This window comes from Pseudomonas sp. BRG-100, assembly GCF_000737955.1.
GTDB classification, from domain to species: Bacteria; Pseudomonadota; Gammaproteobacteria; order Pseudomonadales; family Pseudomonadaceae; genus Aquipseudomonas; species Aquipseudomonas synxantha_A.
Map to the genome: position 1 here is coordinate 3460112 of NZ_JPRX01000001.1, position 55351 is coordinate 3515462.

Annotated in this window: 57 protein-coding genes and 1 pseudogene (2 of these 58 cut by a window edge); 34 read left to right on the forward strand and 24 right to left on the reverse strand. The window is 60.5% G+C overall.

Features of this window, described 5'->3' with window-relative positions; genetic code table 11:
• Positions 1-244 carry the start of a bifunctional phosphopantothenoylcysteine decarboxylase/phosphopantothenate--cysteine ligase CoaBC gene (coaBC, locus tag JH25_RS12150; protein WP_015886530.1) on the reverse strand. Its footprint begins 965 nt before the window's first position, so the window shows 244 of its 1209 coding nt (coding positions 1-244); its start codon is at positions 242-244; its stop codon lies off the left edge, out of view.
• Positions 245-387: 143 nt separating this feature from the next.
• Here coaBC and radC point away from each other — a divergent pair, with 143 nt between their 5' ends.
• Entirely contained in the window at positions 388-1062 is a 675-nt protein-coding gene (radC, locus tag JH25_RS12145) for a RadC family protein (RefSeq protein ID WP_032878719.1), read from the forward strand.
• A gap of 57 nt (positions 1063-1119) precedes the next feature.
• Here the strand turns inward: radC and JH25_RS12140 are convergent, their stop codons facing one another.
• Positions 1120-2712, reverse strand: a complete 1593-nt coding sequence (locus JH25_RS12140) for an ABC transporter substrate-binding protein (RefSeq protein ID WP_032878722.1) — start codon at positions 2710-2712, stop codon at positions 1120-1122.
• 458 nt (positions 2713-3170) lie between these two features.
• On the opposite strand from JH25_RS12140, the gene rpmB reads away from it, so the two are divergent.
• Complete coding sequence (gene rpmB / locus JH25_RS12135) at positions 3171-3404, forward strand: 50S ribosomal protein L28 (RefSeq protein ID WP_003176907.1); 234 nt, start codon at positions 3171-3173, stop codon at positions 3402-3404.
• Between the two features lie 11 nt (positions 3405-3415).
• Positions 3416-3571: a 50S ribosomal protein L33 gene (rpmG, locus tag JH25_RS12130; RefSeq protein WP_003176906.1), complete on the forward strand. Its 156-nt coding sequence runs from the start codon at positions 3416-3418 to the stop codon at positions 3569-3571.
• 71 nt (positions 3572-3642) lie between these two features.
• Here rpmG and JH25_RS12125 read toward each other — a convergent pair whose 3' ends face one another.
• On the reverse strand, positions 3643-4005 hold the full coding sequence (locus tag JH25_RS12125; protein ID WP_032878723.1) for a cupin domain-containing protein: 363 nt from the start codon (positions 4003-4005) through the stop codon (positions 3643-3645).
• Between the two features lie 230 nt (positions 4006-4235).
• Here JH25_RS12125 and JH25_RS12120 point away from each other — a divergent pair, with 230 nt between their 5' ends.
• Entirely contained in the window at positions 4236-5729 is a 1494-nt protein-coding gene (locus JH25_RS12120) for an aldehyde dehydrogenase (protein WP_032878725.1), read from the forward strand.
• 150 nt (positions 5730-5879) lie between these two features.
• Positions 5880-7022: an MFS transporter gene (locus tag JH25_RS12115; RefSeq protein WP_032878726.1), complete on the forward strand. Its 1143-nt coding sequence runs from the start codon at positions 5880-5882 to the stop codon at positions 7020-7022.
• An 11-nt stretch (positions 7023-7033) separates the two neighbouring features.
• Here JH25_RS12115 and JH25_RS12110 read toward each other — a convergent pair whose 3' ends face one another.
• On the reverse strand, positions 7034-8602 hold the full coding sequence (locus JH25_RS12110) for a phospholipase D family protein (protein WP_081883358.1): 1569 nt from the start codon (positions 8600-8602) through the stop codon (positions 7034-7036).
• Between the two features lie 62 nt (positions 8603-8664).
• Positions 8665-10089 (reverse strand): aminotransferase-like domain-containing protein, encoded by a 1425-nt coding sequence (locus JH25_RS12105; protein WP_032878728.1) that lies wholly within the window; start codon positions 10087-10089, stop codon positions 8665-8667.
• 166 nt (positions 10090-10255) lie between these two features.
• Between JH25_RS12105 and JH25_RS12100 the strand changes: the two genes are divergently transcribed.
• Positions 10256-10480 carry a DUF1127 domain-containing protein gene (locus JH25_RS12100; protein WP_032878730.1) on the forward strand — a complete coding sequence of 75 codons (225 nt, stop codon included), beginning with the start codon at positions 10256-10258 and terminating at the stop codon, positions 10478-10480.
• Here the strand turns inward: JH25_RS12100 and JH25_RS12095 are convergent, their stop codons facing one another.
• Positions 10481-11773 carry an NAD(P)/FAD-dependent oxidoreductase gene (locus JH25_RS12095; protein WP_032878732.1) on the reverse strand — a complete coding sequence of 431 codons (1293 nt, stop codon included), beginning with the start codon at positions 11771-11773 and terminating at the stop codon, positions 10481-10483.
• 115 nt (positions 11774-11888) lie between these two features.
• Between JH25_RS12095 and JH25_RS12090 the strand changes: the two genes are divergently transcribed.
• Positions 11889-12242: a YkgJ family cysteine cluster protein gene (locus tag JH25_RS12090; RefSeq protein ID WP_005792472.1), complete on the forward strand. Its 354-nt coding sequence runs from the start codon at positions 11889-11891 to the stop codon at positions 12240-12242.
• Positions 12243-12247: 5 nt separating this feature from the next.
• Here the strand turns inward: JH25_RS12090 and JH25_RS12085 are convergent, their stop codons facing one another.
• The gene (locus JH25_RS12085) at positions 12248-12736 is read right to left on the reverse strand and encodes an Lrp/AsnC ligand binding domain-containing protein (protein ID WP_003176896.1); all 489 of its coding nucleotides are present in this window, start codon (positions 12734-12736) and stop codon (positions 12248-12250) included.
• A 156-nt stretch (positions 12737-12892) separates the two neighbouring features.
• On the opposite strand from JH25_RS12085, the gene dadA reads away from it, so the two are divergent.
• The 6 genes from dadA (at position 12893) to JH25_RS12055 (ending at position 18989) form a co-directional block, all read left to right on the forward strand.
• Entirely contained in the window at positions 12893-14194 is a 1302-nt protein-coding gene (gene dadA, locus JH25_RS12080) for a D-amino acid dehydrogenase (protein ID WP_032878734.1), read from the forward strand.
• Positions 14166-14519, forward strand: a complete 354-nt coding sequence (locus JH25_RS12075; protein ID WP_005792470.1) for a RidA family protein — start codon at positions 14166-14168, stop codon at positions 14517-14519. Before dadA ends, JH25_RS12075 begins: the two co-directional genes overlap by 29 nt.
• A gap of 78 nt (positions 14520-14597) precedes the next feature.
• Positions 14598-15671, forward strand: coding sequence for an alanine racemase (alr, locus tag JH25_RS12070; protein ID WP_005792469.1), 1074 nt, complete (start codon positions 14598-14600; stop codon positions 15669-15671).
• A gap of 116 nt (positions 15672-15787) precedes the next feature.
• A complete protein-coding gene (locus JH25_RS12065) occupies positions 15788-16336 on the forward strand; it encodes a cupin domain-containing protein (RefSeq protein ID WP_005792468.1) in 549 nt (182 codons plus the stop codon).
• Positions 16337-16517: 181 nt separating this feature from the next.
• Positions 16518-16928: a c-type cytochrome gene (locus JH25_RS12060; RefSeq protein ID WP_032878737.1), complete on the forward strand. Its 411-nt coding sequence runs from the start codon at positions 16518-16520 to the stop codon at positions 16926-16928.
• Between the two features lie 138 nt (positions 16929-17066).
• Complete coding sequence (locus tag JH25_RS12055; protein WP_032878738.1) at positions 17067-18989, forward strand: acetyl-CoA hydrolase/transferase C-terminal domain-containing protein; 1923 nt, start codon at positions 17067-17069, stop codon at positions 18987-18989.
• 115 nt (positions 18990-19104) lie between these two features.
• On the opposite strand, the gene JH25_RS12050 is transcribed toward JH25_RS12055, so the two are convergent.
• Both JH25_RS12050 and rep read right to left on the reverse strand, forming a co-directional pair.
• Positions 19105-19677 (reverse strand): xanthine phosphoribosyltransferase, encoded by a 573-nt coding sequence (locus JH25_RS12050; RefSeq protein ID WP_032878740.1) that lies wholly within the window; start codon positions 19675-19677, stop codon positions 19105-19107.
• 58 nt (positions 19678-19735) lie between these two features.
• Positions 19736-21745 carry a DNA helicase Rep gene (gene rep / locus JH25_RS12045; protein ID WP_032878742.1) on the reverse strand — a complete coding sequence of 670 codons (2010 nt, stop codon included), beginning with the start codon at positions 21743-21745 and terminating at the stop codon, positions 19736-19738.
• A 265-nt stretch (positions 21746-22010) separates the two neighbouring features.
• Between rep and JH25_RS12040 the strand changes: the two genes are divergently transcribed.
• Complete coding sequence (locus JH25_RS12040) at positions 22011-23675, forward strand: putative bifunctional diguanylate cyclase/phosphodiesterase (RefSeq protein WP_005792463.1); 1665 nt, start codon at positions 22011-22013, stop codon at positions 23673-23675.
• 125 nt (positions 23676-23800) lie between these two features.
• Here JH25_RS12040 and JH25_RS12035 read toward each other — a convergent pair whose 3' ends face one another.
• Positions 23801-25204, reverse strand: a complete 1404-nt coding sequence (locus JH25_RS12035; protein ID WP_032878743.1) for a NorM family multidrug efflux MATE transporter — start codon at positions 25202-25204, stop codon at positions 23801-23803.
• A gap of 151 nt (positions 25205-25355) precedes the next feature.
• Here JH25_RS12035 and JH25_RS12030 point away from each other — a divergent pair, with 151 nt between their 5' ends.
• From JH25_RS12030 to JH25_RS29400, 3 genes and pseudogenes are all read left to right on the forward strand, one after another.
• Positions 25356-26276 carry a LysR substrate-binding domain-containing protein gene (locus JH25_RS12030; protein WP_032878744.1) on the forward strand — a complete coding sequence of 307 codons (921 nt, stop codon included), beginning with the start codon at positions 25356-25358 and terminating at the stop codon, positions 26274-26276.
• Between the two features lie 177 nt (positions 26277-26453).
• Positions 26454-27527: pseudogene (locus JH25_RS29395) on the forward strand (Cache 3/Cache 2 fusion domain-containing protein); the annotation flags it as partial.
• A 180-nt stretch (positions 27528-27707) separates the two neighbouring features.
• On the forward strand, positions 27708-28430 hold the full coding sequence (locus JH25_RS29400; RefSeq protein ID WP_371920243.1) for a methyl-accepting chemotaxis protein: 723 nt from the start codon (positions 27708-27710) through the stop codon (positions 28428-28430).
• A 3-nt stretch (positions 28431-28433) separates the two neighbouring features.
• On the opposite strand, the gene JH25_RS12020 is transcribed toward JH25_RS29400, so the two are convergent.
• Positions 28434-29348: an ABC transporter six-transmembrane domain-containing protein gene (locus JH25_RS12020; protein WP_177327406.1), complete on the reverse strand. Its 915-nt coding sequence runs from the start codon at positions 29346-29348 to the stop codon at positions 28434-28436.
• 112 nt (positions 29349-29460) lie between these two features.
• Between JH25_RS12020 and JH25_RS12015 the strand changes: the two genes are divergently transcribed.
• On the forward strand, positions 29461-30036 hold the full coding sequence (locus JH25_RS12015) for a TetR/AcrR family transcriptional regulator (protein WP_032878749.1): 576 nt from the start codon (positions 29461-29463) through the stop codon (positions 30034-30036).
• 6 nt (positions 30037-30042) lie between these two features.
• Here the strand turns inward: JH25_RS12015 and JH25_RS12010 are convergent, their stop codons facing one another.
• Together JH25_RS12010 and JH25_RS12005 are read right to left on the reverse strand one after the other, a co-directional pair.
• Positions 30043-31539: a YifB family Mg chelatase-like AAA ATPase gene (locus tag JH25_RS12010; protein ID WP_032878750.1), complete on the reverse strand. Its 1497-nt coding sequence runs from the start codon at positions 31537-31539 to the stop codon at positions 30043-30045.
• A 215-nt stretch (positions 31540-31754) separates the two neighbouring features.
• The gene (locus tag JH25_RS12005; protein WP_005792456.1) at positions 31755-32018 is read right to left on the reverse strand and encodes an accessory factor UbiK family protein; all 264 of its coding nucleotides are present in this window, start codon (positions 32016-32018) and stop codon (positions 31755-31757) included.
• A 422-nt stretch (positions 32019-32440) separates the two neighbouring features.
• Between JH25_RS12005 and glnK the strand changes: the two genes are divergently transcribed.
• From glnK to sutA, 4 genes are all read left to right on the forward strand, one after another.
• Positions 32441-32779: a P-II family nitrogen regulator gene (gene glnK / locus JH25_RS12000; RefSeq protein ID WP_002555808.1), complete on the forward strand. Its 339-nt coding sequence runs from the start codon at positions 32441-32443 to the stop codon at positions 32777-32779.
• Positions 32780-32813: 34 nt separating this feature from the next.
• Entirely contained in the window at positions 32814-34151 is a 1338-nt protein-coding gene (locus tag JH25_RS11995) for an ammonium transporter (protein ID WP_032878752.1), read from the forward strand.
• Between the two features lie 209 nt (positions 34152-34360).
• On the forward strand, positions 34361-34786 hold the full coding sequence (locus JH25_RS11990; RefSeq protein WP_005792453.1) for a secondary thiamine-phosphate synthase enzyme YjbQ: 426 nt from the start codon (positions 34361-34363) through the stop codon (positions 34784-34786).
• 102 nt (positions 34787-34888) lie between these two features.
• A complete protein-coding gene (sutA, locus tag JH25_RS11985) occupies positions 34889-35221 on the forward strand; it encodes a transcriptional regulator SutA (protein ID WP_032878753.1) in 333 nt (110 codons plus the stop codon).
• A gap of 127 nt (positions 35222-35348) precedes the next feature.
• On the opposite strand, the gene JH25_RS11980 is transcribed toward sutA, so the two are convergent.
• From JH25_RS11980 to lptM, 6 genes are read right to left on the reverse strand one after another with little or no spacing between them, the layout of a single operon-like run.
• Complete coding sequence (locus JH25_RS11980) at positions 35349-36044, reverse strand: HAD family hydrolase (protein WP_032878755.1); 696 nt, start codon at positions 36042-36044, stop codon at positions 35349-35351.
• A complete protein-coding gene (xerC, locus tag JH25_RS11975) occupies positions 36041-36940 on the reverse strand; it encodes a tyrosine recombinase XerC (RefSeq protein WP_032878757.1) in 900 nt (299 codons plus the stop codon). Before xerC ends, JH25_RS11980 begins: the two co-directional genes overlap by 4 nt.
• A 2-nt stretch (positions 36941-36942) precedes the next feature.
• Positions 36943-37659 carry a DUF484 family protein gene (locus JH25_RS11970; RefSeq protein ID WP_032878760.1) on the reverse strand — a complete coding sequence of 239 codons (717 nt, stop codon included), beginning with the start codon at positions 37657-37659 and terminating at the stop codon, positions 36943-36945.
• A gap of 13 nt (positions 37660-37672) precedes the next feature.
• Positions 37673-38503 (reverse strand): diaminopimelate epimerase, encoded by an 831-nt coding sequence (dapF, locus tag JH25_RS11965; RefSeq protein ID WP_032878763.1) that lies wholly within the window; start codon positions 38501-38503, stop codon positions 37673-37675.
• Between the two features lie 3 nt (positions 38504-38506).
• Positions 38507-39754: a diaminopimelate decarboxylase gene (gene lysA / locus JH25_RS11960; protein WP_032878765.1), complete on the reverse strand. Its 1248-nt coding sequence runs from the start codon at positions 39752-39754 to the stop codon at positions 38507-38509.
• A gap of 9 nt (positions 39755-39763) precedes the next feature.
• Positions 39764-39931 (reverse strand): LPS translocon maturation chaperone LptM, encoded by a 168-nt coding sequence (gene lptM, locus JH25_RS28140; protein WP_003195417.1) that lies wholly within the window; start codon positions 39929-39931, stop codon positions 39764-39766.
• A 238-nt stretch (positions 39932-40169) separates the two neighbouring features.
• Here lptM and cyaY point away from each other — a divergent pair, with 238 nt between their 5' ends.
• The 3 genes from cyaY to rnk all read left to right on the forward strand — a co-directional run bounded on the left by cyaY (position 40170) and on the right by rnk (position 41265).
• Positions 40170-40502, forward strand: a complete 333-nt coding sequence (gene cyaY / locus JH25_RS11955) for an iron donor protein CyaY (RefSeq protein ID WP_032878767.1) — start codon at positions 40170-40172, stop codon at positions 40500-40502.
• A 2-nt stretch (positions 40503-40504) separates the two neighbouring features.
• Complete coding sequence (locus JH25_RS11950) at positions 40505-40723, forward strand: DUF1289 domain-containing protein (RefSeq protein ID WP_032878769.1); 219 nt, start codon at positions 40505-40507, stop codon at positions 40721-40723.
• A 131-nt stretch (positions 40724-40854) separates the two neighbouring features.
• Complete coding sequence (gene rnk / locus JH25_RS11945) at positions 40855-41265, forward strand: nucleoside diphosphate kinase regulator (RefSeq protein WP_005792442.1); 411 nt, start codon at positions 40855-40857, stop codon at positions 41263-41265.
• Here rnk and JH25_RS11940 read toward each other — a convergent pair.
• From JH25_RS11940 to JH25_RS11930, 3 genes are all read right to left on the reverse strand, one after another.
• Positions 41262-44102, reverse strand: a complete 2841-nt coding sequence (locus JH25_RS11940) for a class I adenylate cyclase (RefSeq protein WP_032878772.1) — start codon at positions 44100-44102, stop codon at positions 41262-41264. The two genes, rnk and JH25_RS11940, sit on opposite strands and share 4 nt — an antisense overlap.
• A 168-nt stretch (positions 44103-44270) precedes the next feature.
• The gene (locus JH25_RS11935; protein ID WP_032878774.1) at positions 44271-44522 is read right to left on the reverse strand and encodes a TIGR02647 family protein; all 252 of its coding nucleotides are present in this window, start codon (positions 44520-44522) and stop codon (positions 44271-44273) included.
• 95 nt (positions 44523-44617) lie between these two features.
• Positions 44618-44902, reverse strand: a complete 285-nt coding sequence (locus tag JH25_RS11930; protein ID WP_032878776.1) for a hypothetical protein — start codon at positions 44900-44902, stop codon at positions 44618-44620.
• Between the two features lie 126 nt (positions 44903-45028).
• On the opposite strand from JH25_RS11930, the gene JH25_RS11925 reads away from it, so the two are divergent.
• Positions 45029-45688 carry a glutathione S-transferase family protein gene (locus JH25_RS11925; RefSeq protein WP_032878779.1) on the forward strand — a complete coding sequence of 220 codons (660 nt, stop codon included), beginning with the start codon at positions 45029-45031 and terminating at the stop codon, positions 45686-45688.
• Between the two features lie 97 nt (positions 45689-45785).
• Here JH25_RS11925 and argH read toward each other — a convergent pair whose 3' ends face one another.
• Positions 45786-47180: an argininosuccinate lyase gene (gene argH / locus JH25_RS11920; RefSeq protein WP_032878781.1), complete on the reverse strand. Its 1395-nt coding sequence runs from the start codon at positions 47178-47180 to the stop codon at positions 45786-45788.
• Between the two features lie 501 nt (positions 47181-47681).
• On the opposite strand from argH, the gene JH25_RS11915 reads away from it, so the two are divergent.
• The 7 genes from JH25_RS11915 (at position 47682) to JH25_RS11885 (ending at position 54070) form a co-directional block, all read left to right on the forward strand.
• Positions 47682-48428 (forward strand): LytR/AlgR family response regulator transcription factor, encoded by a 747-nt coding sequence (locus JH25_RS11915; RefSeq protein WP_005792437.1) that lies wholly within the window; start codon positions 47682-47684, stop codon positions 48426-48428.
• 138 nt (positions 48429-48566) lie between these two features.
• A complete protein-coding gene (gene hemC / locus JH25_RS11910) occupies positions 48567-49508 on the forward strand; it encodes a hydroxymethylbilane synthase (protein WP_032878783.1) in 942 nt (313 codons plus the stop codon).
• On the forward strand, positions 49505-50263 hold the full coding sequence (locus tag JH25_RS11905; protein WP_032878785.1) for a uroporphyrinogen-III synthase: 759 nt from the start codon (positions 49505-49507) through the stop codon (positions 50261-50263). Before hemC ends, JH25_RS11905 begins: the two co-directional genes overlap by 4 nt.
• Before the next feature lie 18 nt (positions 50264-50281).
• Positions 50282-51397 (forward strand): uroporphyrinogen-III C-methyltransferase, encoded by a 1116-nt coding sequence (locus JH25_RS11900; RefSeq protein ID WP_032878787.1) that lies wholly within the window; start codon positions 50282-50284, stop codon positions 51395-51397.
• Positions 51398-51402: 5 nt separating this feature from the next.
• On the forward strand, positions 51403-52644 hold the full coding sequence (locus JH25_RS11895; protein ID WP_005792433.1) for a heme biosynthesis protein HemY: 1242 nt from the start codon (positions 51403-51405) through the stop codon (positions 52642-52644).
• Between the two features lie 237 nt (positions 52645-52881).
• Positions 52882-53403 (forward strand): disulfide bond formation protein B, encoded by a 522-nt coding sequence (locus tag JH25_RS11890; RefSeq protein ID WP_032878789.1) that lies wholly within the window; start codon positions 52882-52884, stop codon positions 53401-53403.
• A gap of 208 nt (positions 53404-53611) precedes the next feature.
• Complete coding sequence (locus tag JH25_RS11885; RefSeq protein ID WP_032878791.1) at positions 53612-54070, forward strand: Rsd/AlgQ family anti-sigma factor; 459 nt, start codon at positions 53612-53614, stop codon at positions 54068-54070.
• Between the two features lie 52 nt (positions 54071-54122).
• Here JH25_RS11885 and JH25_RS11880 read toward each other — a convergent pair whose 3' ends face one another.
• The gene (locus JH25_RS11880) at positions 54123-54800 is read right to left on the reverse strand and encodes an FKBP-type peptidyl-prolyl cis-trans isomerase (RefSeq protein ID WP_032878793.1); all 678 of its coding nucleotides are present in this window, start codon (positions 54798-54800) and stop codon (positions 54123-54125) included.
• Positions 54801-54992: 192 nt separating this feature from the next.
• On the opposite strand from JH25_RS11880, the gene JH25_RS29070 reads away from it, so the two are divergent.
• Positions 54993-55351: part of an AlgP family protein coding region (locus JH25_RS29070; protein ID WP_236648049.1), annotated on the forward strand (this coding region is incomplete at its 3' end). The annotated region continues 175 nt past the right edge of the window; the window shows 359 of its 534 annotated nt.

The window sequence follows — 55351 nt, forward strand, 5'->3', positions numbered from 1 at the left end:
ATTTGGCCAGTTCGATATGGCCCATGGCGGCTTCGGCCGCCGGGTCCAGCAGGTCGAGGTGAACCGGGTGGCCGGACAGGGCCTGCATGGTCAACGGGGTGATGAACTCACTGCCACCACGGGTCATGACCACGCGCACTTCCGCGCCCTGGTCCAGGAGCCTGCGAACCAACTCTGCGCTCTTGTAGGCGGCAATGCCGCCGCCGACGCCGAGAACGATGCGTTTCCGATACAGACGCTGCATTGGTTTGCCTTTCCAGTTCAGTGATGCCAGTTCAGTGACGCCTGCGATGACTCCTCCCCAGGTGAAATCGCATGCAAAAAAGAGGGCCTACGATAACACAGCGTCTGCCGCGCAACAGCGCAGCAGATACAGAAGGAGGTGGGATGAGTATTCGTGATTGGCCCGTGGCGGAGCGTCCACGGGAGAAGCTGTTGGAAGGTGGCGCGGCGAGCCTGTCCGATGCCGAATTGTTGGCGATCTTCCTGCGTACTGGCGTTTCCGGTCGAAGTGCGGTGGATCTGGCGCGTGATCTGCTGGTGCAGTTTGGCGGCCTGCGCCCGCTGTTGGAGGCCAGCCAGGCGCTGTTCAGCCAGCATATGGGGCTGGGGCCGGCGAAGTTCGCCCAATTGCAGGCGGTGCTGGAAATGTCCCGGCGCCATCTGGCCGAACGCTTGCGCGCCGACTCGGTAGTGGAGAGCCCGCTGGCTGTGCGTCAATACCTCAAGGCGCTGTTGCGCCATGAGCCTCATGAGATATTCGGCTGTCTGTTCCTGGACTCAAAGCATCGTGTACTGGGGTTCGAGGCGTTGTTTCAGGGCACCATCGACACTGCGATTGTTTACCCGCGGCAGGTGGTCAAGCGTGCCTTGGCGCATAACGCGGCAGCGGTGATTTTGTGCCACAACCATCCCTCCGGGAATGCGGAGCCCAGTGCATCTGATCGCAGATTGACCAAAATGCTGCAAAAGGCGTTGGAAGTGGTGGATGTGCGGGTGCTGGATCACATCATTGTGGGAGATGGTGATCCGCTGTCGATGGCTGAATACGGATGGGTATAGCCACCTCTGTTCCTGTAGGAGCGAACAAGCTCGTTCCTACAGGGAAGGGGTTGCGCCCTAGGGCTTGAGGCTGATTTTCGAATAATCCTGGCGGCCGAACGGGCTTACCTGGTAACCCTCGACATTCTTGCGCGTCAATGCAAACGCCGTCGGGTGCGCCAGCGGCAGCCACAGCGCCTGCTGCTGGATCTGCGCCTGGGCCTGCTGGTACAGCTTGGTGCGTACGCCTTGCTCGCTGGTGGTCTTGCCGGCACTGATCAACTTATCCAGAGCGGGGTCGCAGTAGCGGGCGAAGTTGGTGCCGGATTTCAGCGCTGCGCAGGAAAATTGCGGGGTCAGGAAGTTGTCCGGGTCGCCGTTGTCGCCGGCCCAGCCCATGAACAGGAGGTCGTGTTCGCCGGCCTTGGCGCGGCGAATCAATTCGCCCCATTCAATCACACGAATTTCAGCCTGGATGCCAACCTTGGCCAGGTCGGCCTGTAGCAGTTGGGCGCCGAGGTTCGGGTTGGGGTTCAGCAGGCTGCCGGTAGGGCGCGTCCATATTGTGGTCTTGAAACCGTCCTTGAGCCCGGCACGTTCCAGCAGCGCCTTGGCCTTGGCCAGATCCTGTGGGTAGCCTGGCAAATCCTTGGCATAGCTCCAGGTATTGGGCGGGTACACACCGTTGGCTGCTTCGGCGGTGCCCTCGAAGACGGCCTTGAGGTAGCTACTCTTGTCAAAGGCCAGGTTGATCGCCTGGCGTACTTCGGGTTTGTCCAGCGGTGGGTGCTGGCTGTTGATGGCGACGAAAGCGGTCATGAAGGCAGCGGTTTTTTCCACCTTCAGCGCCGGGTCTTTTTCGGCTTCGCCTACATCCAGGGGCTTGGGCGACAGGGCAATCTGACATTCGTTGCGATGCAGTTTCTGCAACCGTACGTTGGCGTCCGGGGTGATGGCAAAGATCAAGTTATCCACAGCCGGTTTGCCCGCGAAATAGTCCGGGTTGGCCTTGTAGCGCACCACGGCATCTTTCTGGAAGCGCATGAATACGAACGGGCCGGTGCCGATGGGCTGACTGTTGAGTTTCTCAGGCGTGCCGGCCTTGAGTAGTTTGTCGGCATATTCAGCCGGGTAGATCGAGGCAAAGCCCATGCTCAACGCCGGGAGAAAGGTGGAGTCGGCGTGGTCGAGGGTGAAACGCACCGTCAGCGGATCGAGGGCATCGATCTTCTTGACCAGTGCCGGCAATTGCAGGGACTGGGCGTGGGGGAAGCCGCTCTGGGCGATCTTGTGCCACGGGTTGGCCGGATCGAGCATGCGCTCGAAGCTGAAGCGCACGTCTTCGGCGGTCAGCGTGCGGCTTGGGCTGAAATAATCGGTACGGTGAAATTTCACGCCCGGGTGCAGCTTGAAGGTGTAGGTCAGGCCATCGGGGGAAACTTCCCAGCTGTCTGCCAGGCTCGGTACCAGCTTGCCGCTGGCCGCATCAAAGTCCACCAGGCGGTTCATCAGCACATCCGCCGAGGCGTTGGTGGTGGTCAGCGAGTTGTACTGCACCACATCGAACCCTTCGGGGCTGGCCTCGGTGCAGACGCTCAAGTTGGTGGCTGCAACGGCCATCGGTGCGATAAAGAAGGGGGCAAGCAGTAGTGGTAGGGCAGCGAGGCGCATATTCGGTTTCCTGTGCAGATCGAAGGCCCATCTGCGAGTGCAGTCTGGAAAAAGACTACCGTAGAGGTCTGATTGATAAATGACTAGCCCATTTTTGCCTGTGCTTTTGGCCAAAATGCTGTTTTGATGGCGCCTCAGCGCGTTTCGCCGTGCACTTCTCTGTGCCTGCGAGCGCTGTAAATCATTCTGTGCGACGAGCGGTCGGCTGTTACAGCGGCCCCTCCTGGCAGCGGTTCGGGCGTCCGGCACCAAGATTTACGCTGGTAAAAACACACGGGCTGTTGTTGCACTGGGGTCTTTCTGGTATAAAGCAGCGCTCTTTTCTAGGGGCCCGGTTCCTTCGCTTGTAGGTGTAGCCGGTAAGACCCTAAAGAAACGCGGCGCCTGGCGCCAAATGACTGAGAGATTAAGCGGCCAACCCATGCCGGGTTGGGCATGTGGTTTTAGAGGGCTGAGGCATGTCGAGAGTCTGTCAAGTTACCGGTAAGGGTCCGGTGACTGGGAATAACATTTCCCACGCAAATAACAAAACCCGTCGTCGTTTCCTGCCGAACCTGCAGCATCACCGCTTCTGGGTTGAAGAAGAGAAACGTTTTGTTCGCCTGCGTGTATCTGCCAAAGGCATGCGTATTATCGACAAGCGTGGCATCACTGTCGTGCTGGCCGAAATCCGCGCCGCTGGCAAGATCTAAGGAGCTCTATCATGCGTGAATTGATTCGAATGATCTCTAGCGCCGGTACTGGTCACTTCTACACTACCGACAAGAACAAGCGTACTACCCCGGACAAGCTCGAAAAGAAAATGTTCGACCCGCGCGTTCGCAAGCACGTGATCTACAAAGAAGGCAAAATCAAGTAATTGATTTTCTTCCTTGTGAAAAAAAGCCCGTATCTCACGATGCGGGCTTTTTTTTGCCTGGGATTTGCTGATCAGGCTTTCTGCTCGAACACCACGTAGATCTTGCGGCACGCTTCCAGCACTTCCCAGGTGCCCTTGAAGCCAGCGGGGATCACGAAGCGGTCGCCGGCGCGCAAGGTCTTGGCGTTGCCCTCGGCGTCACGCAGTACGGAAACCCCCTGCACAATCTCGCAGTATTCATGCTCGGTATAGCTGACCGTCCACTGCCCGACCTCACCTTCCCATACCCCTGCATTCATCTGGCCGCACGGGCTGTTGTAGTGGTTGTAGATCGTTTGCTCGGGATCGCCCTTGAGGATTTTTTCTGCGGCAGGGCGGTAGCGTTCGGGGGCCGTGTTGGCTTGGCTGAAGTCGACGATATCCTGGATGCTCATGTGCGTGTCCCGTCTGGCCTGCGGTTGGAGAGCCCAAAGTCTATGTTTATTAAAATGAACATCGCAAGGGCGTTTACCGCCGTTATGTCAAATATATTGAAACATCCCCAGCCGCTGGTTTAGGGTGGCAGCTGCCTTGCGCCGAACAGCTGGCTGGCGGGCAAGAATTCTTTGAGGCTGCCGGGGGGACACCCGCCTGGCCCTCTATTCAATAAGAGGAGGACACTCGCATGACCACCCTGACCCGTGCCGACTGGGAACAACGCGCCAAGGATCTGAAGATCGAAGGCCGCGCCTACATCAATGGCGAATACACCGCCGCCGTTTCCGGTGACACCTTCGAATGCATCAGCCCGGTAGACGGTCGTCTGCTGGCCACTGTCGCCAGCTGTGACGCGGCTGACGCCCAGCGCGCCGTGGAAAACGCCCGCGCCACCTTTAATTCCGGTGTCTGGTCGCGCCTGGCGCCGGCCAAGCGCAAAGCCACCATGATCCGTTTCGCCGCGTTGCTCAAGGCCAATGCCGAAGAGTTGGCACTGCTTGAAACCCTGGACATGGGCAAGCCGATCAGCGACTCCCTGAACATCGACGTTCCCGGTGCGGCAAATGCCCTGAGCTGGAGCGGTGAGGCAATCGACAAGATCTACGACGAAGTCGCGGCCACCCCTCATGATCAACTGGGCCTGGTGACCCGCGAGCCAGTCGGCGTGGTCGGCGCCATCGTGCCGTGGAACTTCCCGTTGATGATGGCCTGCTGGAAACTCGGCCCGGCGTTGTCCACCGGTAACTCGGTGATCCTAAAACCGTCCGAAAAATCCCCGCTGACCGCCATCCGTATCGCCGCCCTGGCCGTCGAAGCCGGCATTCCAAAAGGCGTGTTCAACGTATTGCCAGGCTATGGCCACACGGTGGGTAACGCCCTGGCGGTGCATATGGACGTGGATACGTTGGTGTTCACTGGCTCCACCAAGATCGCCAAGCAACTGCTGATCCGCTCCGGCGAATCGAACATGAAGCGTGTGTGGCTGGAGGCGGGCGGCAAGAGCCCTAATATCGTGTTTGCCGATGCGCCGGATCTGCAAGCCGCCGCCGAATCTGCGGCCAGTGCCATCGCCTTCAACCAGGGTGAAGTCTGCACTGCCGGTTCGCGCCTGCTCGTGGAGCGTTCCATCAAGGACACCTTCCTGCCGCTGGTGATCGAGGCGCTCAAAGGCTGGAAGCCGGGCAACCCACTGGACCCAGCCACCAACGTGGGTGCGCTGGTGGATACGCAGCAGATGAACAACGTGCTGTCCTACATTGAGTCCGGTCATGCTGACGGTGCCAAGCTGGTCGCTGGCGGTAAGCGCACACTGGAAGAAACCGGTGGCACCTACGTCGAGCCAACTATTTTCGATGGCGTGACCAATGCCATGAAGATCGCTCAGGAAGAGATCTTTGGCCCGGTCCTGTCGGTGCTCACTTTCGACAGCGCCGAAGAAGCCATCGCCATTGCCAACGACACCCAATACGGCCTGGCCGCAGCGGTATGGACGGCGGATATCTCCAAGGCGCACCTGACGGCCAAGGCCCTGCGTGCCGGCAGCGTCTGGGTTAACCAGTACGACGGCGGCGACATGACCGCACCGTTTGGTGGTTTCAAGCAGTCGGGTAATGGCCGCGACAAGTCGCTGCATGCGTTCGACAAGTACACCGAGCTGAAGGCGACCTGGATCAAACTCTAAGCAGCACTGCAGGCCAAACGTGGGAGGGGGCTTGCCCCCGATAGCTGGGTGTCAGCCACTGCATGTGGTGACTGGCCCACCGTTATCGGGAGCAAGCCCCCTCCCACACTGTTTTGTGCGACCCCGTAAATTATCCACAGGAGCGTGGCAATGCGTTGGGCGACTTATTTCGCCGTCCTGGCCTCGGTACTCAGCGTTGGCCTGGCCTTGGGCGTGAGCATGCCGTTGGTATCCCTGCGTCTTGAAGGCTGGGGCTACGGCAGCTTCGCCATTGGCGTGATGGCGGCGATGCCGGCATTCGGCGTATTGCTGGGTGCCAAGGTCTCCAGCCGAATGGCGTCCTGGCTCGGCACTGCCAACCTGATGCGCCTGTGCCTGTGGGCCGGGGCGCTGTCTATCGGTTTGCTGGCGATCCTGCCCAGCTACCCGGTGTGGCTGGTGCTGCGGTTGATGATCGGGGTGATCCTGACCATCGTATTTATCCTGGGTGAAAGCTGGATCAACCAACTGGTGATCGAGCAGTGGCGCGGCCGCCTGGTGGCGCTGTATGGCTGCACTTATGCCTTGAGCCAGCTGTCGGGACCCTTGCTGCTGGGCCTGATGGGCACCGATCATGATTACGGGTTCTGGGTGGGCGTCGGCCTTTTGGTAGTGGCGCCGCTGCTGTTGCTGGGGCGATCCGGGGCGCCGACGGCTGATGCGTTCAGCGTCACGTTCAGCGAGCTGTGGCGCTTTTGCCTGAGCTTGCCGGCGATTGCCTGGGCGGTGGCGTTATTCGCCGCATTCGAAGCGATGATTCTGACGCTGTTGCCGGTGTACTGCCTGCAACAGGGCTTCACTGCCGAGATTGCCTTGGCGATGGTCAGCACAGTCGTCGTGGGTGATGCGCTGCTGCAATTACCCATCGGTGCCCTGGCCGATTACTTGCCGCGCCGCACGTTGTTCCTGGGGTGTGCGCTGCTGTTGCTGGCGTCGAGCCTGGCGGTGCCGTTGTTGATGCACACACTGCTGATCTGGCCGGTGTGGGTGCTGTTCGGCGCCAGCGCGGGTGGGTTGTTTACCCTGTCGCTGATTTTGATTGGCGAGCGCTACCGTGATGATGCGTTGGTGCGTGCCAACGCCCACGTGGCGCAGCTGTGGGGCATTGGCTGCCTGATCGGGCCGCTGGTGGCGGGTGCGGGCAGCCAATGGGTCAGCGGTCATGCACTGCCATTGCTGATGGCGGCGGGGGCGTTGGGGCTGGTGGTGCTGTTGCTGCGCCAAGGGGCGTTTGGAGCAGCGCAGCCTGCCTGAACTTCTTTGGCTTAAAGCATACGTTCCAGGCCAACTGACGTGGCGAACCAGGCATTGAAACGGCGCCACCAACTGCCGGGCTCGCGGGTCAGGGTGTGCAATTGCCCGTTGTCCTCGGTGACCCACACCACATTGCCATCCTGCAATTTCGCCTCGTAGCTCAGCGTCGGCGCCATACCTTCCAGCGCCAGGTTGCGCACATGCTCCGCCAGTTCAGGGCTGTCCACCAGCACGCCGACTTCGGTGTTCCACAGCACCGAGCGCGGGTCGAAATTGAACGAGCCGATAAATGACTTCTCGCGATCGAAGATCATTGCCTTGCTGTGCAGGCTCGAATCGGAGCCGTAGAGGCTGCCTCGACGAAACAGGTGCGGGCCACTGCTGGCACTGGGGTCGCCTGGTTGTCGGCGCAGCTCATAAAGTTTGACCCCATGCTCCAGCAGTGCCTTGCGATAGGGCGCGTAACCGCCGTGCACGGCCGGTACGTCAGTGGCTTCAAGGGAATTGGTCAGCAGGCTCACTGACACCCCTGCGTCGGCCCGACCTGTCAGGTACACCAGCCCGGGCGACCCCGGAACGAAGTACGCCGAAATCATGATCAGTTCACGGCTGACCCCTTCCAGCTCCGGGGCCAGTTGGGTGGTGAGCAGCAACTGCGGGTCCGGATCAGCCTTGGCCAGCACCTTGCTCGGTGCGTCCCACAGCGCCTGGTTCCAGGCCCAGATCAGCTCACGGCGCCAGATGTCCATACGTGGTCGGGTCTGGTAGGTACGCAGGCGGTTATACAGGGCGTGGTTCTGCTGACGCGATTGCGCCAATGAAGCTTCCAGGCGCCCGCGGGCGACGGCCAGATCGATTTTGGAGGGCATCTTCGAGACAAACTCATCAATAGGTTTGCTCAGTGCGCTGTTCCAGTACTGATCGAAACTGTGACCCAGTTGCTCTGCCACCGGTCCGACGCTGAGCATGTCGATATCGGTGAAGTTCAGGTTGGGCTCGGCGTCGAAATATTCGTCCCCCAGATTGCGCCCGCCCACAATGGCCACGCTGTTATCCGCCAGCCACAGTTTGTTGTGCATGCGCCGATGTTGCAGCGACAGGTTGAATACACGGCCCATGGCGCGTGTAACGCCGGTGCTGCGGCCCAAATGCAGGGGGTTGAACAGGCGAATTTCGATTTTGGGGTGGGCGGCGAGGGTGGCGATGATTTGGTCGAGGCCGTCGCTGGTGGTGTCGTCCAGCAGGATGCGCACACGCACACCGCGGTCGGCGGCCTTGAGCAGTTCGTCCACAAGCATACGCGTGCTGATGCCGTCGTGAACGATGTAGTACTGCAAATCGAGGCTGGATTGGGCGTTGCGGATCAGCTCGGCGCGAGCCATGAAGGCTTCACTGCTGTTGGGCAGCAAGCGAAAACCCGAGCGCCCCTGGTGCGGCGCCGCCTGGGCCTGGATCGAGCGACCGAACGAGGAGCCGTTCGCCGGCAGGGCATCGCTGGGAATACGCGGTGTGTCGACCGTGGCGCAGCCGCCCAGGGCCAAGGTGCCCAACAGCAAAAACGGTAATAGCCGTCGAATTATCAAGGGAGCTGCTTCCAGGTCAGGGCGGTTATCGATATATGACGGCCTTTTCCGGCGAAAGGTCAGTGCAGCGTCTCTGCCAGCATCTTGAGCGCGGCGGCGCCGACCTTGCGCACCGCTTCTTCAATCTGCGGGGTTGGCTTGGCGGCATAGTTCATACGCAGACAGTTACGGTATTTGCCGGAGGCAGAAAAGATGCTGCCTACGGCCACTTGCACGCCTTGTTCCACCAACACGCGATTGAGCTTCAAGGTGTCGAAGCCCTCCGGCAGTTCGATCCACAGCAGGAAGCTGCCTTGGGGCCGACTGGCGCGCGTGCCTGCCGGGAAGTAGCGGCTCACCCAGTCGAGCATCAAGTCGCGATTGCGCTGGTATTGCGTGCGCATCCGGCGCAAATGCGGTTCGAAATGGCCGTTTTTGAGAAATTCGGCAATCGCAATCTGCGGCTGGGTGGCGGTAGAGCCGGTGCTGATGTATTTCATGTGCAACACCCGGTCCAGGTAGCGCCCCGGCGCCACCCAGCCAATGCGTAACCCGGGTGCCAGGGTTTTCGAGAATGAGCTGCAGAGCAGCACGCGGCCATCGTCATCGAAGGATTTAATGGTGCGCGGGCGTGGGTACCTGTAGGCCAGTTCGCCATACACATCGTCTTCGATGATTGCCACGTCATAGCGCTGCGCGAGTGTCAGCAGTGCGCGTTTGCGCGCCTCCGGCATGATGTAGCCCAACGGATTGTTGCAGTTGGGCGTGAGCTGGATGACTTTGATCGGCCACTGTTCCAGCGCCAGTTCCAGCGCTTCCAGGCTAATGCCGGTGATCGGGTCGGTGGGGATTTCCAGGGCTTTCATGCCCAGGCCCTTGAGGGTCTGCATGGCGCCGTGGAAGCTGGGCGAGTCCACCGCAACAATATCGCCGGGCTCGCAGATCGCCCGGATGCTGGCCGACAGCGCCTCATGGCAGCCGGTGGTGATCACAATGTCTTCAGCGGTCAGTTGGCAGCCGGAGTCCAGCGACAGTCGAGCGATTTGCTCGCGCAATTCCATACAGCCAAGGATGTTGTCGTAATACAGGCCCGGCAGATCCTGGCGACGACTCACCCGCGCCAGGCTGCGCAGCAAAGGTTTCAGGGTGGGTGACAATACATCTGGCATACCACGGCCCATCTGTATGACGTCTTTGCGGGGTACCGCGCGAATCAGCTCAAGCACCTGGTCCCACTGGGAGATCTCTACCGGCCGTTGGGCCGGGCGGCCTACCTCGGGCAGGGCCGGCAGCTCGCGACCGGCGGGTACAAAGTAACCGGACTTGGGCTTGGGCATTGCCAGGCCGTTGTCTTCCAGCAACCGATAGGCCTGCTGCACGGTACTCAGGCTGACCCCGTGCTCCACGCTCAAGGCTCGCACCGAGGGCAAGCGATCGCCGGGGCGATAGAAGCCTTGTTCGATGCGAGTGCCGAGCAATTCAGCGAGGTTGACGTAAAGGGTCATGGCGGCCGCTCCTGATAGACCAGTACAGATAGAGTGAAAATACAGGATTCAGCCATCCATAGGCAGTATCTGTATGGATTTAATAAAAACAGGCTGGATCTGTAATGGTTTTGCCCGTGCCCCCATCCTAGTCACTCAAGGCAACAAGCCAACGAGGGGCAGCAAAATGAACGGCATGAGCGATGTGCGGCTGGCGCTACACAGCCAAGAACTGGAAGCAGGGCAGCAGCGGGCAACGACTGCGCCTGTCGGCAGCCGCTGGAGCCTGTTCTGGCAACGTCGTCACACGCGCAAGGCGTTGCTTACGCTGACCCGCGAGCAGCTGCTGGACGTGGGTTTGACCGCTGAACAGGCGCGCCAGGAAGGCCTGAAGCCGTTCTGGCGCAGTTGATCACACCAGTTCTTTGAGGCGGTGCCAGAGCATCCCCAGCGCCAGCAGCGGTGAACGCAAGTGTTTGCCACCGGGGAAGGTGATGTGCGGCACCTGAGCGAACAGGTCGAAACGCCCCTGTTGCTGGCCGCTGATGGCTTCGCCGAGCAACCTGCCCGCAAGGTGCGTGGCATTCAGGCCGTGACCCGCGTAAGCCTGGGCGTAATACACATTGGGTTGATCCGCCAACCGGCCGATCTGCGGCAGGCGGTTGGCGCCGATGCCGATCATGCCGCCCCACTGGTAGTCGATCTTCACGTCGGCCAGTTGCGGGAATACCTGCAACATTTTCGGTCGCATATAGGCGCCGATATCCTTGGGGTCGCGTCCGGAATAGTGGCAGGCGCCGCCGAACAACAGGCGGCGGTCGGCGGACAGGCGGAAGTAATCCACCGTCACGCGCTGGTCACACACGGCCATGTTCTGCGGCAGCAGGCGGGTCGCTTGCGCTTCACTCAAGGGCTCGGTGGCGATGATGTAGCTGCCGGCCGGTAGTACCTTGCCACTCAATTGCGGGTTGAGCCCATTCAGGTAGGCGTTGCAGCACAGCACCAGGGTTTTGGCACGTACGTGGCCCTGGGCGGTGTGCACCTTGACGTCGGGGCCGTAGTCGATGCGCGTCACTTCAGACTGCTCGAACAACTTCACGCCCAACTGCTGCGCGGCGGCCGCTTCGCCCAGCGCCAGGTTCAGTGGGTGCAGGTGACCAGAGCCCATGTCGATCATGCCGCCCACATAGCGCTCGGAGCCGATCACGCTGCTCATCTGGCTGGCTTGCAGCAGGCGAACCTCGTGGCGGTAGCCCAGGCTGCGCAGTTCTTCGGCATCTTGCGCTAGGCCCTGCAAATCACGGGGTTTGTTGGCCAGGTCGCAGTAGCCCCAGGTCAGGTCGCAGGGAATCTGGAAGCGTTCTACGCGGTCACGCACGATCTCCACGGCTTCCAGCCCCATCAGCTTCATCTGGCGCACGCCGTCACTGCCGATCACGGACGCGAACTGATCCAGCCCGTGGCCGACGCCGCGAATCAACTGGCCGCCATTACGCCCGCTGGCGCCCCAGCCAACCCTGCGCGCTTCCAGCACCACCACGCTGAAGCCGCGCTCGGCCAGCTCCAAAGCCGTGTTGAGCCCGGAATACCCCGCGCCAATCACGCATACATCGGCGCGCAGCTCGCCTGTCAACGCCGGGTACTCGGGGTGCGGCACGCTGCTGGCGGCGTAGTAGGACGCGGTATGCCGGGCGCTGGCGGTCATGGGGAGCCTCCCTGTTTGGAAAATTTGACGCAGGATACAGCGGTCCGATGAAGCTGTCTGCGCGCTGCGTTTTGCGTCAGAATCCACGCCTATTCGCCGTTGGGTATGTGTATCGATGAGTTGCAACAGTCAGAAAGTCAGCGCGCTGCGCAGACAGATTCCTTCATTTGAATGTGTTCCGGGTTGCCATGACTGCTGTGGGCCGGTGACCACTTCGCCTGAGGAAATGTCGCGCCTGCCACGCAAGACGGCCGCCGAGCAGGAGGCCGCCATGGATGAGCTGAACTGCGTGCACCTGGGGCCCCATGGGTGCACGGTGTATGACGAGCGGCCACTGATCTGTCGCCTGTTCGGCACCACCAAGACCTTGCCATGCCCCAATGGGCGCCGACCGGTTGAGCTGATTCATCCGCGGGTCGAGAAGCAGATCCATGAGTACATGGCGAGTACCCGGCAAGTGCTGGTCTGACTGAGTCAATCGGGGATCGGCAGGTTCAGGCTCTCCTTCACCTCTTCCATCACGATATAGCTCTTGGATTCGCGCACATGGGGCAACTTGAGCAGGATATCGCCGAGCAACTTGCGGTACGAAGCCATCTCCGAGATACGCGCTTTCACCAGGTAGTCGAAGTCCCCTGATACCAAGTGGCACTCCAGCACATGAGGCAGTTTCAGCACGGCGCGGCGAAATTCCTCAAAGGTGTCGCCAGACTTGTAATCCAGGCTGATCTCGACAAATACCAGCAGGCTGCCTTTCAAATGCTGCGGGTTGAGCCGCGCGTTGTAGCCCATGATGATCCCTTCGCGCTCCAGGCGCCGCACCCGCTCGGTACAGGGAGTGGTGGACAGCCCGACCTTTTCCCCCAGCTCTGTGAACGAAATGCGCCCGTCGGTTTGCAGGATGCGCAGGATATTGCGGTCGATCTTGTCCAGCTCCCGCTTGGTCTGGGTGTTGGTACGCATAGGGGATACGCCTCTGTGAAAAGGGTTTTTGCCAAGAATTGTCGCCAAATATAGGCATTTATATAGTGAAATGCACTGGTGATTGTTTTTTACACTGCGTCCATCATTGCTCGAATAACACACGTCAGCGGCTAAGCCCGTGATGAGGATATAAAAATGCGCGTTCTGGTCTTGGGTAGCGGTGTCATTGGGGTGACCAGTGCCTACTATTTGGCGCGGGCCGGCTTCGATGTCGTGGTGGTCGACCGTCAGCCTGCCGCTGCCATGGAAACCAGTTTCGCCAACGCCGGCCAGGTGTCCCCTGGCTACGCCTCGCCATGGGCCGCGCCGGGTGTGCCGCTCAAGGCTATCAAGTGGTTGCTGCAGCGCCACGCGCCGCTGGCGATCAAGGCAACCGCCGATGTCGATCAATATCTGTGGATGGCGCAGATGCTGCGCAACTGCACGGCCAGCCGCTATGCCGTGAACAAGGAGCGCATGGTGCGCCTGTCCGAGTACAGCCGCGACTGCCTCGACGAATTGCGTGCCGAGACCGGCATTGCCTACGAAGGCCGCAGCCTCGGTACGACCCAGCTGTTCCGCACCCAGGCCCAACTTGACGGTGCCGCCAAGGATATCGCGGTGTTGAAAGAGTCCGGCGTGCCGTTCGAACTGCTTGATCGCGCCGGTATTGCCCGTGTTGAACCGGCCCTGGCCAGCGTTACGGATATCCTCGCCGGTGCTTTGCGGCTGCCGAATGACCAGACGGGCGACTGCCAGATGTTCACCACGCGCCTGGCCGAGATGTGCAAGCAGTTGGGCGTGGAGTTCCGTTTCGAGCAGGACATCCAGCGCCTCGATTACGCCGGTGATCGCATTAACGGCGTGTGGATCGACGGCAAGCTGGAAACCGCCGACCGCTATGTACTGGCCCTCGGCAGTTACTCGCCGAAGCTGCTCAAGCCCCTGGGGATCAAGGCACCGGTTTACCCGCTCAAGGGCTACTCGCTGACCGTGCCGATCACCAACCCGGCAATGGCGCCCACCTCGACCATTCTCGATGAGACCTACAAGGTCGCGATCACCCGTTTCGACAACCGTATTCGTGTCGGCGGCATGGCTGAAATAGCCGGTTTTGACCTGTCGCTGAATCCACGTCGACGTGAAACCCTGGAGATGATCGTCAACGACCTTTATCCTCAGGGCGGCGATTTGGCCCAAGCCAGTTTCTGGACCGGTCTGCGTCCGACCACACCCGACGGCACGCCGATTGTCGGTGCCACTCCATTCAAGAACCTGTTCCTGAATACCGGTCACGGTACGCTCGGCTGGACCATGGCCTGTGGCTCTGGCCGCTTGCTGGCCGACCTGATGGCAAAGAAAACGCCGCAGATCAGCGCCGCCGGCCTCGATATTTCCCGTTATGGCAATCACCAGGAGTCCGCACAACATGTCAATCCAGCGCCAGCTCACCAATGAGCGCATGAGCCAGATCGTGGTTCACAGCGGTACCGTGTATCTGGCCGGGCAAGTCGGCGACGACCTGAGTGCCGGGATTGAACAGCAGACCCGTGAAACCCTGGTCAATATCGAGCGTTTACTGGACCTGGCCGGTACCGACAAGTCCAGGTTGCTGTCGGTGACCATCTACCTGAAGGATATTGACGCCGACTTCGCCGGCATGAACGCGGTGTGGGACAAGTGGCTGCCCAAAGGCGTCGCTCCGGCCCGTGCCACGGTTGAAGCCAAATTGTGCGAGCCGCAAATCCTGGTAGAGCTGTCCGTCGTGGCGGCGCTGCCTTAGCAACGATCCCTCTCCCGGCGCCGACGTTGTTGGTCGGCACCGGTTTTTCTTCACCTTGCTGCCTAGAAGCCTGCCGCCATGCGTCCAGCCCGTGCCCTGATCGACCTTCAAGCCTTGCGCCACAACTACCAATTGGCCCGTGAAGTCACGGGGGCCAAGGCGCTCGCCGTGATCAAGGCCGATGCCTACGGCCATGGTGCCGTGCGCGTGGCCCAGGCACTGGAAACCGAAGCCGACGGGTTTGCCGTGGCGTGCATCGAGGAAGCCCTGGAACTGCGTGCCGCCGGCATTCGCGCGCCGGTGCTGTTGCTGGAAGGCTTTTTTGAGGCGGACGAGTTGCCGCTGATCATCGAACAGGATTTGTGGTGTGTGGTGCATTCGTTGTGGCAGCTTGAGGCCATCGAACAGGCCAAGCTGAGCAAACCGCTGACCGTGTGGCTCAAGCTGGACTCGGGCATGCACCGTGTCGGCTTGCATCCCAAGGATTATCAAGAGGCGTACCAGCGTCTGCTGGCCAGCGGCAAAGTCGCGAAGATCGTGTTGATGAGCCATTTTGCCCGCGCCGATGAGCTCGATTGCGTCAGCAGCAACGAACAAGTCACGGTATTCGAAGCAGCTCGCCAAGGCTTGGCTGCCGAAGTCAGCCTGCGTAACTCCCCATCTGTATTAGGCTGGCCAGGCGTGGCCAGCGACTGGGTACGCCCAGGCATCATGCTCTACGGCGCAACGCCATTTGGCGAAGACCAGGCCTTTGCCGCACGGTTGCAGCCGGTGATGACCCTGGAGTCCAAAATCATTTGTGTACGCGAACTGCCGGCTGGCGAACCCGTGGGCTATGGCGCCAGGTTTGTCACGCCCAAGCCGATGCGCATCGGAGTGGTTGCCATGGGCTATGCCGACGGTTACCCCCGCCACGCGCCAACCGGTACGCCGGTGCTGGTGGCGGGCCAGCGCAGCCAACTGCTGGGGCGCGTGTCCATGGACATGCTGTGTGTCGACCTTACCGACTTACCCCAAGCGGGCCTTGGCTCAACCGTGGAGTTGTGGGGCAAGAACATCCTCGCCAGTGACGTCGCCACTGCTGCCGATACCATTCCCTACCAGATTTTCTGCAACCTGCGCCGGGTGCCAAGGCTCTATTGCGGCGCTTGATGGCCGGATACGAATGCAGCTGCTCGGGATTTAGGCCCAAGTGTTGTAAATACTGAACGCTGTCGCCATGATAACGCTCAATTACAACAAAGCCTGAATCCTAGGAGGCTCCTGCATTGGACGTCGGCGAACGACTGCAATCCATCCGTAAACTCAAAGGTCTTTCCCAGCGCGAGCTTGCCAAGCGCGCGGGCGTCACCAACAGCACCATTTCGATGATCGAGAAAAACAGCGTCAGCCCCTCGATCAGCTCCCTGCGCAAGGTGCTGGGCGGTATCCCCATGTCCATGGTCGAGTTCTTTTCCGAGGAGATCCTCCAGGAAATACCGACGCAGATCGTCTATAAAGCCAATGAGCTGATCGACATCTCTGACGGTGCCGTCACCATGAAACTGGTGGGCCGGGCGCACCCGAGCCGGGCCATCGCCTTTCTCAACGAAATTTACCCGCCGGGCGCCGACACGGGCGAAGAAATGCTCACCCATGAGGGCGAGGAAACCGGGATTCTGCTGGAAGGTCGCCTGGAATTGGTGGTCGGTCTTGAAACTTTTGTGCTCGAAGCTGGCGATAGCTACTACTTTGAAAGCACCAAGCCCCATCGTTTTCGCAACCCGTTCGATGTGCCGGCGCGACTAATCAGCGCAGCCACGCCCGCGAACTTTTAACAAAAGAGGCGCCCTGCCAGCGTTGCAGAGGCTCCCATAGCTGTATCCGTGTGGCCGTATCTCCCTTTATTTAATAGGGTTGTTTCGGCAGCCCGGGCTAACCGTTATACTTTCGCCGCCTGCGAAACCGTGGCCGCAGGCGTGAATAGCCACCATTGAGGGTGAACGCGTGAACCTAATTATGAAAATGCTGGCTGCACCAGCAACCGTACTGGCCCTATGGGCTGTCAGCGCTCAAGCTGCGACCAATGATGACATTGCCAAGCGCCTGGAGCCTGTGGGCCAGGTTTGCGTCCAGGGCCAGGAATGCAAGGGCATGGAAGTGGCCGTGGCAGCGGGCGGTGGCGGTGCGAAAACACCGGACGAGATTATCGCCAAGCACTGTAACGCGTGCCACGGTACTGGCCTCTTGGGTGCGCCGAAAGTTGGCGACACCGCCGCCTGGAAAGAACGCGCCGACCACCAGGGCGGCCTCGATGGCATCCTGGCCAAGGCCATCACCGGTATCAACGCCATGCCACCCAAAGGCACCTGCGCTGATTGCTCGGATGAAGACCTCAAAGGCGCCATCAAGAAGATGTCCGGCCTGTAATCAGACGATCTTCGCCAAAAATGCCGCTTACGAGCGGCTTTTTTGTGCTCGCGATTTATGTTTAGAGGCTGTTCATTGCAGCAAAGACCCGGCAAGCTCGGTCCAACTCCAATTCATGGAATGTTCGGGAGCAGTCCGATGGTGCAGTTGTGTTCAATCGAGCAAGCAGTTGACGACGTACTGGCGCGGTTGCCGGCGCATATCCACATGGGCATGCCGCTGGGTCTTGGCAAGCCCAATCTGTTCGCCAACGCGCTGTACCGGCGTATTGCCAAACTGCCGGAGCGGGCGCTGACGATCTACACCGCGTTGAGCCTGGGCCGCCCGACGATGGGCGATGGCTTGCAGAAGCGCTTTCTCGAACCGTTCATCGAGCGGGTGTTTGGTGACTACCCTGAACTGGACTTCCTCGCCGACCTGCACAAGGACAGCCTGCCGAAAAATATCCAAGTGCAACAGTTTTTCATGCAGCCCGGCAGCCTGCTCCACAGCACTTCGGCGCAGCAGGATTACGTCAGCAGCAACTACAGCCATGCCGCCCGCGACATCAATGCCGCCGGCCTGAACCTGGTGGCGCAACTGGTTGCCAGCAGCGCCGAGCATCCTGATCGCCTGAGCCTGAGCTGCAACCCGGATATCACCCTCGACCTGCTGCCGATGATCGCCAAGCGCCGCGAAGCCGGGGAAACCATCCTCGTTGTCGGCCAGGTCCACAGCGATCTGCCCTACATGCCCGGCGACGCCGAGTTGGGCATGGACGCGTTCGACTACCTGCTCGATGAAAAAGACAGCACCACATTGTTTTCCACGCCGAACATGCCGGTGGGCTTCCAGGATCATTTTATTGGCCTGCACGCCAGCACCCTGGTACGTGACGGCGGCACCTTGCAGATTGGCATTGGCTCCATGGGCGATGCGCTGACCGCCGCCTTGCTGGCGCGCCAGGCCGATAACGAAGCCTATCGATTGCTGCTGACCGACCTGGATGTGTATCAGTGGGCGCCACTGATCAGCCGTGAGGGCGGTGTCGAGCCTTTCGCACGTGGTCTTTACGGTTGCAGCGAGATGTTCGTCAACGGGCTGTTGGTGCTGGCGGATGCGGGGATTGTGCGGCGCAAGGTATACCCGGATGTGGCGACCCAGACGCAGGCCAACGAAGGCACCCTGGACGATGCGGCGCAACCCGATGGCGTGTCGATCCACGGTGGCTTCTTTCTAGGGCCGCGCAGTTTTTACCAGCGCTTGCAGGAAATGACCCACGCCAAGCGTCTCGAATTCAACATGACTGCCATCAGCTATATCAACGAGCTGTACGGCCAGGAAGAACTCAAGCGGCTGCAGCGCCTGGATGCGCGCTTTATCAACAGCGCAATCATGGTCACATTGCTCGGTGCCGGCGTGGCCGACCAGCTGGAAGACGGTCGCGTGCTCAGCGGTGTGGGCGGGCAATACAATTTCGTTGCCCAGGGGCATGCGCTGGACGGTGCGCGTTCAATCCTGATTTTGCGCAGCTGGCGGGAGTCGGCGGGCGAGGTCAGTTCCAATATTGTCTGGGAGTACGGCCACTGCACCATTCCCCGGCACCTGCGGGATATCGTAATTACCGAGTACGGCATTGCCGACTTGCGCGGGCAGACGGATGCCAAGGTGATCGAAGCGCTGCTCAATATCACCGACTCGCGTTTCCAGGGCGACTTGATTGAGCAGGCACAAAAGGCCGGCAAGCTGACCAAGGACTTCCAGCTGGATCCGCGCTTTGCGGACAACACGCCGGAACGCCTCCAGGCGATTCAGGCCAAGCATCGACGGTTGTTCCCGGAATACCCGTTGGGCAGTGATTTCACGGATGAGGAGCGGGACTTGTTGCGAGCGCTGAACTGGCTCAAGAGCAAATTCAAGCTGACGGAGATTCTGGAGTTGGGCAAGGCGGCACTGGATGCACCGGAGCCGCAGGCGTATCCCGAGCATTTGGTACGGATGCGTCTGGATAAGCCGGAGGGGTTTAAAGAGGATTTGTATCAGCGGCTACTGCTTGCTGGGCTACAGGCCACCGCCCGCTGACAGGCAACACAAATCAAATGTGGGAGCTGGCTTGCCTGCGATGAGGGCCTGACAGTCGACATCTCTGTCGTTTGACACTCCGCTATCGCAGGCAAGCCAGCTCCCACACGTTGATTTAGTCGATGAAGGTCACGACACCACCCGCCAAGGACTTCACCCGCGCCAGCGACTCAACCCGATAACCCTGCGCATCCAGCTCTGCACGCCCACCCTGGAACGACTTCTCGATCACGATCCCCAAGCCCGCAACAGTCGCGCCGGCCTGCTTGATGATCGAAATCAGCGCCTGGGACGCTTTGCCGTTGGCCAAAAAGTCATCGATCACCAGCACGCGGTCGCTGCTGGTCAGGTGGCGTGGGGAGATCGCCACAGTGCTTTCGGTTTTCTTGGTGAAGGAATACACCGTTGCCGACAGCAGGTTTTCCGTCAGGGTCAACGACTGCTGCTTACGCGCGAAGATCACCGGTACACCCAGGTTCAGCCCGGTCATGATCGCCGGTGCAATACCTGAGGCTTCGATGGTGACGATCTTGGTGATCCCCGAATCCTTGAACAGCGCGGCGAATTCGTCGCCGATCAGTTTCATCAGTGCCGGGTCGATCTGGTGGTTCAAAAAGGCGTCGACCTTGAGAACCTGATCGGAAAGCACGATGCCTTCTTCGCGAATTTTCTTGTGCAGTGCTTCCACGGAAAGCTTCCTCTGATGGCGCAGCAGGCGCCGAAAGTAGATTGAAAAGTAGTCGATTCTAGCGCTTTAGCATTGCGCGTATATCCGCCAGGGCGGTGTTGCCGCGAACGGCCTTCACCTCGGTGGGGGTGTCGTCATTGCCTTCCCAGGCCAGGTCATCGGGCGGCAGCTCGTCAAGGAACCGGCTGGGGGCACAATCGATGACTTCGCCGTATTGCTTGCGCTTGGCGGCAAAGGTGAAGGCCAGGGTCTGACGTGCGCGGGTGATGCCCACGTAGGCCAGGCGCCGTTCTTCCTCGATGGTGTCGGCTTCGATGCTGGAGCGGTGTGGGAGGATTTCCTCTTCCATGCCCATGATGAACACGTAGGGAAATTCCAGGCCCTTGGAGGCATGCAAGGTCATCATCTGCACGCCTTCGGCGCCGTCTTCCTCTTCCTGCTGGCGCTCAAGCATGTCACGCAACACCAGCTTGCCGATGGCGTCCTCGACGGTCATTTCGCCGTCTTCGTCTTTTTCCAGGGTGTTCTTCAGCGCTTCGATCAGGAACCAGACGTTGCCCATGCGGTAATCCGCGGCCTTGTCGCTGGAACTGTTGGTGCGCAGCCAGTTTTCATAGTCGATGTCCATGACCATGCTGCGCAGGGCGCTGATCGGGTCTTCGCCGGCGCACTGTTCGCGCACCTTGTCCATGAAGCGCTTGAAGCGCGACAGGCGATCGGTGAAGCGCGTGTCCAGGTGTTCGCCCAGGCCGATTTCGTCGGTGGCGGCATACATGGAAATCTTGCGTTCGGTGGCGTAGTTGCCGAGCTTTTCCAGGGTAGTGGAGCCGATTTCCCGGCGCGGTACGTTGATCACCCGCAGGAAGGCGTTGTCGTCGTCCGGGTTCACGATCAGCCGGAAGTAGGCCATCAGGTCTTTTACTTCCTGGCGTCCGAAAAAGCTGTTGCCGCCCGACAGGCGATACGGCACCTGGTGGTGCTGCAGTTTCAGCTCGATCAGCTTGGCCTGGTAGTTGCCGCGATACAGGATCGCAAAGTCGCTGTAGGGCCGGTCGGTGCGCAGGTGCAGGCTGAGGATTTCCACGGCCACGCGTTCGGCTTCGGCGTCTTCGTTGCGGCAGCGGATCACGCGGATCTCATCGCCATGACCCATCTCGCTCCACAGTTGTTTTTCAAACTCGTGGGGGTTGTTGGAGATCAGCACGTTGGCGCAACGCAGAATGCGGCTGGTGGAGCGATAGTTCTGCTCCAGCATCACCACTTTCAGCGACGGGTAGTCTTCCTTGAGCAGCATCAGGTTTTCCGGGCGGGCGCCGCGCCAGGCGTAGATCGACTGGTCGTCGTCGCCCACCACGGTGAACTGGTTGCGCGTACCAATCAGCAACTTTACCAGCAGGTATTGGCTGGCGTTGGTGTCCTGGTATTCGTCCACCAGCAGGTAGCGCACCTTGTTTTGCCACTTCTCCAGGATGTCCTTGTGTTCCTGGAACAGCTTGACCGGCAGCAGGATCAGGTCGTCGAAGTCCACTGCGTTGAACGCCTTGAGCGTGCGCTGGTAGTGGGTGTAGACGATGGCGGCGGTCTGCTCCTTGGGGTTGCGTGCAGCTTCCAGGGCTTCGGCGGGCAGGATCAGGTCGTTTTTCCATGAGCCGATCATGTTCTTGATTTCGTCGACGCCGTCGTCGCCTGCGTATTCCTTCTGCATGATGTCGGTCATCAGGGCCTTGACGTCGGTCTCGTCAAAGATCGAGAAGCCGGGCTTGTAGCCCAGTCGCACATGCTCCTTGCGGATGATGTTCAGGCCCAGATTGTGGAAGGTACACACCGTCAGGCCGCGGCCTTCGCCGCCCTTGAGCAGGGTGCCGACCCGCTCTTTCATTTCCCGCGCCGCCTTGTTGGTAAAGGTCATGGCGACGATGTACTGGGCGCGGATGCCGCAGTTCTGGATCAGGTGCGCGATCTTGCGGGTGATCACGCTGGTCTTGCCGGAGCCGGCGCCGGCGAGCACCAATAGAGGGCCGCCGACGTAGTTCACGGCTTCTTGCTGCCGGGGATTGAGTCGGGACATACGGAGTTTTAGGAGTCGTTGTTCAAAAGGGCGGGCATTTTAACAGGCTGGCAAGATTCTGCTGCCTTAGAACGACGGTGTGACGTACCACTCGATCTAAATTTGCCGGTTTTGCTACTTTGCCGCAGGATGTGGGGAATACTCAGACTATTTTTCACAGTCTGCGTGTTTGATAACACCTATCATTTGTCACGCATTTATCATTGCCAGGCCGCACGTCATAATGCCATCGCTCACGAAATTTAGCAGAGTCTAGGGAGTTAGCTTGTCTACGCCTGTCGAACCCTTGCGTTTGCTGCTGCTGGCCGAAGAGCCTGCATGGGCAGCGTTGTTGCGCGAGTGCCTGGTGCCGATGGGCGAAGGGGCTGTGCTGATCAGTGCACCCAACTGGGACTCGGTGAGTCGTCTGTTCGATGACGATCAGGGCGCCGTGCTATTGACCACGCCCAGCCTGCAGCCCGGTCCTGGCCGCTGCAGCTTGCCGTGTGTATTGCTGTTGGAGCAGGAGCCGCTGGTGTCGCCGCTCGGTGTCAGCGACTGGTTGATCCTGAATGGGCTGGACCCTGAAACATTGCGCCGCTGCTTGCGCCATGTGCGCGAGCGCGGCGTTCTGGAGAACACCTTGCAGCGCTTGGCCGAGCAGGACCCGCTCACCGGTATCGCCAACCGCCAGGGCTTCCAGACACTGCTGGCGGCGCGGCTGGCGGACAACGAAGGCCGCGGCCTGGCTCTGGGCCATCTGGACCTGGACAACTTCCGTCATGCCAACGACGCCCTCGGCCACCAGGCCGGCGATCGGTTGATCCTGCAAGTGGTGTCGCGGCTCAAGAGCCAGCTCGAAGCCGGGGACCAGCTGGCGCGGCTGGGCAGCGATGAATTTGCCTTGCTGATCGACACCCGTCGCGCGCCCCAGCGTGCCGAGTGGATGGCCGAGCGCATCACCGAAGTGATGGCCGAGCCTTACTGGGTCGATGGCGAAAGCTTGTTGATCGGCTGCAGCCTGGGCGTGGCACATGCGCGCGCCCGCGCCGGCGCTGACCCGTTGATGTGGCACGCCCATATCGCCATGCAGCAGGCCAAAAGCACCCAGGGCTGCACCTTTCACATCTTCAATGAACGCATCAACCGCAACGCTCGCAGCCTGGCCGACCTGGAAAGTGAACTGCGCCGGGCTTTGCGCCGCGATGAGCTGGAGCTGCATTACCAGCCGCGCCTGGACTTGGACGACGGTCATATCGTCGGCCTCGAAGCCCTGGTGCGCTGGCGCCACGGTGAGCGCGGCTTGTTGCCACCCAGCGAATTCGTGCCGCTGGCCGAGCAGAGTGGCCTGATCGTGCCTTTGGGCTACTGGGTGATTTCCCGGGCCCTGCGCGACATGCAAGACCTGCGCGAACGCGGCCTGCCGCCGCTGCACATGGCCGTCAACCTGTCGTTTCGCCAGTTCCAGGACAGCCAATTGCTCTCCACACTCAGTCGGCTGATTGCCGAGCGTGGCGTGGAAGCGCAATGGCTGGAGTTCGAATTGACTGAAACCGCGGTGATGCGCCGCAGCGATCTGGTCAAGCAGACCATGGACGCCCTGGGCCGCCTCGGCGTGCGGTTCTCCCTGGATGACTTCGGCACCGGGTTTTCGTCATTCGTGCACCTCAACAGCCTGCCGATCGCCTTGTTGAAGATCGACAAAAGTTTTGTCGGCGGCATGGAAGAGCGCGAAGAAAACCGCAAATTGGTACACGCGATGATCAACCTGGCCCACAACCTCAACCTGGAAGTGGTGGCCGAAGGCGTGGAGACACCCGAGCAGCTTGAGCTGTTGCGGTTGTTCGGTTGTGACCAGGCCCAGGGGTACCTGATCAGCAAGCCGTTGCCGTTGGCGGAACTGGTGGAGTACCTGATGTTTGGGCAAAGCCAGCAGGCGCTGTTGGGCTGAGCCTTCAAAGTGGTTCAAATGTGGGAGCTGGCTTGCCTGCGATAGCGGTCGTTCAGCTAATAATGATTAGCCTGACACACCGCTATCGCAGGCAAGCCAGCTCCCACATGGACCGCGTGCGCTCGCTAGTCAGGCAGTGCCGCTTGGAATCCAACAGGAGCATCCGGCTCCTGCCGAATCATCCGCTTCATCTTCGCCTCAAACGCCCATGTCAGGCTCACCGCCGCGCACGCCAGTCCCAGCGCCAAGCCCCACCATACCCCGGTGGGCCCCCAGCCTAAAGTGAACGCCATCAGCCAGGCCGAGGGCGCACCGATCAGCCAGTAGCAACCCAGGCCGACCAGGAAGGTGGTCTTGGCGTCCTTCAAACCACGGATACAGCCCATGGCAATGGTCTGCACACCGTCGAACAATTCAAACCACGCGGCGACGGCCAGCAGGCTGACGGCCAGGACGATGACGTCATGGAACGCCGGGTTGTCATGGTCGAGGAACAGCCCGATCAACGGGTCGGAAAACAGCCACAACACTACGGCAAATCCCAGCATTACCATGGCACCAAAGCCTATGCCGACCCGACCGGCCATGCGTGCCTGCAACAACTGCCCGGCGCCGTAATGCTGGCCGATGCGCATGGTCACCGCGTAGGACATCCCCGCCGGTACCATGAACGCCACCGAGACAATTTGCAGGGCAATCTGATGCGCGGCCAACTGGGTACTGCCCATGGTGCCCATGCACAACGCCGCAAAGGCAAACAGCCCGACCTCTACTGCATAGGTGCCGCCGATCGGCAGGCCCAGGCGCCACAGCTCGCGCAGGTAGTGGGTATTCAAGCGCAGCAGTCCAGTACCCAGCGGGTAGGCGGCGTAGGCGCGGTTGCTGCGGATGTACCACATCAATGCCAGCGCCATGCCGTTGGCGACGATGGCGGTCACCAGGCCAATGCCCATCAGGCCCAGTTTCGGCAGGCCGAACATGCCTTCGATCAAGGCGTGATTGAGCAGGTAGTTGACCACGGTGCCGCACAGGCTGATCACCATCACCGGCGTCGCCTTGCCGATCGCGCTGGTAAAGCCGCGCAGCGCCATGAAAGTCAGATAGCCGGGCAGGGCGAAAGGCAGGATGGTGAGGAATTGCCCCGCCGCTTGTACGTTGGTTTCGGTCTGGCCGAACATCAGCAGCACCGGCTTCAAGTTCCATAGCAGCAGCGCCGCTGCCAAGGCCATCAACCACGCCAGCCACAGCCCGGCCTGGGTGAGGCGCGTGGCGCCGTCGATATCGCCTGCGCCGTGACGAATGGCGACCAGGGTGCCCACCGCGGCAATCACGCCGATGCAGAAGATCGCCACGAACGAATAGCTCGCCGCGCCCAGGCCGCCGCCGGCCAGGGCTTCGGGGCTCAGGCGCGCCATCATCAGGGTGTCGGTCAGCACCATCAGCATGTGCGCCAACTGTGAGGCAATCAACGGCCCCGACAGCCGCAGAATGGCCCAGAGTTCGGTACGTGCCGGATGTTGCATGATCATCACACTCAAATAGTCAGGAAATGGGGGGAGATTGATTCTCGGCGCTTTGGGCGCTTTGCACAAAAGGATAAAAGCGATCGTTCACATGATTAAAACTCATGCCTGGTTGATTCTGATAGGGTGCCGATATTGCGCCGTCGGAGCTTTCCCAATGTCTCGTCGTCTTCCTCCACTGTATGCCCTGCGTGCATTTGAAGCCGCTTCCCGGCACAACTCCTTCACCCGTGCGGCGCAGGAACTGTCCATCACCCAAAGTGCGGTCAGCCGGCATATCCGCACCCTCGAGGAGCATTTCGCCTGCCGCCTTTTCCAGCGCAGCGGTCGCAATCTGCAGCTCACCGAAGCCGCGCGCCTGTTGCTGCCCGGCGTGCGCGAAGGCTTCGCTGCGTTGGAGCGCGCCTGTCATACCTTGAATACTGAAGATGACATTCTGCGCATGAAGGCACCGTCCACCTTGACCATGCGCTGGCTATTGGCGCGCCTGAGTCGCTTCCGCGCCTTGCAGCCAGGCAATGAGGTGCAACTGACCAGTGCGTGGATGAGCGTGGATGAAGTGGACTTCAACCAGGAACCCTTCGACTGTGCGGTGTTGTTGAGCGATGGGCATTTTCCGGCGGACTGGGAGGCCAGTTACCTGTTCCCCGAATTGCTGATCCCCGTGGGCGCGCCGAACCTGCTGGATGATGGACCTTGGGACGCTGCCCGCCTGGCGAGTGCCGAGTTGTTGCATCCCACGCCTGATCGTCGTGACTGGCGCAACTGGCTGGAGCGCATGGGGTTGTCGTCCCGGGTGTCTCTCAAGGGCGGGCAGGTGTTCGATACCCTTGAGTTGGGCATGATCGCGGCGGCGCGTGGTTATGGCGTGTCCATGGGCGATTTGTTGATGGTGGCCGAAGATGTCGCCCAGGGACGCCTGAGCCTGCCGTGGCCCAGGGCGGTCGCCAGTGGGGAAAGTTACTACCTGGTGTGGCCGAAAACCCGTCCCGGGGGGGAACGCTTGCGACGGCTGGCGGAGTTTCTTCAAGGAGAAGTCAAAGCGATGGAGTTGCCTCAGGTTGAACGTCTGGATTGAGTAGGGGCCGGCGTTTGATGCAATCGTTTGCGGGATACCCCTGTGATTCGCTCAAGTATTACCAAGTGCCGCCGAAGAAGGTGTGTTGGAACAATCGTGCACCAACGTTTCCCACTAGATAATTTGCCGAGCAGCGCTATGAGATCAGGATGATCCTGGCCTCGGCCAGGAGCTGTCATGTCTCAACCTCGTGCCCGGATTGCCTCCCAGTTAGGTCTCGCCCTTGCAGTGATTCTGGCTGTCGTTATCAGCGGCAGCACTGTGTTTGCCCTGCGTTCCCTTGACTCCGCCAACCTCGACACCCGTGAGGAGCACCTGGCCAGCGAGGCGCGTTTGCTCGCCGACCAACTCAATACCTTCCACAGCACCTTGCGCGAGAGTACCCAGCGTTTGAGCGGGCTGTTTGAAAAACGCTTCGGCGCCGGCCTGAGTGTGCGTGCCGACCAACCCGTGGCCGTGGCCGGTGTACAGACGCCGAGCCTGTACCTGGGTAATGAGGTGCTGAACAACAATTTCGAAGAAGTGGATGAGTTCAAGCAAATGTCTGGCGGTGTGGCCACCGTATTCGTGCGCAGCGGCGACGACTTTATCCGCGTGAGCACTTCCTTGACCAAGCAGGATGGCAACCGTGCCATCGGTACGGTGCTTGACCGCCAGGGCGCGGCTTACCAGCGTGTTGCCGACGGGCAAACCTATATCGGCCGTGCGGTATTGTTCGACCGTTCCTACATGACCCAGTACAGCCCGGTGCGTGACAGCAGCGGCAAGGTCATCGCCGTGCTGTTTATCGGCTTCGATTACACCGACGCGCAGAACGCCCAGTTTGAAAATCTCAAGCGCTTCCGTCTCGGCCAGACCGGCTCCCTGGCGCTGCTGGATGAGCAGAAGCATTGGCTGGTGCCGCCAGCCGGCGTGCAGGCGCCGGACCAGGCCATTGCCGTGATGCTCGACCTGGCAAAGACGCCGGGGGCAGGGCGTTTCTGGAGCGATAATAACGAAGATTTCTACAGCGTTTCGGTGCCGTTCGAAGGCGGCCCCTGGGCGGTGGTGGCGAGTATGCCCAAGGCGGAAATACGCGCCGTGACGTGGGAAGTCGGGATTCGCCTGGTGATCGGCAGCGTGCTGGCGATGTTGCTGGCAGTGGGCGCCACGGTGTGGCTGTTGCGCAGCAAGCTGGCGCCATTGAGTGATTTGGTACGCCAGGCGCAAGCTCTGGGCGCAGGCGACTTGAGCGCACGCCTTAACGTGTCCAGCCATGACGAAATCGGGCAGTTGGCGCGCAGCTTCAATCAGATGGGTGAGGCGCTGTCGACCATGGTTTCGCATATCCGCAGTGCTGCCGAACAGGTCAACAGCCGCGCCCAGGCGCTGTCGGGGCTATCCGGTGGCGCCTACGAAGGCATGGAGCAACAGTCCGGCGAGATCACCAGTATGGCCGGCGCGGTGGAAGAGTTCAGCGCTACCTCGTTGAACATCGCCGACAACATGGGCAACACCGAGCGCCTGGCGCAAGAGAATGCCCAGCAGACCCGGATCGGCCGCACCTCGATGCAAGAGGCGTCATCGTCGCTGGAGCATATTGCCACTGCCCTGAACAGCACAGCCGCAGTGATCAACACCTTGGGCCAGCGCTCCCAGGAAATCGGCGGGATCGTCGGTGTGATTACCTCCATCGCCGAACAGACCAACCTGCTGGCGCTCAACGCCGCCATCGAAGCCGCCCGCGCCGGTGAACAAGGCCGCGGTTTTGCCGTGGTCGCCGACGAAGTGCGCAACCTGGCCTCGCGCACCCGCCAGGCCACCGATGAAATTTCGGCGATGATCCAGAGCATCCAGCAGGAAACCGGCAACGCCATCAGCACCATGGAACACGGCAAGGTATTGATGCAGGACGGCCTGTCGCGCAACGCCGACGTCGCCTCGGCCCTGGCGCGTATCGATGAGCAAAGCCGCTCGGCCGGCCAGCAATTCGCTGCGATCACCACCGCCACCCAGGAGCAGAGCAGCACCGCAACCCTGCTCAGCAGTAACTTGCAGAGCATTGCCCTGGCCAACAGCGAGCAGCGCGAAGTGGTGTCGAACCTGGCAGTCACCGCCAAGGAACTGGAAACCTTGGCGGCAGGCTTGCGTCAGGAGGTAGACCGGTTTCGTTGAGGCTTAGTGGTCGCCCAGCCCTGGGTCTACGCGCTTGCCGATGTCCTTGAGCCGCGCCAGTTGGTCGACCATACCTGGCGCTTCATCCATGCTGGTCACGAAGGTCCACAGGTAAGTCATCACCGCGTAGATGTGGCCGGCCTTGACCGCTGGGGACAAGGCCAACTGGCTGATCGCAACCACAAACAGCAAAGCCGCGAGCGTACCGAGAAACAGGTACGCCGCAGCCTCGCGGTCTGAAAGCCAGATGCGCAGGCGCGACAGCACCTGGTAGTGACGTCGCAGGGTCGGCGCGCCGACCTTTTCGACCAGGCCGATTTCTTTCTCCAGGCGGTTATTCAGGCGCTCGTGTAGTTCCTGATTGCGCTGTGCAAAGCGTGGCAACAAGGTGATGCACAGCAGCAGCGCGGCCAGGCAGGCCATGCCTACCCATGGCTCAATCACGATCAACATCACCGCCGCGCCCACAATCGACACCAACGCCGTGGCGATGATCGGCACGTGCTTTTCAAAGAAGTCGACAAATTCCCGTGCCAGCACCACCCGTGCCGCCGATTTCGAGGTGCTGTGGTTCTGTTGGCGCTGGTTGAGGATGACTGGCACCGCAAGGTCGGCGTAAATGCGCGTGAACGTGCGTGTATCCAGCGCTCGCCGTGCCGCCCCGACCACCCAGAACGCCATGACCACGGCGGCATAGAACAACGCACTGGTGGCATCGCCGCGGATAATCGAATCCACCGCGAACCCGGCAAACAGCGGATAGGCCAACAACAGTGCGTTCTCCAGCGCCACCAGCGACAAGGTGCAAGACAGCTTGCCGGGATAGGCTTTGGCAATAGCCTTGAGTGTCTGGCTGGCGGACTGCTGGCCGATTTTCTGGCTTTCTTCGATCAGAATTTGGGGGGTGACGGATGTCATGGGTGCACCAAAGGAGTGATAGACGCTATTATTGAGCGACTGCTCAAGTATCCTTGAGCGATCGCTCAAAAAGCAAGCGCCGCTCATCTACCGGCGCCCGAAGGAATTGCCCATGTCGCGTATCGACCGTAAAGACCAGATCATCGCCGCCGCTCTTGAGCTGTTTCGCAGCAAGGGCTTTGCCGCGGTGTCCACCCGTGACTTGGCCGAACATGCCGGGCTGTCACGCAGTCACGTCTATCACTATTTCAGTGACTGGAATGAACTGCGTCGCGAAGCTTTTGTGCGCTTTGCCAATGAGCAATTGGATGAAGTGCGCGAGCCGTTGGCCGATGCTCCACCGCTGGAGGCGCTTATGGGGTTCTTGCGCGACTGCCTGCCCAGCACCGCTGACGCCGCTTGGGCGCTGTGGCTCGACGCCTGGGACGAAGCCATGCACGACCCGCAAATGGCCCAGGCTTACCTGGTGATCAACGCCCAGTGGCAAGGCATGCTTGCCGAAGTGATCGAGCGGGGCGTTGCCGATGGCGTCTTTCGCTGCGAGTCGTGTCAGCGCGCTGCACGGCAGATCTTCGCCCTGGCGATGGGCTATGCCGATGACCTGATGCTCAAGCCTTCCGCAGAGTCGGCAGAAGCGGTGCTGGAAGAGGTGCTGGAAGTGGCGAGGCTGCTGCTGGATTTTGCCTGACAAGTGCTAGCCATGAGCGGCTGGTCGGTACTGCAACGCCTCCGCCAAATGATGGCGGGCGATGCCTTCCACTTGCTCAAGGTCCGCCAGGGTGCGAGCCACCTTGAGCAACCGATGGGCTGCACGCAGCGATAATGTCAGTCGTTCGCACGCGCTTTCCAGCCAGCTTTCATCGGCTTTGGTCAACTGGCAGTGTTCGCGTAGCCGTGGCAGATCGAGGAATGCATTGGCACAACCCTGGCGCTGGTGCTGGCGTTCACGGGCTTGCGCCACCTGGGCGGACGCTTGCGCGGTGGTGTCACCGGCCTGTTGGGAGGGGCTCAGCGCAGTGACCTCCCGCGCGACTGTCAGGTGCAAATCAATCCGGTCCAGCAGCGGCCCGGATAGCTTGTTGCGATAGCGTTGTATCTGTTCCGGCGTGCACCGACAACGCCCGCTGGGTTCGCCCATGTAGCCGCACGGGCAGGGGTTCATGGCCGCGACCAATTGGAAGCGTGCCGGGAAACTCACCCGGTCCCTGGCTCGGGAGATCACGATATGCCCCGACTCCAATGGCTCGCGCAGCACCTCCAGTACCTTGCGATCAAATTCCGGCAGCTCATCCAGAAACAGCACGCCGTGATGGGCCAGGGTGATTTCCCCCGGCTGCGGCTTCGAGCCGCCACCCACCAGCGCCGGGCCGGATGCCGAGTGGTGCGGCTGGCGAAACGGGCGATTGGGCCAATGGCTCAGGGGGGCCAGGCTGACCACGGATTGGATCGCGGCCACTTCCAGCGCCTCCTGCTCGCTCAGCGTTGGCAGCAAGCCCGGCAGGCGGCTGGCCAACAGGGTTTTGCCGGTACCGGGTGGCCCGCTGAACAGCAGGTTATGTGCGCCGGCCGCCGCAATCAGCAAGGCACGCTTGGCTGCCAGTTGGCCCTGCACTTCACTCAGGTCCGGGTAAGGCTTGTTCAAGTACAGCAAGCCGTCGGACCTGTAGGGCTCAATCGGCACATGCCCATTAAGGTGCGCCACCACTTGCAGCAGGTGGTCCACCGCAATCACTTTGAGCCCCGACGCCAGGCAGGCTTCCTCGGCATTGGCCCTGGGCACTATCACGGTGCGCCCGGCCTTGCGCGCCGCAAGCGCGGCCGGCAACACACCCTTCACCGCCCGTACCTCGCCCGATAACGCCAACTCACCAAGGCACTCCACGTCATCAAGCATCAAGGCCGGCACTTGCACACTGGCCGCCAGGATCCCCAGGGCAATCGCCAGATCAAAGCGCCCGCCGTCCTTGGGCAGGTCGGCGGGCGCGAGATTGAGGGTGATGCGCCGGGCCGGGTATTGCAGCGCCGAGTTGAGAATGGCGCTGCGAACGCGATCCTTGCTTTCCTTCACTGCAGTTTCCGGCAGGCCCACCAGCGTCAGCGATGGCAAGCCATTGGCCATATGCACTTCAACGGTGACGGCGGGGGCTTCAACGCCGACCTGGGCGCGGCTGTGCACGATAGCGAGGGACATGCTCGTTCCTTGAATGGGTGGGCCGCTTCCTGCGGGTTTTTCAAGGGTAGACGAGGTGGGACGGAGCGGGGCGAGGGAGATTTTACAGAACGTATCCGGGCGGCAATGCAAAACAAATGTGGGAGCTGTCTTGCCTGCGATAGCGGTATGTCAGCAAAGAATCATCCGCTGATGCACCGCCATCGCAGGCAAGACAGCTCCCACACTAACCGTGTTTATTCAGCAGAGGATGGCGCCAACCGTGCTTCAAGTTCAGCCACCTTCGCCTCCAGGCTCTCCAACCGCGCACGCGTGCGGGCCAGCACCACCATCTGGCTGTCAAACTCTTCCCGGCTGACCAGGTCGAGCTTGCTGAAACCACTTTGCAGCAATGCCTTGAACTGGCTTTCGATTTCATTGCGGGGCAGCGGGGTGTCGCCGCTGAACAGGCGAGAGGCGTGGCCGCTCAGGGCGTCGAGGAGGTCTTTGGGCGCGAGCATGGGAAACATTCCGGAAAACAGTTGGCCAGCAGTGTATCACGCAGCGTCTATAGTCTTTTTCATGCCGCGTTGCGCACGGTTTTCGCGCATCAAAGCGGGCGGCTGCGCACCGTTTTGATGCGCATTGCGGCCGCGCGCACGCCCCGTGGGTGGGCACAAGTGAGCAAGGGATTGATTTCAGTGGTTTTTACGGAGCTGGCAAGGTTTCTGCTTAGACGATCATGACCCATGCACTGATGCAGTCGCTGTGACGAATGCAGTGCGCCGACGGATCAGGGGTACAGGTTTCGTCACCAGTGGATCGCTGGCGTCGCAACGGCAAATGCCGAGGCGACGATGCGTTACAAAGCCAGGCACTGCGCTTAGACTTGAGACGGGTTTGTTTTCCTGGGGCAAGTCCACCAATTCGGGAGAGAGTTTTCATGAAGCTAGTCACTGCCATCATCAAGCCGTTCAAGTTGGACGATGTACGCGAGTCACTGTCCGAGATCGGCGTGCAGGGCATTACCGTTACTGAGGTCAAGGGCTTCGGTCGGCAGAAGGGTCATACCGAGCTGTATCGTGGCGCGGAATACGTAGTCGATTTCCTGCCGAAGGTGAAGATTGATGTCGCCATTGACGACAAGGATCTTGACCGGGTTATCGAGGCGATAACCAAGGCGGCCAACACCGGCAAGATCGGTGACGGCAAGATCTTCGTGGTCAATCTGGAACAGGCTATTCGCATCCGTACCGGCGAAACCGATACCGACGCAATCTAAGCCGCCAAACCCCAACGCCCCAGGAGAAAACACTATGACTCTGCGTAAATTCGCAGGGCTCGGAGCCCTGCTGTCCATCGTAATGCCAAGCCTGGCCATGGCGGCAGACGAAGTGGCTGCTCCAGTCCTCAACTCCGGCGACACCGCCTGGATGCTGACCGCCACCGCTTTGGTGCTGTTCATGACCATCCCTGGCCTGGCGCTGTTCTACGGCGGCATGGTCCGCTCCAAGAATATTCTGTCAGTGATGATGCAGTGCTTTGCCATCACCGGCTTGATCAGCATCCTGTGGGTCGTCTACGGCTACAGCATCGCGTTTGATACCACCGGTATGGAACAGGGTGTGGTCAACTTCAACTCCTTCTTCGGCGGCCTGGGCAAGGCGTTCCTGGCGGGTGTCACCCCGGCCAGCATCACCGGGCCTGCGGCGCTGTTTCCGGAAGCCGTGTTCATCACCTTCCAGATGACCTTCGCCATCATCACCCCGGCGCTGATCGTCGGTGCCTTTGCAGAGCGCATGAAGTTCTCCGCGATGCTGATCTTCATGGCTATCTGGTTCACCCTGGTCTACGCGCCGATCGCGCACATGGTCTGGAGCGGCAACGGTGGCCTGATGTGGGACTGGGGCGTGCTGGACTTCGCCGGCGGCACCGTCGTGCACATCAACGCGGGTGTGGCGGGCCTGGTGGCGTGCATCGTGCTGGGCAAGCGTAAAGGCTTCCCGACTACACCAATGGCACCGCACAACCTGGGTTATACCTTGATCGGCGCGGCCATGCTGTGGATCGGCTGGTTTGGCTTCAACGCCGGCTCCGCTGCGGCGGCCAACGGCACGGCGGGCATGGCGATGCTGGTGACCCAGATTGCCACGGCTGCTGCGGCGCTGGGCTGGATGTTCGCCGAGTGGATCACTCACGGCAAGCCAAGTGCACTGGGCATTGCCTCAGGTGTGGTGGCCGGCCTGGTCGCCGTGACGCCAGCCGCTGGCACCGTGGGCCCGATGGGTGCTCTGGTGATCGGGCTGGTTGCCGGTGTGGTGTGCTTCTTCTGCGCCACCAGCCTCAAGCGCAAGCTGGGCTACGACGACTCCCTGGACGCCTTCGGTGTGCACGGTATCGGCGGTATCGTCGGTGCGATCCTCACCGGTGTGTTTGCAGCCCCGGCACTGGGCGGTTTCGGCACCGTGACCGATATCGCTGCCCAGGTCTGGATCCAGTGCAAAGGCGTAGGCTTCACTGTGATCTATACAGCCATCGTGACCTTCGTCATCCTCAAGGTGCTGGACATGGTCATGGGCCTGCGTGTCACTGAGGAAGAAGAGGCTGTGGGCCTCGACCTGGCGCAACACAACGAGCGCGGCTACAACTTGTAAGTACGCGAAAAAAACATGCCCGGCTTGCCGGGCATTTTTTTGTCTGGTGTTTGTCTTTGGCTAAAGGTGTATGGGTTTTTTATCAACTTTGTGATGGGATCCACACGGCACTTTTCAGAGTGCAAATGTCTTACAGGCATGAAGGCGTATTCGGCACTTTGTTTTTTCCCAGAGCGCGCTAGAATGCGCGCCGATGGGCGGAGAACTGTATGTGGCAACAGACCCTGATTACCCTGCGGGCCAAGCCCCGGGGCTTTCATCTGGTAACGGACGAGTTGCTTGCCGGCTTGCCTGAATTGAAGGCTTGCCGTGTGGGCCTGTTGCATTTGTGGCTGCAGCACACCTCGGCCTCGTTGACCGTCAACGAGAATGCCGACCCGGCGGTTCGCCGTGACTTCGAGCGTTTTTTCAACCTGCTGGTGCCACAGGGCCGCGCAGGGTTTGAACACAACGACGAAGGTCCGGATGATCTGCCGGCGCACTTCAAGGCCAGTCTGCTGGGCTGCCAGCTGAGTTTGCCGGTCAAGGCCGGCCGCTTGGCGATGGGGACCTGGCAAGGTGTTTATCTGGGCGAGCACCGTGATCATGGCGGTGCTCGTAAAGTCCTCGCCACCTTGCACGGTGAAGAGGCATAAGCCACTGGAAATCCGGTGGATGTTGATTTTTTTCCGGCGACCTCGACAGAGGGTGAAGCTGGGCTATAACTAATCTGCTTTTCGCAAGTCATGAGGTAGAACATGAGCGACGATGATCTGGAACAAGACGACCTCGAAGTAGGTGATGAAGACGACACCGAAGAAGGTCTTGAAGTAGCGGCGGAAGACGTTGCTGACGATGCCGAGGATGGCGGTGCCGATGACGCGGCTCCCAAAGCCAAAGGCAAAGCCAAGGCTGCTGTTTCGGTAGACGAGCTGCCAAGCGTTGAAGCCAAGAACAAAGAGCGCGATGCCCTGGCCCGTGCGATGGAAGAGTTCCTCGCTAAAGGCGGCAAAGTGGTCGAAGTCGAGGCTAACGTGGTTGCAGACCCACCGAAGAAGCCGGATAACAAGTACGGCAGCCGACCTATCTAAGGTCTGCCTCCTGCTTGTAAGAAAAAGCCCGCCGTCGCTGCGGGCTTTTTCATGCCTGGAGCCATTATCAGTTCGCTGCAATACCTTGTGGGAGCAGGCAAGCCAGCTCCCACATTGGGGGGCAGTGTTAACCCCAGCGACTCAGCAGTGGCGGCAACTCCGTCAGGCTGCGAATCTGCGCATCCGGGTGCTTGTCACCCTCCCAGGCCTTGCCCGCGGGGTTAAACCACACCGCCCGCAGCCCCGCCTGCTGAGCACCGGCGATGTCATCCCCAGGGTGATCGCCCACGTGCACCGCCGCTCCGGCGTCCACGCCACCGCGCTGCAACGCCTCTTCAAACAAGCGCCCGTCCGGCTTGGCAATGCCGATGTCTTCAGCGCGCAAGGCAAAATGGAAGTACTCCGCCAGGCCAACGCGCTGCACATCGGCATTGCCATTGGTGATCACCCCCAGCAGGAAGTGCTGGCGCAGCGCCTTGAGCATCGGCTCGGCTTCCGGGAACACGGTGAGCTGGTGACGTGCATGGATGAACGCTTCGAAGCACACATCCGCCATTTGCGCCGCTTCAGGCTGGGGATAGCCGGCCTCTTCGAATGCCAGCATCAACACCCGATGGCGCAGGATGCTGATGCGGTGCTTGAGCTCGGGATGACGCTGCAATACTTGCTGGCGCAGGCTGGCGAAATGCTCCAGGGGTAGGTCCCCGACCTTGGAGGCGTTGAGCGCCAGCCATTCGCGCATCGACGCTTCGGCGCTGATGATGACGGGTACGTTGTCCCAGAGGGTGTCGTCCAGGTCGAAGGTGATCAGCTTGATACTCATGAGTCGCTGCCTTTGATGCGTTTGGCCCGGGGATGGGCGCTGTCGTACACCGTTGCCAGGTGCTGGAAGTCCAGGTGTGTATAGATCTGGGTGGTCTTGATATCGGCGTGGCCGAGCAGTTCCTGTACGGCGCGCAGATCCTGGGAGGACTCCAGCAGGTGGCTGGCGAAGGAATGGCGCAGCATGTGCGGGTGCAGATTCTGCCCCAGCTCCCGCTCGCCGGCGGCCTTGACCCGAAGCTGGATCGCTCGGGGCCCCAGGCGTCGGCCTTGCTGGCTGACGAACACCGCATCGTCCGCCGGGTTGGTCAAAAGGCGCAGTGGCAGCCATAGCTGCAAGGCTTCGCGGGCTTTTCTGCCCACCGGCAGTACGCGGGTCTTGCTGCCTTTGCCGAGCACTTGTATCAGGCCATCGGCGAGGTCCAGCTGATCGAGGTTCAGGCTTGTCAGCTCCGACAGGCGCAGGCCCGAAGAATAGAACAGCTCAAGGATTGCCTGGTCGCGATGGGCCAGGAAGTCATCCTCTACCGCACCATCGAGCAACTGCAAGGCACGATCGGTATCCAGGGTCTTGGGCAGGCGCCGCTCGCCTTTGGGCGGGGACAGGCCATTGGCCGGGTCGTGATCGCACAGGCCTTCGCGATTGAGGTAGTGATAGAGGCCGCGCACTGCCGACAGCAGGCGAGACAGGCTACGCGAGGACTGGCCTTGCTGGTGCAACCGGGCGATCAGGCTGCGCAGGGCCTGGATATCCAGGGCTTTCCAGCTACTGACGTGCTGTTTCTCACAATAGGCCAGGACCTTGTTCAAGTCCCGCCGATAGGCTTCAAGGGTGTGGGGCGACACCTGGCGCTCATTGCGCAGGTGAGCGCAATAGGCGTCCAGTTGCCGCTCCATGGTCAGCGCACCGCGCGCAGTGTGGTGGTGTGGCGCGGCAGGACGCGGCCCAGCACTTCGGCGATGTAGGTCAGGAACAGCGTGCCCACCGAGCTTTTGTAGTGCGCAGGGTCACGGCTGGCGATGGCCAGCACGCCGTGCAAGCCTTGATGGCTGACGGCGATGACGGCGGTAGAGCCGATCTGCTTGCGCTGCTCGGCACCAAACAGGAAGTCCAGTTCATGTTCACGCAAGGTGCCGCTGACAGTCTTGCCTTCGGACAGCAGGCCGCCGATGGCTGTGTGTGCTTCGCCACCTGTGACCCAGCGACCCACCGGCATCGGGTTGTCGCTGAACAGGATCAGGCTGACAAAGGGCACCTGGAAGTCCTCGCGCAGGCTGTCTTCCACGGCGATCACCGTTTCTTCCAGGCTGGCGGCGTCCATCAGGGTCAGGATCAGGCGGCGGGTCTTGTCGAACAAGCGGTCGTTGTCGCGGGCCACGTCCATCAGGTGGGAAAGCCGATGGCGCATTTCAATATTGCGCTCGCGCAGGATCTTCATCTGTCGTTCCACCAGCGACACGGTATCGCCGCGCTGGTGGGGAATGCGCAAGGCCGGCAGCAGTTCTTCATGCTCGACGAAGAAGTCCGGATTAGCCTCAAGGTACGCCGCGACAGCAGCGGCCTCCAGGCTTTCACTCGGGGTAGCGTGTGCGGGTACTTGAGGCTTATCGGTCATTGGCTTGGCTCACTCATAGACGGACCTGTCCTTCGTATACACGCGAGGCCGGCCCGGTCATCATCACCGGGTGGCCAGGGCCTGCCCATTCGATGGACAAGCGTCCACCGGGCAGGTCGATCAGCAGCGGCGAGTCCATCCACCCCTGGCTGATCGCGGCTACGGCAGCGGCACAAGCGCCGGTACCGCAAGCCTGGGTTTCGCCGGCGCCGCGTTCCCAAACGCGCAATTGCGCGCGGGTACGGTCGATCACCTGCAGGAAGCCCACATTGACCCGCGCTGGAAAGCGCGGGTGATGTTCGATCTTCGGCCCCAGTTCGTGCACCGGGGCGTTATTGATGTCGTTGACCCGCAGTACCGCATGGGGGTTGCCCATGGACACGGCGGCGATATCCACGGTTTTGCCATCCACGTCCAGCGGGTAACTGAGGGCCTGCTCGGTGGCCAGGAACGGAATATCCGCCGGCACCAGGCGTGGCGCGCCCATGTTGACGCTGATCTGGCCGTCACTGCGAATATCCAGTTCGATCACACCGCCCTTGGTTTCGACGCGAATCTGGCGCTTGGCCGTCAGGCGCTTGTCCAGCACAAAGCGTGCAAAGCAGCGCGCACCGTTGCCGCACTGTTCCACTTCGGAACCGTCGGAATTGAAGATCCGGTAGCGGAAGTCCACCTCCGGGTTGCTCGGCGCCTCCACCAGCAGCAACTGGTCGAAACCGATGCCGGTGTGACGATCGCCCCACTGTTTGGCGTGTTTGGGCAGGATGTGCGCGTGCTGGCTGACCAGGTCCAGAACCATGAAATCATTGCCCAGCCCGTGCATCTTGGTAAAACGCAGCAGCATGGCTTACTCCGGCAGCAGGCTTTCGCCAGCATACAACTGGGCTACCGTCTCGCGGCGACGCACTTCAAATGCTTGATCACCGTCCACCAGCACCTCGGCGGCACGGCCGCGAGTGTTGTAGTTGGAACTCATGACAAACCCATAGGCACCCGCCGAATGCACGGCCAGCAGATCACCTTCTTCCAGGGCCAGCTGACGATCCTTGGCCAGGAAGTCGCCGGTCTCGCAGATCGGGCCGACGATGTCATAGGTGCGTGCTTCGCTTGCGCGAGGCGTCACGGCGGTGACATCCATCCAGGCCTGGTACAGCGCCGGGCGGATCAGGTCGTTCATCGCCGCATCGACGATGGCGAAGTCCTTGTGTTCGGTGTGCTTGAGGTACTCGACCTGGGTCAGCAACACGCCGGCGTTGGCGACGATATAGCGGCCCGGCTCGAACATCAGCGTCAGGTCGCGGCCTTCGATGCGTTCGCGCACGGCCTGGATATAGTCGCTAATCAACGGTGGCTCTTCGTCTCGATAACGTACGCCGACGCCGCCGCCCAGGTCGATGTGCTGCAGGTAGATGCCGCACTCGCCCAAACGATCGATCAAGGCCAGCAGACGGTCAAGGGCATCCAGAAAGGGTGGCAGTGTGGTCAGTTGCGAGCCGATATGGCAGTCGACACCCAGCACTTCCAGGTTCGGCAGTTGCGCGGCGCGGATGTACACCTCTTCGGCGTCGGCGATGGCGATGCCGAACTTGTTCTCTTTGAGACCGGTGGAAATGTACGGGTGGGTGCCGGCGTCGACATCCGGGTTGACGCGCAGGGAGATCGGCGCACGAACGCCCATCTCGGCGGCAACGACTTGCAGGCGCTCCAGCTCGTCGGTGGATTCGACGTTGAAGCAATGCACGCCGACTTCCAGGGCGCGGCGCATGTCTTCGCGGGTCTTGCCGACGCCGGAGAACACGATTTTCTCAGCCTGGCCGCCGGCGGCCAATACGCGTTCGAGCTCGCCACGGGAGACGATGTCGAAACCGGCGCCCATGCGCGCCAGGACATTCAGCACACCCAGGTTGGAGTTGGCCTTGACCGCGTAGCACACCAGATGCGGCACGCCATCGAGGGCGTCAGTGAACGAGCGGTATTGGGCTTCGATATGCGTACGGGAGTACACGTAGGTCGGGGTACCAAAGCGCTGGGCAATCGCGGACAGCGCCACGCCTTCCGCGAACAGCTCGCCGTCCCGGTAGTTAAAAGCGTCCATAAGTTTCCCTTAGTAGGTGTCGTGCTTATGCGCTTTTGACGGCTTTTGCGACGATTGCGCCTGTTCATTCGGATCTTTGCTGTCATCCGGCAGGTACAACGGGCCTTTCTGGCCACAGGCACTAACGAGGCAAGCGACCGCGACGAGCGCAGCAAGGGAAGAGATCAGGCGCTTCATGGCGAAATCCTTGAATATGCATTAATTGCGCCCGAGTATACCGACCACCCGGCAGCTTGCCTATGCGCCGCACTACCCGTCCGGCGGGGCTTTGCCGAGGAGCACAAGAAGCGGGCTACGCTACTTGATGATATTTCGTACTGCCATCTGTCATGAAATCGGTATCCTTTGCAATCGGCGAAGCGCGTCCGTATTGTGCCCCGCTTGAGCAAAACCAGACACTTTTGAGGTTGCCACAATGAGTTTGACCGAAGCCCGTTTTCACGACCTGGTGGATGCCACCCAGGAGAAGCTGGAAGATATTTTCGACGACAGCGACCTGGATGTGGATCTGGAAAACTCGGCTGGTGTGCTGACCGTCAAGTTCGAGAGCGGCCCGCAACTGATCTTCAGTCGCCAGGAGCCGCTGCGTCAGCTGTGGCTGGCTGCGCGCTCCGGTGGCGTTCACTTCGACTACGACGAAGAAAGCGGCAAATGGCAGTGCGACAAAAGTGAAGAGTTGCTGGGCGAAATGCTCGCGCGCCTCGTCGAGGAATATACCGGCGCCGAGCTGGATTTCGAAGAGATCTGACCGTGACCCAGCCTGTACCTGTACGCCCGCCCAAGCCGCTGTTCAGCAATGTCAGCCCGACGGTGCCGTCACCTTGTATCAGTTTGTGTCGCCTGGACGAGCAGAAAGTCTGCCTCGGCTGCTTCCGCCACGTGGAAGACATCCGTGAATGGCGCTCCGCCGACGATGCGCGGCGCCGGGTGATCTGCGCGCAAGCTGAGCAGCGCAAGGCCCAAGCCTGACAGCATCTTGTTTATTTGTGACGCTGTGGTAGTGTCCGGGTACACCTCAACTCATCGAGGTCCGTGAGAACCCCGCCTTTTTCTGGCGGGGTTTTGCTTTTTTGTGCAGAAAAAAGGAGTCTGCCTGAATCATGACCGCACCTTCCATCATTCTTACCCGTCTTGACGTGCAGCGTCTTGAGCAACTGATCGACCGCTTGGGCGACGAGTTTCCCGGCGTCGAAGCGTTGCAAGCCGAACTCGACCGCGCCGAAGACGTGGTCGGTCACGATGAAGTGACTGCGGGTGTCGTGACCATGAACTCCAGCGTGCATTGCCGTGAGCAAAGCAGCGGCAAGGACTATCACCTGACGCTGGTCTACCCCAAGGACGCGAACGCCGACGAAGGCAAGATCTCGATCCTGGCTCCGGTAGGCAGTGCTTTGCTGGGGCTGCAAGTGGGCCAGCATATCGACTGGCCTGCACCGGGTGGCAAAACGCTCAAGCTGGAATTGCTCAGTGTCGAAGGCCAGCCCAAGGATGGCGGGGCTTTCTCGCTCTAAATCTGGCCCAGTGCGGCATTGAGGGACTGTTCCAGTTCGGCTTTGTAGCGCAGGTACAAATTGCTCGGGCTTTGCACATCACCGAGCAGTCCTGACAAGTCCAGATCAGTGATGTAGCAACGGTAACGTTCGGTTTCCCGGCGTTGCCCGACGATCTCCCGGGCGACCACGGCAAACAGTTGGTCGCCAAATTCCAGTTCGCAAAATTCCCGCTGATTGCAGTAAAGGGTGATCCCCACCTGGCCAGGCGCGCCTTTGCCGATAATTGCCTGCACGTCATAAAACGGCTTGTTGGCAGGGTTCTGCGGCGCCGGTCGTGGTTCCACGCCGCGGGCGCGGCTGCTGCCCGATGGCAATAACTGATAGTACAAGGTGTGCACTTCACTCAGGGGCTGTCGGGAATCCAGGGACGACAGCGCTTCGCGGCGATAGAGGATCGATTGCAGGAAGCGTTGCAGCGGAGCCAGCAGACTTTGTTCATCATGAAACGGCAAGCGCTGCTGCCAAAGCGCGTTGAATTCGTCGAGTACGTACAGCTGGGCGAAGCCTTCATTGACTCGATAGAACACTTGCACGCAATCGGCCTGGCCCATAGGCAGGAGCAGCGCCAGGTCATGGTCTTCCAGGGCCATGGCGTCAAGGTGCCAAGGGCTGTAGCTGGCCAGTTCCTCACTGAGGTAGGCAATCAGCGCGTCCTGGGTTGGCAGTGACACATGATTGGCCTGGCCCGGTGTCAGTTCCATGACGTGATAGTGCTGTTGCACCTGCAACAGGTAACGATGATTGCCTTGGCCAAGCAGCAGGTGTTGTGCGGTGTCGAACACCTCTTCTACACGCTGGGCAATGAACTGCGCACGGTTGTGGCAAAAACAACGCACTTGCAGCCGTGGCAGATGACCCAGCGGTAGTTGGTTGAGGTAATCGCGCAGGCAGTCGAGCAGGGCGTGGGGGCCGTCATAGCGGCTGACCATCACCTCGTTCCAGCTGTTAAGCATGACCTGGTCCAGGGTCAGCACCAGGTTTTCGCGTACACCGGCGTAGCTCAGGGAGTCGGTGCGCTCTGTTGTCATCAGGATATTCAGGTCGCGATGATGCTTGAGCGGGTCAACCCCGACGTTGATCAGCAACAGCACGTCTTCGGGCACTGCCGGGCGCAGCAAGCGGCTCTCATCGACACTGGCCAGGGGCAGGGCGATGGTCTGTTGCAGGCTGCCCAGCAGGTTGAACAACTCGAACTCGGTCATGTCGCTGACACCGGGGTGCAGCGCCAGGCGGGTACTGCTGTCGATCACGCCGTTGCGATGGCACCAGGTGAGCATTTCCAGCAGGTCCCGGCTGCGTTTGATCGGCGCGAAGTGCTCCCATTCCAGGGCCGTCAGGTTGCCGTTATACAAACCCCAATGGTGCTGGCCCGGCTCCTTGCGGTTGGGCGACTGCACCAGGGTCAGGGTGTCTTCGGCCAGGTCCGGGGCGATGCCTGGGTTAATGAACTCAACCTTGCCGGCCTTGCGTTCGAACGCCGCATACAAGCGCCGGCCCAGTACATTGAGGTCGCGTTTGTTGATCAGGCTGGCAGTCTGTTCGCTGCGGGCGAACTGGGTGAGGAAACGGTAGCTGTAGTTCAGTTCATTGACCAGAGCGCGGCGCTCGGAAGCAACCTGACGCACTTTCCACTGGCTGCGACTGTCCAGCAGGGCCAGTTGGCGTTGGTCCCAACCCCATTCCTGGGCCAGGCGTTCCAGCAGCAGTCGCTGCCAAGTGGGGGTGCGCTGGCCGGCGCTGAGCTTGCGGTTGATCTTCAGGTACAGGCTGCGTCGTACCAGTTCCAGGCGATCCGGCTCGTTGCGGGCCTTGAGGTATTCCTCGATGCGGCGATACACCACGATGTAAGGGTCCAGCTCATCCAGGTCCACTTGGTTGGCGAACACCGCTCGCTTGAAACGCAGGCTCAGGCAGTACACGTTCGGATGTTCGCTTGCGTAGACCTCGGTCAGCAGCAGCTTGAGCACCGATTTGTACGGTGACTCGATGCCCTTGAACAATTGCCACAGCCCGGCACCTATGAACTCGCCCGGCGGGATATGGGCCAAGTGACCCAGGTCGAGGGTTTCATCGGCGCGGATAAACCGCTTGGAAATCAGGGCGTGGGTAAATTCGGCGTAGCGCTTTTCTTCGTAGACCGGCACCAGCCACCAGATCGGCGTGCGCCCGGCCAGCCAGATGGCTGTGCGGTAGAACTCGTCCAGCAGCAGGTAGTGCTGGGTAGTACCGCAATCGTCGGAGCTTAGTTGCGTATCGCGTTCACCCAGGACAAAGCGTGTAGGTTCGATCAGGAAAAAATGCGCCTCGGCGCCCATGCTCAAGGCCCAGGCTTCCAGCAGTTGGCACTTCTTGCGCAGCTCTGCCAGTTCGCTTTCGTCCAGGTCGGGGGCGTGGCACACCCACACGTCCATATCGCTTTGATCGGCCTGGGCCAGCGTGCCGAGGCTGCCCATCAGGAACAGGCCGTGGATGGGGCGGGGCGGGTTGCCATGGCGCGGTTTATAGGAGAACGAGCGGGTCAGGCGTTGGGCTTCGGCCAGCGCCTGGGCGTCAGGTTCGAAATTCGACAGCCCCGCCGGGGTGCTGCTGGAGACATAGCCCGGCAACAGTGGGTGATTGACGTGGAAAAACAGCGGCAACAAGGTCAATACGCCTTGTTGGCGTGGTGTCAGCCCCTCGACAGCCCGGGCCATGCGGCCCTCATTGAGGGCCATGAAACGCGCGCGCAACTGGGTCAGCACCTTGCGGTCGATGCCTTCGTCCAGATCGGGGCGGATTTCGTGGGTGCGGGTCATGTCGAACTCGGTGGCTCGCTGGGCCCGACGTGGGCAGCCATGCAGGAGTCTACAGACAGTAGCGTAGGAGTTTTAGAGGGAAGTGGCTTTTTGGCGTCAGAATTTTTGCGCCACACAACAGCGCCCTCGGAGTCCGCAACGGGCGGACCCCATGGGCGGGATCAGGTGTCAGGCAGCTTCTTTTTTCGTTGTGTTCAAAATCGTCAGCAGGCTTTGGGTGTGTTGAGCTGCATCCCGACCCAGGCTGGTCAGGTAGCCGCCATCGGGTTGGGTAATCAGATCTTTGTCAAAAAGGCGCTTGGCAGCTGCGATGGCAGCGGAAGCGGCGGTCTGGTGGACTTTCAGACCCTCCTGGGAGCTGTCCAGGTTGAAGAGTGCAAGGATTTCCAGTTCGGCAACCAACTCGGGGGTATACGACATAAGGACTCCAGACTTTCTAAAATTTATTAGAGGCTAGCAGGCCATAAGGTGAACGCACTTTGCCGAACTGTCCAGCGTGTTGCTGCGTACTGGGATTATTCCTTTTCAGGCGGCAACTCCGGCAATGCTCGCAGCGCTGTTTCATACCATTGGGTATCGAATGCGCGGTCTTCGTCCAGCATGGCATCAATCTCGAAGGCCAGCACGTGAGCCATCAGATTCAGGATGTCGTCGCGCTCGTAGCCCACCAGGGTCAGTTTGTTGAACGTTGCCTTGGCCGCTGGCGGGTTGTCGCTTTCGATCTGGTTTTCGATGGCTTCGATCAGCGTGGTTTCGGTGAATTCTTCTTCGTCATTGTCGATATCGGTCGGCTCGCTCATGGCAGGCTCCTCAAGGAAAGGGTGCCAGTCTACCGCCATTCAGGCAGGTGATGCTGCTGGTCAGGCCGGGCGCCTGGAACTATAACTCTTGCAGCCAACCCCACACCCGGCCTGGAGGCATCTGCAATGCTCAAGCTCTACGGATTTTCAGTCAGTAACTACTACAACATGGTCAAGCTTGCACTTCTGGAGAAAGGGCTGGCTTTCGAGGAGGTGCCTTTCTATGCAGGCCAGACCCCCGAAGCCTTGGCGGTGAGCCCGCGAGGCAAAGTGCCGGTGCTGGGCGTCAAGCAAGGGTTTATCAATGAAACCAGCGTGATTCTGGAGTACATCGAACACACTCAGGAAGGCCCTTCATTGCTGCCGGCCGACCCTTTTCAACGGGCTCAGGTGCTGGCGCTGTGCCGTGAAATCGAGCTCTACATCGAACTGCCTGCGCGAGCGTGTTTCGCCGAGGCTTTTTTCGGCATGACGGTGCCGGAGGCGATCAAGGAGAAATCCAGGGCCGAGCTGCTGCTTGGGATCGGTACGTTAGGTCGGCACGGTAAGTTCGCGCCTTATGTGGCTGGGGAGAACTTCACCATTGCGGATTTGTATTTCATGTACAGCCTGAACCTGGCGTGCGGCGTGGGCGAGAAGCTGTTCGGGCTGGACCTGCTGGCGCAGTTGCCGCAGGTGAAGGCCTTGTTGGGGCGCCTGAATGAAATGCCCAACGCGCAGAAGGTCGAGGCGGACAGGCAGGCGGCGATGCCTGCATTCATGGCGATGATTGCGGCCAAAAGGTGAGCAAATGTGGGAGGGGGCTTGCTCCCGATGGTGGTGTATCAGGTAAGAAAATCTTAGCTGACCCACCGCCATCGGGAGCAAGCCCCCTCCCACAGTTTTAGCGGCTGGCGAGCAATTCTTTGCCGCGCACGACCGCTGCCTTGACCTGTGCCGGCGCAGTGCCGCCCACATGGTTGCGGGCATTTACCGAGCCTTCCAGGGTCAGCACGGCAAACACATCCTGTTCGATCTGGTCGCTGAACTGGCGCAGTTCTTCCAGGCTCATTTCCGCGAGGTCCTTGCCGGTGTCCACCCCGTATTTCACCGCGTGGCCGACGATTTCGTGGCAGTCACGGAACGGCAGGCCACGGCGCACCAGGTAGTCCGCCAGGTCGGTTGCCGTGGAGAAACCCCGCAGGGCTGCTTCACGCATGATCGCGTGTTTGGGCTTGATCGCGGGGATCATGTCGGCAAAGGCGCGCAGCGAATCACGCAGGGTGTCCGCGGCGTCGAACAGCGGTTCCTTGTCTTCCTGGTTGTCCTTGTTGTAGGCCAATGGTTGGCCTTTCATCAGGGTCAACAGGCCCATTAGCGCGCCGAATACACGGCCGCTCTTGCCGCGCACCAACTCAGGCACGTCAGGGTTTTTCTTTTGCGGCATGATCGAGCTGCCGGTGCAGAAGCGGTCCGGCAGGTCGATGAACTGGAATTGGGCACTGGTCCATAGCACCAGTTCTTCGGAGAAGCGCGACAGGTGCATCATCGCGATACTGGCGGCGGCACAGAATTCGATGGCGAAGTCGCGGTCCGAAACGCCGTCCAGAGAGTTGCCGCCCACGGCGTCAAAACCCAGCAGTTGCGCGGTGTACTCGCGGTCGATCGGGTAGGTGGTGCCGGCCAGCGCAGCGCTGCCCAACGGCATACGGTTGGCGCGCTTGCGGCAATCGACCAGGCGCTCGTAATCGCGACTGAGCATTTCGAACCAGGCCAGCAGATGGTGGCCGAAGGTCACTGGCTGTGCGGTCTGCAAGTGAGTGAAGCCGGGCATGATGGTGTCCGATTCACGCTCGGCCTGCTCCAGCAGACCTTTTTGCAGGCGGGTGATTTCGGCCAGGATCAGGTCGATTTCATCGCGCAGCCACAGGCGAATATCGGTGGCTACCTGATCGTTACGGCTGCGGCCGGTGTGCAGTTTCTTGCCGGTCACGCCGATGCGATCGGTCAGGCGTGCCTCGATGTTCATGTGCACGTCTTCCAGATCGACGCGCCAGTCGAACGTGCCTGCCTCGATTTCACCGCGGATGGTGGTCAGGCCGTCGATGATGCTGTCACGCTCGGCGTTGGTCAGCACGCCGACCTTGGCCAGCATCGTGGCATGGGCGATGGAGCCCATGATGTCGTGGCGGTACAGGCGCTGGTCGAAGGTGACGGAGGCGGTGAAGCGCGCGACGAAGGCGTCGACGGGTTCACTGAAGCGGCCGCCCCAGGACTGGTTGGTCTTGTCGGTGCTCATGGATTCGCTCGTGATCTGCTTGAAAGAGGCATGAAGGTGTACCGGCGATAATAACAGGGTTGCCCGTGAAGGCGGTGCCGCGGGTGATCGGCAATTTTATTTGTGTCGTAGATGGCTAAGTGCCTTGCCGCCGAACGCATCCGGGACGAGACTGGAGATACGTACTTATTGAAACGATATTTGACGATTGAGCAATATCGTCTCAGTGAGCGTCTACAGTTGGACTGCTAGTGTGTGAATGCACCAAAGTCTGGTGATGCGGTCATAACCAGACTATCCATTAAACAGGGGGGTATTCGGATTGTGTATCAGTGAACCCTACGACGATGCCCGAAGGCAGCAGGTCTTGGGCGCTATTGAACAGGTCCGGGTAAATTTGGGTGCCGCTCTCAGGGCACTTTTTGCCGCTCGCGCTAGTCTTAGCGTGGATCGCTGTGACGCAAGTCACCGCACCTGTCTACGCTATCCTTGTGCGAGACTCACGCAGGAATCCAGCGCAATATGAATGTCCTGATCGTTGATGACGAACCCCAAGCCCGCGAGCGACTGAGCCGTCTTGTCAGTGAACTCGAGGGTTATACAGTCCTTGAACCGAGTGCCACCAGCGGTGAGGAGGCGTTGACGCTGATCGACAGCCTCAAGCCGGATGTGGTGCTGCTCGATATCCGTATGCCGGGCTTTGATGGCCTGCAAGTCGCTGCCCGCCTGAGCGAACGCGAATCGCCACCTGCCGTGGTGTTGTGCGCGGCCCAGGAAGAGTTCTCTGCACAGACGCTGGAAGACAGCGGTGTCAGTTTTCTCGTCAAGCCGGTCACCGCCGAGGCCTTGCTCAAAGCCTTGAAAAAAGCCGAGCGTCCCAGCCGTGCCCAACTTGCCGCACTGACCCAGCCTGCGGCCCAAAGTGGTAACGGGCCACGCAGCCACATCAGTGCGCGCACCCGCAAAGGCATCGAGCTGATCCCGCTCAACCAGGTGGTCTACTTTATTGCCGATCACAAGTACGTGACCCTGCGCCATGAAGCCGGCGAAGTGCTGCTTGATGAGCCGCTCAAGGCTCTTGAGGATGAATTCGGCGACCGTTTTGTGCGTATCCATCGCAACGCGCTGGTAGCCCGCGAACGTATCGAGCGCTTGCAGCGCACACCCCTGGGGCACTTTCAGCTCTTTCTGAAGGGGCTCAATGGCGATGCGTTGATCGTCAGCCGACGCCATGTCGCCGGCGTGCGCAAGATGATGCAGCAGCTTTAGCCCAAGGGCTGGGGCGCGGTCTGCCTTCCTTATCCCGGTGCGATGTGGCCAGGGAGGCCCCGCACTTGCTGATTCAAATCAAAGCGTATTTGCCTGAGCTGTTATTATCCGCCGTATCTATTCAGTACGGATTGATCCATGTCCTCTCGCGAAATCCGCATCGCCACCCGTAAAAGCGCCTTGGCCTTGTGGCAGGCCGAATACGTCAAAGCACGCCTTGAGCAGGCTCATCCGGGCCTCAAGGTATCCCTGGTGCCCATGGTCAGTCGCGGCGACAAGCTGCTGGACTCACCCCTGTCGAAAATCGGCGGCAAGGGTCTTTTCGTCAAGGAGCTGGAAACTGCGCTGCTGGAAAACGAAGCCGACATCGCTGTGCATTCGATGAAAGACGTGCCCATGGACTTCCCTGAAGGCCTGGGCCTTTTTTGCATCTGCGAGCGCGAAGATCCGCGTGATGCCTTTGTTTCCAATACCTACGCGTCCCTGGATGACTTGCCGCTGGGCAGCATCGTCGGCACCTCCAGCCTGCGTCGCCAGGCTCAGTTGTTGACACGTCGGCCCGACTTGCAGATTCGCTTTTTGCGCGGCAACGTCAATACGCGCCTGGCCAAGCTGGATGCCGGCGAATATGACGCGATCATTCTTGCCGCCGCCGGCTTGATCCGCTTGGGCTTCGAAGATCGCATCACATCGGCCATCAGCGTCGAAGACAGCCTGCCCGCCGGCGGGCAGGGCGCAGTCGGCATCGAATGTCGGACCGTCGACAGCGAAATCCACGCACTGCTCAAGCCCCTCGATCACGCCGATACCGAAGTTCGTGTGACCGCCGAGCGCGCCCTGAACAAACACCTCAATGGCGGCTGCCAAGTCCCCATCGCCTGCTATGCCGTACTCGAAGGTGAGAACCTGTGGCTGCGTGGCCTGGTGGGGGATCCGGATGGCGGTACCCTGCTGACCGCCCAGGTGCGTGGGCCGCAACGAGATGCGACGGCCTTGGGGATTCAGGTTGCCGAGGAGTTGCTGGACAAAGGCGCCGGTGCCATTTTGCAAAAAGTCTATGGCGAGGCCGGTCCGCAGTGACCGACTGGCGAGTGCTGCTGACGCGGCCTGCCGAGGAGTCGACAGCCCTGGCGGCTTTATTGTCCCAGGCCGGTATATACAGCAGCCGTCTGCCGTTGCTGGAGACGCAAGCGTTAGCGGTCACGGCTGAGCAACAAGCGGTGTTTGACGCGTTGCAGCGTTATTGCGCGGTCATTGTTGTGAGCAAGCCGGCCGCGCGCCTGGCGCTGCAACGGTTGGGGAATGCCGTGCCGCCAATGCCGTGGTTCAGCGTCGGTGCGGCGACGGCGCAGATCCTCGCCGGTCATGGCCTCGACGTTCATTATCCCGCCACTGGCGATGACAGCGAGGCCTTGCTTCAATTGCCTGCATTGCGCGAGGCTATCGCACAGCCGGGCGCCAAGGTGCTGATCCTGCGTGGCGAGGGCGGCCGCGAGTTGCTGGCAGAGCGTTTGCGCGAGCAAGGTGCTAGTGTCGACTATCTGGAATTGTATCGGCGTTTTCTCCCGGTCTACGAGACGGGTGCGCTGATGCAACGCATCCGGTTGGAACGCTTGAACGGCCTGGTGGTCAGCAGTGGGCAGGGTTTTTTACACCTGCAAGCCCTGGCGGGCACCGATTGGCCACAGGTGGCACAGCTGCCGTTGTTCGTGCCCAGCCCGCGCGTCTATGAGATGGCGCGGGCCGCTGGCGCAAAAAAAGTTGTGGATTGTCGCGGCGCGAGTGCCGCGGCTTTGTTAGTGGCGTTGGGGAGCTATCCCGTTCCCACTCTCTGATACGCAAAGGACGGATACGTGAGCGAAACAGCCTTGCCTAAAGATGAAGCTCAGCCCGCGCTTGATGCGCCGGTCGAGACACCGGTCACCGCGCCGCGCCGTGGCAATGGCCTGGCGGTCGTCGCCTTGCTGCTAGGGGCTGCTGGCGTAGCTGCTGGCGGCTGGGGGATCTGGCAGGTCCGCGCCCTTCAAGCCAGCAGCCAACATCAATTGAGCCAAGTGCAGACCCTGGATGACCAATCCCAGAGCCTCAAGCAAAGCCAGCAACAGTTGGCCGCCCGTCTGGCGCAATTGCCGGGTGCGGACGAGCTGGAAGAGCGCCGCCGCCTGGTTGCCCAGTTGCAGGGCGATCAGCAACGCCTGAGCCAGCGCCTCGAAACGGTGTTGGGCGCCAGCCGCAAGGATTGGCGCCTGGCCGAGGCGGAGCATCTGATCCGTCTGGCCAGTTTGCGTTTGTCTGCCTTGCAAGACATCAACAGTGCGCAGTCGCTGGTCCAGGGCGCCGACGAGATTCTTCGCGAGCAGAGCGACCCAGGGGCTTTCACCGCCCGTGAGCAACTGGCCAAGAGCCTTGCCGCATTGCGCAGCACTGAGCAACCAGACCGCACCGGCCTGTACCTGCAACTGGCGGCCTTGCGTGACCAGGTCGTGCAACTGGCGGCGATTGCCCCGGAGTATCAGCTTACGGAACCTGCTTCCCAAGGGCGCCCCACCAGCGATACGCAGAACCAGTTGAGCCAGTGGTGGGAACAGATTTCCCGCTATTTCCGCATCGACTTCAACCCGGATGACAATATCCGGCCATTGTTGGCAGGCCAGGGTTTGAACCAAGTGCGCCTGGCCTTGAGCCTGGCGCTGGAGCAGGCGCAGTGGGCCGCGCTCAACGGCGAGTCGGCGGTATACAGCCGCTCGCTGGGCGAAGCGCGCAGCGTATTGCAAGACAACTTCAATCAGGACAACCCGCAGAGCAAGGCGATGCTGGCGCGTATCGCTGAACTTGAGCCCAAGGCCGTGTCGGTGGTGACGCCGGACCTGGCTGCGAGCCTGGCCGCCGTGCAGGCTTACCTTGAACGTCGTCATCTGTCTGCCGACGAAGCCAAGGCCGCGGCCGGCAAACCGGCGACCCAGGAGTAGAGCTGATGAAGCGTTTCTATGTGATCCTGGTGCTGGCGATTGCAGTCGCCCTCGCACTGGCCGTGGGTATTTCGAAACACACCGGCTACGTGCTGATTACCTATCCGCATTTGCTGCATTACGAGTCAAGCCTGTGGGCTACCCTGGTGGCGGTGTTTGCCATCGGCCTGGCGATCTACCTGGTTCGTGTGTTGCTGAGCCTGATCACCACCTCCGGTGGCGTGGTCAATCCATGGTCGCGACGCAACCGCAGCCGCCGTGTGCAGATCGCGATCGAGCAAGGCCAGATGGACCTTGCCGAGGGCCGCTGGGCCAGTGCCGAGCGCCACTTGCACCGTGCTGCCGAAGCAGAGCGTCAGCCGCTGCTCTATTACATCGGTGCTGCCCGTGCGGCCAATGAGCAGGGCCGCTATGAGGAGTCCGACGGCTTGCTGGAGCGCGCCCTGGAGCGCCAGCCCCAGGCGGAATTGGCCGTAGCCCTGAGCCATGCGCAACTGCAGATGGACCGCGGCGATACTGAAGGCGCCCTGGTTACGCTTCAGGCGATGCACGAGCGTCACCCGCATAACGCGCAGGTACTCAGGCAGCTACAGCGCCTGCATCAGCAGCGTGGCGATTGGTCGTCGGTGATTCGCCTGCTGCCTGAGCTGCGCAAGGACAAAGTCTTGCCCGCCAGTGAGCTGGCCGAGCTGGAACGTCGTGCCTGGGGCGAAAACCTGAGCCTGGCTGCCCAGCGTGAGGAGCAGGGCGAGGCGGGCTTGCAGTCTCTGGAGCGTGCCTGGGAGCAACTGACTTCGGCCCAGCGCCAGCAGCCACAATTGGTGCTGGCCTATGCCGACCAGTTGCGTCGGCTAGGCGCGGATGCAAAGGCCGAGGAAGTGCTGCGTGGTGCCCTCAAGCGCGACTATGACAGCCATCTGATTCGTCTGTATGGCCTGTTGCGTGGCAGTGACCCGGCGCGCCAGTTGAAGTTTGCCGAAGGCTGGCTCAAGGACCATCCGGGCGATGCCAGCTTGCTGCTGACGCTTGGCCGTCTGTGCCTGCAAAACAGCCTGTGGGGCAAGGCGCGGGACTATCTGGAAAGCAGCCTGCAAGTTCAGCGCAACCCCGAAGCCTGTGCCGAATTGGCCCGCCTGCTGGCCCAACTGGGCGACACCGAGCGCAGCAACCAGCTGTTTCAGGAAGGTCTGGGGCTGCTCGACAATCGTCTGTTGTCCTCGCCTCTGCCAGTACCCGCGCGTATTTGAAGTAGGAAAGGGTGAATGGATTGGCTCGGATCTATCCGACACCCGATCTTTAAAATCCCAATAAACACTCGGTATAACTGACGTGATGACTAATTCCTACTTGTTGTAACTGGATTTCCGCCATGCCTTGGCGGAATGTCCTTGCTTCTTCGCGGAATTGTCTGCTCCGGGGCGTCTTGAAAGGGGTCGGGCCTTTCCTCTACCGTAGCGACCTATCTCTTGCAGTGCGGATAAACAATGTCTTTGGCCCCTTTACGCTCCTTGTTTTTGCTGGCGTTCATGGCGGGTGCGCTGACGTTGGGCGCGTCCTTCTATCTGGAATACGGCGCGTTGCTACAGCCTTGCTTTCTGTGCCAGGTACAACGTCTGCTTCTGGCCACTTTTGCGCTGATCAACCTGATGGCCGCCCTTCATAATCCCGGGCGTTCCGGCCTTTGCCTGTATGGGCTGGCGAGCACCGTGTGTGCATTATTGGGTGCCACCACTGCCGGGCGCCAAGTGCTATTGCAGAATATTCCGTCAGGTGCGGGCCGGGATTGCTGGCCCAGCCTGCACTACATGATCGAAAACCTGTCGTTCTGGCAGGCGGCGCGGTCAGTGTTCAACGGGACTGTCGATTGCGTTGAAATCAACTGGACGCTATTTGACCTGAGCCTGCCGGAGTGGAGCCTGTTGTTCTTTGTGGCGATGTTGATCCTGGGTGTCATGCAATGCTCGCGGCTGTTGTTCAGTAAGCATTTGCGCATCACAACGTCATGAAAACGGGACGCGCGTTGTAGGAGGGGATTAAACACTTGTATGAACATTCTCTCCTGCGTACCTTGAAGCCATAGTCCCGCGGGCATAATCTGGCCCGCACGCGTATCCAAACCATTTGTCAGACGCGGCTTTGTTCGACTGCTGCTTAATCCTTCAAGTGTTGCGCAGGTACAGAGCAGCAGCGCCCCTATAGGGAAGAGAGATCATCATGCTGGAAAGTTGTCAGAATGCTCAGGAACGTTGGGGTGGGGTGCACAAGCTGATCGACAGCTGGCTGAAGGCACGCCACGAACTGGTTCGGGCCTTTGATGCTCTCGGTGCCAAGCCCGAAGCATTGGGTGAGAATCGCGAGCCATTGCAGGATTTCTGTGGGGTACTGGTTGACTACGTATCGGCAGGCCATTTCGGCGTCTACGAGCAACTGACCAAAGAGGCGGAAGCCTTCGACGACCAGCGTGGCCTCGACCTGGCAGAGACTATTTACCCGCGCATCGATGTGATCACGGAAAAACTGCTGGCGTTCACCGACCTGTGTGACGCAGGGAAATGCGTAGCGGAAAAATTCAAAGAACTGGGCGCGCTGCTGCATGAACGTTTCGAGCTGGAAGACTGCTTGATCGAAGTACTGCACAACGCCCATAAGGAAGAGGCTGCCACCCAAGTCTGAAGCTTGGTAGGGAGATAAAAAACGGTGCGCATGTCGCACCGTTTTTTATGGGTCAGTGGCGAGTGCCGAGCAGTTCTATCTCGAACACCAGCGGTGTATAGGGCGGGATCAACTCACCTGCGCCGTCTGCGCCATAGGCCTGGGCTGAAGGAATCACCAGACGCCATTTCGCACCCACCGGCATCTGTTGCAATGCACTGTTCCAACCGCTGATCACGCTGTTCAGGCGAAACCATTGTGGTTGCGTACTTTTGTCAAAGACAGTTCCGTCAGGCAGTCGGCCCACGTATTTCACCTGCACTTCATCGCTGGCTAACGGCTTGTTGCCAGTGCCCGGTGCCAGCTCGGTGAGCAGAATCCCATTTGCCAATTCACGAACACCACTGGCGGCGTTTTCCCGAGTTAGAAATTGCTGTTCGGCGGCGAGTGCTTTTTCGCTTTGAGGTAGCTGGGCGTTGGCGGCGTTTTGCGCTTCGTGCTCGGTGAGAATCTGTTCGATGCGCGCGTTGTCGAGCGCCAGCGGCTTGCCTTGATAGGCTTGCTTGAGGCCGTCGATCAGGGCCTGGATCTGCAGGTCGGGGACTTCCTGGCGCAACCGTTCGCCGATGCTTGCGCCCAAGCTATAGGCTAGATCATGCGCCTCTGTGGCAGTGTTTTTTGACGGCGATTGCTCGCTCGCATCGGCCACGAAGATCGCCAAGCCAAGCACTAGAAAAAGATAACGCGACATGGACATTCTCCCGGCGAAAGTGCGACGGATTATGCCAGTGTGAGTGCGTAAAAACTGGTGAGCATTTGCGTTATATCGATAAGAATTTTCGTACCGTGCAACGCAAGCCCAACGATACTGTCAACATGCGCTAGCGGCGGTAAGAGCAGAGGGCTAGTATGAGCCGCACCCACGTCAGCCAGGAGGTAAACCATGTCGGCCAAACAGAAGCCTGTAAATACCCCGTTGCACTTGCTCCAACAACTTTCGGGCAGCTTGCTCGAACATCTGGAAAGCGCATGTTCCCAGGCGTTGGCCGATGCAGAAAAACTGCTCGCCAAACTGGAAAAACAACGCGGTAAAGCGCAAGAAAAGCTGCACAAGTCCCGTACCAAACTGCAAGACGCCGCTACTGCCGGCAAGTCCAAGGCGCAAGCCAAAGCCAAGGGCGCAGTCAAAGAACTTGAGGACCTGCTGGATGCCCTCAAGGATCGTCAAGCTGAAACCCGCAGCTACATTTCCCAACTCAAAAAAGACGCTCAAGAAAGCCTGAAGCTGGCCCAAGGCGTTGG

Coding starts and splice junctions, on each gene's coding strand:
- JH25_RS12095 (WP_032878732.1), bottom strand. CDS start 11,773: ATGACCGCCAGCGCCCGGCATACCGCGTCCTACTACGCCGCCAGCAGC.
- rpmG (WP_003176906.1), top strand. CDS start 3,416: ATGCGTGAATTGATTCGAATGATCTCTAGCGCCGGTACTGGTCACTTC.
- JH25_RS11940 (WP_032878772.1), bottom strand. CDS start 44,102: ATGACCCGCACCCACGAAATCCGCCCCGATCTGGACGAAGGCATCGAC.
- JH25_RS12055 (WP_032878738.1), top strand. CDS start 17,067: ATGGTGCAGTTGTGTTCAATCGAGCAAGCAGTTGACGACGTACTGGCG.
- JH25_RS12030 (WP_032878744.1), top strand. CDS start 25,356: ATGTCTCGTCGTCTTCCTCCACTGTATGCCCTGCGTGCATTTGAAGCC.
- JH25_RS12090 (WP_005792472.1), top strand. CDS start 11,889: ATGAGTTGCAACAGTCAGAAAGTCAGCGCGCTGCGCAGACAGATTCCT.
- JH25_RS11995 (WP_032878752.1), top strand. CDS start 32,814: ATGACTCTGCGTAAATTCGCAGGGCTCGGAGCCCTGCTGTCCATCGTA.
- JH25_RS12085 (WP_003176896.1), bottom strand. CDS start 12,736: ATGCGTACCAACACCCAGACCAAGCGGGAGCTGGACAAGATCGACCGC.
- JH25_RS12140 (WP_032878722.1), bottom strand. CDS start 2,712: ATGCGCCTCGCTGCCCTACCACTACTGCTTGCCCCCTTCTTTATCGCA.
- JH25_RS12125 (WP_032878723.1), bottom strand. CDS start 4,005: ATGAGCATCCAGGATATCGTCGACTTCAGCCAAGCCAACACGGCCCCC.
- JH25_RS12010 (WP_032878750.1), bottom strand. CDS start 31,539: ATGTCCCTCGCTATCGTGCACAGCCGCGCCCAGGTCGGCGTTGAAGCC.
- hemC (WP_032878783.1), top strand. CDS start 48,567: ATGTCCTCTCGCGAAATCCGCATCGCCACCCGTAAAAGCGCCTTGGCC.
- lysA (WP_032878765.1), bottom strand. CDS start 39,754: ATGGACGCTTTTAACTACCGGGACGGCGAGCTGTTCGCGGAAGGCGTG.
- JH25_RS11890 (WP_032878789.1), top strand. CDS start 52,882: ATGTCTTTGGCCCCTTTACGCTCCTTGTTTTTGCTGGCGTTCATGGCG.
- JH25_RS11880 (WP_032878793.1), bottom strand. CDS start 54,800: ATGTCGCGTTATCTTTTTCTAGTGCTTGGCTTGGCGATCTTCGTGGCC.
- JH25_RS11925 (WP_032878779.1), top strand. CDS start 45,029: ATGCTCAAGCTCTACGGATTTTCAGTCAGTAACTACTACAACATGGTC.
- JH25_RS12020 (WP_177327406.1), bottom strand. CDS start 29,348: ATGACATCCGTCACCCCCCAAATTCTGATCGAAGAAAGCCAGAAAATC.
- JH25_RS12105 (WP_032878728.1), bottom strand. CDS start 10,089: ATGACCCTTTACGTCAACCTCGCTGAATTGCTCGGCACTCGCATCGAA.
- JH25_RS11915 (WP_005792437.1), top strand. CDS start 47,682: ATGAATGTCCTGATCGTTGATGACGAACCCCAAGCCCGCGAGCGACTG.
- JH25_RS12035 (WP_032878743.1), bottom strand. CDS start 25,204: ATGATCATGCAACATCCGGCACGTACCGAACTCTGGGCCATTCTGCGG.
- lptM (WP_003195417.1), bottom strand. CDS start 39,931: ATGAAGCGCCTGATCTCTTCCCTTGCTGCGCTCGTCGCGGTCGCTTGC.
- JH25_RS12015 (WP_032878749.1), top strand. CDS start 29,461: ATGTCGCGTATCGACCGTAAAGACCAGATCATCGCCGCCGCTCTTGAG.
- JH25_RS11990 (WP_005792453.1), top strand. CDS start 34,361: ATGTGGCAACAGACCCTGATTACCCTGCGGGCCAAGCCCCGGGGCTTT.
- glnK (WP_002555808.1), top strand. CDS start 32,441: ATGAAGCTAGTCACTGCCATCATCAAGCCGTTCAAGTTGGACGATGTA.
- JH25_RS12115 (WP_032878726.1), top strand. CDS start 5,880: ATGCGTTGGGCGACTTATTTCGCCGTCCTGGCCTCGGTACTCAGCGTT.
- JH25_RS11970 (WP_032878760.1), bottom strand. CDS start 37,659: ATGACCGATAAGCCTCAAGTACCCGCACACGCTACCCCGAGTGAAAGC.
- argH (WP_032878781.1), bottom strand. CDS start 47,180: ATGAGCACCGACAAGACCAACCAGTCCTGGGGCGGCCGCTTCAGTGAA.
- JH25_RS11935 (WP_032878774.1), bottom strand. CDS start 44,522: ATGTCGTATACCCCCGAGTTGGTTGCCGAACTGGAAATCCTTGCACTC.
- JH25_RS11930 (WP_032878776.1), bottom strand. CDS start 44,902: ATGAGCGAGCCGACCGATATCGACAATGACGAAGAAGAATTCACCGAA.
- alr (WP_005792469.1), top strand. CDS start 14,598: ATGCGTCCAGCCCGTGCCCTGATCGACCTTCAAGCCTTGCGCCACAAC.
- JH25_RS12075 (WP_005792470.1), top strand. CDS start 14,166: ATGTCAATCCAGCGCCAGCTCACCAATGAGCGCATGAGCCAGATCGTG.
- JH25_RS12005 (WP_005792456.1), bottom strand. CDS start 32,018: ATGCTCGCGCCCAAAGACCTCCTCGACGCCCTGAGCGGCCACGCCTCT.
- JH25_RS29400 (WP_371920243.1), top strand. CDS start 27,708: ATGGCCGGCGCGGTGGAAGAGTTCAGCGCTACCTCGTTGAACATCGCC.
- JH25_RS12100 (WP_032878730.1), top strand. CDS start 10,256: ATGAACGGCATGAGCGATGTGCGGCTGGCGCTACACAGCCAAGAACTG.
- rep (WP_032878742.1), bottom strand. CDS start 21,745: ATGTCCCGACTCAATCCCCGGCAGCAAGAAGCCGTGAACTACGTCGGC.
- xerC (WP_032878757.1), bottom strand. CDS start 36,940: ATGGAGCGGCAACTGGACGCCTATTGCGCTCACCTGCGCAATGAGCGC.
- JH25_RS12060 (WP_032878737.1), top strand. CDS start 16,518: ATGAAAATGCTGGCTGCACCAGCAACCGTACTGGCCCTATGGGCTGTC.
- rnk (WP_005792442.1), top strand. CDS start 40,855: ATGACCGCACCTTCCATCATTCTTACCCGTCTTGACGTGCAGCGTCTT.
- JH25_RS11980 (WP_032878755.1), bottom strand. CDS start 36,044: ATGAGTATCAAGCTGATCACCTTCGACCTGGACGACACCCTCTGGGAC.
- JH25_RS12120 (WP_032878725.1), top strand. CDS start 4,236: ATGACCACCCTGACCCGTGCCGACTGGGAACAACGCGCCAAGGATCTG.
- rpmB (WP_003176907.1), top strand. CDS start 3,171: ATGTCGAGAGTCTGTCAAGTTACCGGTAAGGGTCCGGTGACTGGGAAT.
- dapF (WP_032878763.1), bottom strand. CDS start 38,503: ATGCTGCTGCGTTTTACCAAGATGCACGGGCTGGGCAATGATTTCATG.
- cyaY (WP_032878767.1), top strand. CDS start 40,170: ATGAGTTTGACCGAAGCCCGTTTTCACGACCTGGTGGATGCCACCCAG.
- JH25_RS11885 (WP_032878791.1), top strand. CDS start 53,612: ATGCTGGAAAGTTGTCAGAATGCTCAGGAACGTTGGGGTGGGGTGCAC.
- radC (WP_032878719.1), top strand. CDS start 388: ATGAGTATTCGTGATTGGCCCGTGGCGGAGCGTCCACGGGAGAAGCTG.
- JH25_RS11895 (WP_005792433.1), top strand. CDS start 51,403: ATGAAGCGTTTCTATGTGATCCTGGTGCTGGCGATTGCAGTCGCCCTC.
- sutA (WP_032878753.1), top strand. CDS start 34,889: ATGAGCGACGATGATCTGGAACAAGACGACCTCGAAGTAGGTGATGAA.
- dadA (WP_032878734.1), top strand. CDS start 12,893: ATGCGCGTTCTGGTCTTGGGTAGCGGTGTCATTGGGGTGACCAGTGCC.